At 64.0% G+C, this 56034-nt stretch carries 58 protein-coding genes and 1 pseudogene (1 of these 59 only partly in view); 26 read left to right on the forward strand and 33 right to left on the reverse strand.

The features are described 5' to 3' along the window. Positions 1-133 precede the first annotated feature (133 nt). Positions 134-289 (reverse strand): annotated as a pseudogene (locus CKO27_RS12855) (IS982 family transposase); the annotation flags it as partial. A gap of 278 nt (positions 290-567) precedes the next feature. Here CKO27_RS12855 and CKO27_RS12860 point away from each other — a divergent pair. Next, positions 568-2043, forward strand: a complete 1476-nt coding sequence (locus CKO27_RS12860) for an oligosaccharide flippase family protein (protein WP_200375303.1) — start codon at positions 568-570, stop codon at positions 2041-2043. 34 nt (positions 2044-2077) lie between these two features. Here the strand turns inward: CKO27_RS12860 and CKO27_RS12865 are convergent, their stop codons facing one another. Then, on the reverse strand, positions 2078-2359 hold the full coding sequence (locus tag CKO27_RS12865) for a radical SAM protein (protein WP_200375304.1): 282 nt from the start codon (positions 2357-2359) through the stop codon (positions 2078-2080). Between CKO27_RS12865 and CKO27_RS12870 the strand changes: the two genes are divergently transcribed. The 5 genes from CKO27_RS12870 (at position 2349) to CKO27_RS12890 (ending at position 10416) form a co-directional block, all read left to right on the forward strand. Continuing rightward, complete coding sequence (locus CKO27_RS12870) at positions 2349-2657, forward strand: Hpt domain-containing protein (protein WP_200375305.1); 309 nt, start codon at positions 2349-2351, stop codon at positions 2655-2657. The genes CKO27_RS12865 and CKO27_RS12870 overlap by 11 nt on opposite strands. Then, on the forward strand, positions 2654-3301 hold the full coding sequence (locus tag CKO27_RS12875; protein WP_200375306.1) for a response regulator: 648 nt from the start codon (positions 2654-2656) through the stop codon (positions 3299-3301). Before CKO27_RS12870 ends, CKO27_RS12875 begins: the two co-directional genes overlap by 4 nt. Before the next feature lie 625 nt (positions 3302-3926). Continuing rightward, on the forward strand, positions 3927-4193 hold the full coding sequence (locus CKO27_RS12880) for a hypothetical protein (RefSeq protein ID WP_200375369.1): 267 nt from the start codon (positions 3927-3929) through the stop codon (positions 4191-4193). Between the two features lie 394 nt (positions 4194-4587). After that, the gene (locus CKO27_RS12885) at positions 4588-6405 is read left to right on the forward strand and encodes an EAL domain-containing response regulator (RefSeq protein ID WP_242470898.1); all 1818 of its coding nucleotides are present in this window, start codon (positions 4588-4590) and stop codon (positions 6403-6405) included. Positions 6406-6408: 3 nt separating this feature from the next. Further along, complete coding sequence (locus tag CKO27_RS12890) at positions 6409-10416, forward strand: PAS domain S-box protein (protein WP_200375307.1); 4008 nt, start codon at positions 6409-6411, stop codon at positions 10414-10416. 150 nt (positions 10417-10566) lie between these two features. Here CKO27_RS12890 and CKO27_RS12895 read toward each other — a convergent pair whose 3' ends face one another. Further along, positions 10567-12717, reverse strand: coding sequence for a sensor histidine kinase (locus CKO27_RS12895; protein ID WP_200375308.1), 2151 nt, complete (start codon positions 12715-12717; stop codon positions 10567-10569). Positions 12718-12739: 22 nt separating this feature from the next. Then, a complete protein-coding gene (locus CKO27_RS12900) occupies positions 12740-13444 on the reverse strand; it encodes a response regulator transcription factor (protein ID WP_200375309.1) in 705 nt (234 codons plus the stop codon). Between the two features lie 214 nt (positions 13445-13658). Between CKO27_RS12900 and CKO27_RS12905 the strand changes: the two genes are divergently transcribed. From CKO27_RS12905 to CKO27_RS12920, 4 genes are all read left to right on the forward strand, one after another. Continuing rightward, positions 13659-14204 (forward strand): PspA/IM30 family protein, encoded by a 546-nt coding sequence (locus CKO27_RS12905; RefSeq protein ID WP_200375310.1) that lies wholly within the window; start codon positions 13659-13661, stop codon positions 14202-14204. Then, positions 14201-14758, forward strand: coding sequence for a hypothetical protein (locus CKO27_RS12910; RefSeq protein ID WP_200375311.1), 558 nt, complete (start codon positions 14201-14203; stop codon positions 14756-14758). The genes CKO27_RS12905 and CKO27_RS12910 overlap by 4 nt, the downstream gene beginning before the upstream one ends. Positions 14759-14783: 25 nt before the next feature. Further along, positions 14784-16007 carry a VWA domain-containing protein gene (locus CKO27_RS12915; RefSeq protein WP_242470899.1) on the forward strand — a complete coding sequence of 408 codons (1224 nt, stop codon included), beginning with the start codon at positions 14784-14786 and terminating at the stop codon, positions 16005-16007. A 335-nt stretch (positions 16008-16342) separates the two neighbouring features. After that, the gene (locus tag CKO27_RS12920; RefSeq protein WP_276570161.1) at positions 16343-16756 is read left to right on the forward strand and encodes a helix-turn-helix domain-containing protein; all 414 of its coding nucleotides are present in this window, start codon (positions 16343-16345) and stop codon (positions 16754-16756) included. A gap of 387 nt (positions 16757-17143) precedes the next feature. Here the strand turns inward: CKO27_RS12920 and CKO27_RS12925 are convergent, their stop codons facing one another. The 13 genes from CKO27_RS12925 to CKO27_RS12985 all read right to left on the reverse strand — a co-directional run bounded on the left by CKO27_RS12925 (position 17144) and on the right by CKO27_RS12985 (position 25138). Next, a complete protein-coding gene (locus tag CKO27_RS12925; RefSeq protein ID WP_200375313.1) occupies positions 17144-17320 on the reverse strand; it encodes a hypothetical protein in 177 nt (58 codons plus the stop codon). Next, positions 17317-17616 carry a hypothetical protein gene (locus CKO27_RS12930; protein ID WP_200375314.1) on the reverse strand — a complete coding sequence of 100 codons (300 nt, stop codon included), beginning with the start codon at positions 17614-17616 and terminating at the stop codon, positions 17317-17319. The genes CKO27_RS12925 and CKO27_RS12930 overlap by 4 nt, the downstream gene beginning before the upstream one ends. After that, positions 17613-18209 carry a rolling circle replication-associated protein gene (locus CKO27_RS12935; RefSeq protein WP_200375315.1) on the reverse strand — a complete coding sequence of 199 codons (597 nt, stop codon included), beginning with the start codon at positions 18207-18209 and terminating at the stop codon, positions 17613-17615. Before CKO27_RS12935 ends, CKO27_RS12930 begins: the two co-directional genes overlap by 4 nt. Positions 18210-18444: 235 nt before the next feature. After that, positions 18445-18966: a hypothetical protein gene (locus CKO27_RS12940; RefSeq protein WP_200375316.1), complete on the reverse strand. Its 522-nt coding sequence runs from the start codon at positions 18964-18966 to the stop codon at positions 18445-18447. A 112-nt stretch (positions 18967-19078) separates the two neighbouring features. Continuing rightward, positions 19079-19354 carry a type II toxin-antitoxin system RelE family toxin gene (locus CKO27_RS12945; RefSeq protein WP_200375317.1) on the reverse strand — a complete coding sequence of 92 codons (276 nt, stop codon included), beginning with the start codon at positions 19352-19354 and terminating at the stop codon, positions 19079-19081. Next, the gene (gene relB, locus CKO27_RS12950; protein ID WP_200375318.1) at positions 19338-19562 is read right to left on the reverse strand and encodes a type II toxin-antitoxin system RelB family antitoxin; all 225 of its coding nucleotides are present in this window, start codon (positions 19560-19562) and stop codon (positions 19338-19340) included. The genes CKO27_RS12945 and relB overlap by 17 nt, the downstream gene beginning before the upstream one ends. 10 nt (positions 19563-19572) lie before the next feature. Then, positions 19573-19881: a hypothetical protein gene (locus tag CKO27_RS12955; RefSeq protein ID WP_200375319.1), complete on the reverse strand. Its 309-nt coding sequence runs from the start codon at positions 19879-19881 to the stop codon at positions 19573-19575. A gap of 14 nt (positions 19882-19895) precedes the next feature. Beyond that, positions 19896-20918 carry a phage/plasmid replication protein, II/X family gene (locus CKO27_RS12960; protein ID WP_200375320.1) on the reverse strand — a complete coding sequence of 341 codons (1023 nt, stop codon included), beginning with the start codon at positions 20916-20918 and terminating at the stop codon, positions 19896-19898. A gap of 491 nt (positions 20919-21409) precedes the next feature. Continuing rightward, the gene (locus CKO27_RS12965) at positions 21410-21688 is read right to left on the reverse strand and encodes a DUF3653 domain-containing protein (RefSeq protein WP_200375321.1); all 279 of its coding nucleotides are present in this window, start codon (positions 21686-21688) and stop codon (positions 21410-21412) included. Between the two features lie 398 nt (positions 21689-22086). After that, on the reverse strand, positions 22087-23358 hold the full coding sequence (locus CKO27_RS12970; RefSeq protein ID WP_200375322.1) for a methyltransferase family protein: 1272 nt from the start codon (positions 23356-23358) through the stop codon (positions 22087-22089). Between the two features lie 24 nt (positions 23359-23382). After that, entirely contained in the window at positions 23383-24612 is a 1230-nt protein-coding gene (locus CKO27_RS12975; RefSeq protein WP_200375323.1) for a zonular occludens toxin domain-containing protein, read from the reverse strand. Continuing rightward, on the reverse strand, positions 24612-24941 hold the full coding sequence (locus CKO27_RS12980; protein ID WP_200375324.1) for a DUF2523 family protein: 330 nt from the start codon (positions 24939-24941) through the stop codon (positions 24612-24614). Before CKO27_RS12980 ends, CKO27_RS12975 begins: the two co-directional genes overlap by 1 nt. After that, positions 24941-25138, reverse strand: coding sequence for a hypothetical protein (locus CKO27_RS12985; protein WP_200375325.1), 198 nt, complete (start codon positions 25136-25138; stop codon positions 24941-24943). The genes CKO27_RS12980 and CKO27_RS12985 overlap by 1 nt, the downstream gene beginning before the upstream one ends. Before the next feature lie 208 nt (positions 25139-25346). Between CKO27_RS12985 and CKO27_RS12990 the strand changes: the two genes are divergently transcribed. Next, entirely contained in the window at positions 25347-25931 is a 585-nt protein-coding gene (locus CKO27_RS12990; protein ID WP_200375326.1) for a hypothetical protein, read from the forward strand. A gap of 714 nt (positions 25932-26645) precedes the next feature. On the opposite strand, the gene CKO27_RS12995 is transcribed toward CKO27_RS12990, so the two are convergent. The 5 genes from CKO27_RS12995 to CKO27_RS13015 form a co-directional block, all read right to left on the reverse strand. Beyond that, positions 26646-26783: a hypothetical protein gene (locus CKO27_RS12995; RefSeq protein WP_200375327.1), complete on the reverse strand. Its 138-nt coding sequence runs from the start codon at positions 26781-26783 to the stop codon at positions 26646-26648. A 219-nt stretch (positions 26784-27002) separates the two neighbouring features. Next, positions 27003-27425: a single-stranded DNA-binding protein gene (locus CKO27_RS13000; RefSeq protein WP_200375328.1), complete on the reverse strand. Its 423-nt coding sequence runs from the start codon at positions 27423-27425 to the stop codon at positions 27003-27005. After that, positions 27358-27648 carry a hypothetical protein gene (locus CKO27_RS13005; protein ID WP_200375329.1) on the reverse strand — a complete coding sequence of 97 codons (291 nt, stop codon included), beginning with the start codon at positions 27646-27648 and terminating at the stop codon, positions 27358-27360. The genes CKO27_RS13000 and CKO27_RS13005 overlap by 68 nt, the downstream gene beginning before the upstream one ends. After that, on the reverse strand, positions 27645-28640 hold the full coding sequence (locus CKO27_RS13010) for a ParB N-terminal domain-containing protein (RefSeq protein WP_200375330.1): 996 nt from the start codon (positions 28638-28640) through the stop codon (positions 27645-27647). Before CKO27_RS13010 ends, CKO27_RS13005 begins: the two co-directional genes overlap by 4 nt. Then, positions 28637-28981, reverse strand: coding sequence for a ParB/RepB/Spo0J family partition protein (locus tag CKO27_RS13015; protein ID WP_200375331.1), 345 nt, complete (start codon positions 28979-28981; stop codon positions 28637-28639). The genes CKO27_RS13010 and CKO27_RS13015 overlap by 4 nt, the downstream gene beginning before the upstream one ends. Between CKO27_RS13015 and CKO27_RS13020 the strand changes: the two genes are divergently transcribed. Further along, positions 28980-29336, forward strand: a complete 357-nt coding sequence (locus CKO27_RS13020; RefSeq protein ID WP_200375332.1) for a hypothetical protein — start codon at positions 28980-28982, stop codon at positions 29334-29336. The genes CKO27_RS13015 and CKO27_RS13020 overlap by 2 nt on opposite strands. Before the next feature lie 955 nt (positions 29337-30291). On the opposite strand, the gene parE is transcribed toward CKO27_RS13020, so the two are convergent. Continuing rightward, positions 30292-32178, reverse strand: a complete 1887-nt coding sequence (gene parE / locus CKO27_RS13025) for a DNA topoisomerase IV subunit B (protein WP_200375333.1) — start codon at positions 32176-32178, stop codon at positions 30292-30294. A 121-nt stretch (positions 32179-32299) separates the two neighbouring features. Here parE and CKO27_RS13030 point away from each other — a divergent pair, with 121 nt between their 5' ends. From CKO27_RS13030 to CKO27_RS13045, 4 genes are all read left to right on the forward strand, one after another. Continuing rightward, entirely contained in the window at positions 32300-32542 is a 243-nt protein-coding gene (locus CKO27_RS13030; RefSeq protein WP_200375334.1) for an exodeoxyribonuclease VII small subunit, read from the forward strand. Then, positions 32535-33428 carry a (2E,6E)-farnesyl diphosphate synthase gene (ispA, locus tag CKO27_RS13035; protein ID WP_200375335.1) on the forward strand — a complete coding sequence of 298 codons (894 nt, stop codon included), beginning with the start codon at positions 32535-32537 and terminating at the stop codon, positions 33426-33428. The genes CKO27_RS13030 and ispA overlap by 8 nt, the downstream gene beginning before the upstream one ends. Positions 33429-33552: 124 nt before the next feature. Beyond that, positions 33553-34407, forward strand: coding sequence for a GTP cyclohydrolase FolE2 (folE2, locus tag CKO27_RS13040; protein ID WP_200375336.1), 855 nt, complete (start codon positions 33553-33555; stop codon positions 34405-34407). A gap of 26 nt (positions 34408-34433) precedes the next feature. Then, positions 34434-35171 (forward strand): alpha/beta fold hydrolase, encoded by a 738-nt coding sequence (locus CKO27_RS13045; protein WP_242470901.1) that lies wholly within the window; start codon positions 34434-34436, stop codon positions 35169-35171. A gap of 11 nt (positions 35172-35182) precedes the next feature. Here CKO27_RS13045 and CKO27_RS13050 read toward each other — a convergent pair whose 3' ends face one another. Beyond that, positions 35183-35764 (reverse strand): beta-class carbonic anhydrase, encoded by a 582-nt coding sequence (locus tag CKO27_RS13050; protein WP_200375337.1) that lies wholly within the window; start codon positions 35762-35764, stop codon positions 35183-35185. Positions 35765-36255: 491 nt separating this feature from the next. On the opposite strand from CKO27_RS13050, the gene cysZ reads away from it, so the two are divergent. Then, positions 36256-37440, forward strand: coding sequence for a sulfate transporter CysZ (gene cysZ / locus CKO27_RS13055; protein ID WP_200375338.1), 1185 nt, complete (start codon positions 36256-36258; stop codon positions 37438-37440). A 40-nt stretch (positions 37441-37480) separates the two neighbouring features. Here the strand turns inward: cysZ and CKO27_RS13060 are convergent, their stop codons facing one another. Beyond that, a complete protein-coding gene (locus tag CKO27_RS13060) occupies positions 37481-38203 on the reverse strand; it encodes a class I SAM-dependent methyltransferase (RefSeq protein ID WP_200375339.1) in 723 nt (240 codons plus the stop codon). A 168-nt stretch (positions 38204-38371) separates the two neighbouring features. On the opposite strand from CKO27_RS13060, the gene CKO27_RS13065 reads away from it, so the two are divergent. Continuing rightward, positions 38372-38800, forward strand: coding sequence for a phosphate-starvation-inducible protein PsiE (locus tag CKO27_RS13065; RefSeq protein WP_200375340.1), 429 nt, complete (start codon positions 38372-38374; stop codon positions 38798-38800). Positions 38801-38884: 84 nt separating this feature from the next. On the opposite strand, the gene CKO27_RS13070 is transcribed toward CKO27_RS13065, so the two are convergent. Next, complete coding sequence (locus CKO27_RS13070) at positions 38885-41986, reverse strand: efflux RND transporter permease subunit (RefSeq protein WP_200375341.1); 3102 nt, start codon at positions 41984-41986, stop codon at positions 38885-38887. Further along, a complete protein-coding gene (locus CKO27_RS13075) occupies positions 41983-43053 on the reverse strand; it encodes an efflux RND transporter periplasmic adaptor subunit (RefSeq protein ID WP_200375342.1) in 1071 nt (356 codons plus the stop codon). Before CKO27_RS13075 ends, CKO27_RS13070 begins: the two co-directional genes overlap by 4 nt. Positions 43054-43226: 173 nt before the next feature. On the opposite strand from CKO27_RS13075, the gene CKO27_RS13080 reads away from it, so the two are divergent. The 6 genes from CKO27_RS13080 to tnpA all read left to right on the forward strand — a co-directional run bounded on the left by CKO27_RS13080 (position 43227) and on the right by tnpA (position 47504). After that, entirely contained in the window at positions 43227-43925 is a 699-nt protein-coding gene (locus CKO27_RS13080; RefSeq protein WP_200375343.1) for a TetR/AcrR family transcriptional regulator, read from the forward strand. After that, positions 43922-44659, forward strand: a complete 738-nt coding sequence (gene tsaA, locus CKO27_RS13085) for a tRNA (N6-threonylcarbamoyladenosine(37)-N6)-methyltransferase TrmO (protein WP_200375344.1) — start codon at positions 43922-43924, stop codon at positions 44657-44659. Before CKO27_RS13080 ends, tsaA begins: the two co-directional genes overlap by 4 nt. 201 nt (positions 44660-44860) lie before the next feature. After that, positions 44861-45226 carry a response regulator gene (locus tag CKO27_RS13090; protein ID WP_200375345.1) on the forward strand — a complete coding sequence of 122 codons (366 nt, stop codon included), beginning with the start codon at positions 44861-44863 and terminating at the stop codon, positions 45224-45226. Positions 45227-45229: 3 nt separating this feature from the next. Beyond that, a complete protein-coding gene (locus tag CKO27_RS13095) occupies positions 45230-45844 on the forward strand; it encodes a chemotaxis protein CheX (RefSeq protein WP_338116023.1) in 615 nt (204 codons plus the stop codon). Further along, entirely contained in the window at positions 45844-46809 is a 966-nt protein-coding gene (locus CKO27_RS13100; RefSeq protein WP_200375346.1) for a GGDEF domain-containing protein, read from the forward strand. Before CKO27_RS13095 ends, CKO27_RS13100 begins: the two co-directional genes overlap by 1 nt. Before the next feature lie 263 nt (positions 46810-47072). Continuing rightward, a complete protein-coding gene (gene tnpA, locus CKO27_RS13105) occupies positions 47073-47504 on the forward strand; it encodes an IS200/IS605 family transposase (protein ID WP_200375347.1) in 432 nt (143 codons plus the stop codon). 330 nt (positions 47505-47834) lie between these two features. Here tnpA and ihfB read toward each other — a convergent pair whose 3' ends face one another. The 4 genes from ihfB to aroA all read right to left on the reverse strand — a co-directional run bounded on the left by ihfB (position 47835) and on the right by aroA (position 52118). Beyond that, positions 47835-48191: an integration host factor subunit beta gene (ihfB, locus tag CKO27_RS13110; protein WP_200375348.1), complete on the reverse strand. Its 357-nt coding sequence runs from the start codon at positions 48189-48191 to the stop codon at positions 47835-47837. A gap of 77 nt (positions 48192-48268) precedes the next feature. After that, positions 48269-49951: a 30S ribosomal protein S1 gene (gene rpsA, locus CKO27_RS13115; RefSeq protein WP_200375349.1), complete on the reverse strand. Its 1683-nt coding sequence runs from the start codon at positions 49949-49951 to the stop codon at positions 48269-48271. Positions 49952-50106: 155 nt separating this feature from the next. After that, on the reverse strand, positions 50107-50784 hold the full coding sequence (gene cmk / locus CKO27_RS13120) for a (d)CMP kinase (protein WP_200375350.1): 678 nt from the start codon (positions 50782-50784) through the stop codon (positions 50107-50109). Then, positions 50781-52118, reverse strand: coding sequence for a 3-phosphoshikimate 1-carboxyvinyltransferase (gene aroA / locus CKO27_RS13125; RefSeq protein ID WP_200375351.1), 1338 nt, complete (start codon positions 52116-52118; stop codon positions 50781-50783). The genes cmk and aroA overlap by 4 nt, the downstream gene beginning before the upstream one ends. A gap of 157 nt (positions 52119-52275) precedes the next feature. Between aroA and CKO27_RS13130 the strand changes: the two genes are divergently transcribed. Continuing rightward, positions 52276-53688 carry a dihydrolipoyl dehydrogenase gene (locus CKO27_RS13130; protein ID WP_200375352.1) on the forward strand — a complete coding sequence of 471 codons (1413 nt, stop codon included), beginning with the start codon at positions 52276-52278 and terminating at the stop codon, positions 53686-53688. Between the two features lie 66 nt (positions 53689-53754). Continuing rightward, entirely contained in the window at positions 53755-54057 is a 303-nt protein-coding gene (gene yhbY, locus CKO27_RS13135; RefSeq protein ID WP_200375353.1) for a ribosome assembly RNA-binding protein YhbY, read from the forward strand. A gap of 58 nt (positions 54058-54115) precedes the next feature. Here the strand turns inward: yhbY and CKO27_RS13140 are convergent, their stop codons facing one another. Then, entirely contained in the window at positions 54116-55000 is an 885-nt protein-coding gene (locus CKO27_RS13140) for a 23S rRNA (adenine(2030)-N(6))-methyltransferase RlmJ (protein WP_200375354.1), read from the reverse strand. A gap of 382 nt (positions 55001-55382) precedes the next feature. Beyond that, a protein-coding gene (locus CKO27_RS13145) for a hypothetical protein (protein WP_200375355.1) crosses the window boundary here: on the reverse strand, positions 55383-56034 show its 3' portion. It continues 86 nt past the right edge of the window; the window shows 652 of its 738 coding nt (coding positions 87-738); the start codon falls outside the window, past its right edge; its stop codon occupies positions 55383-55385.

Consider the following 56034-nt stretch of genomic DNA (forward strand, 5'->3'; position numbering starts at 1 on the left):
AGCTTCGGCGCCGAACGGCTCTGTGTCCTCGGATTCATGCTCGATGGACGACCGTTCAAGGTCGAGCATGACATGAGGCTCGTGCTGTATTAGCTAGGCGAGGCTATTCGTTTTGTACTGTACTGAGCTCCCAACCTAAAAATTCGCCGATCACCTCCAGCGTGATGACTTCGCTGTCACTCAATTTCGGCGCCTCACCTCGTTGCCGCAAGCGTCGCTCGCCAGTGACTTGGGCGAGGTGGTCGTCTACCCAGCAAAACACGGCGATGATAAAGTCTTCGAGCGGCATGACGGTCTCCTGGTGCGCGTTGGGGTGGTTCGTTCCTCTCAACGTAGCCCAGAACCGCCATGCCGCGCTTGGTTACCCTTCCGACACCGAAAAAAACTCGAACATCGCGTTTAGGTTGGTATGGACTTTCCCGGAAATCGCCTAACGAAGTGGGACGAAGGCACGAAGCCTGAGCTTCATCGTGCCGACCTGCCCCAACCACCATACAGTGACTAGCGACCCGCCCGGTATAGAATGCGCCCTTTCGTTTCGACCGGACGCATCACGGACGCCCCGCCTTGAACCCACTCAAACGACTCGCCTCCCAGACCGCCATCTACGGTGTCAGCAGCGTCTTCGGACGCTTTCTCAACTATCTGCTGGTGCCGTTCCTGACCTACAGCTTCGCGCCTGCGGAGTATGGCGTGGTGGCGGAGTTCTACGCCTATATCGGATTCCTGGCCGTGCTCCTGGCCTTCGGGTTGGAGACGGGCTATTTCCGGTTCCGCTCCGGTGGCGAGTGGCGACCCGAGATCGTCTACGGGACGGTGCTGCGGTTCCTGGTGCTGGCCAATGGCCTGTTCTTTCTCGCGCTCTTCATGTCGCGCGAGCCGATCGCCGAGCTGCTGCGTCATCCGAGTCACCCGGAATTCATCTGGTGGTGCGGCGCGATCCTGGCGCTCGACTCGATCGGCGCCCTGGCCTTCGCCCGTCTGCGCGCCGAGGATCGGGCGGGGCGCTTCGCCGCGATCAAGTTGTTCGAGATCGGCGCCAACGTCGGCCTGACCATCTTCTTCATCTATGTCTGCCGCTCCGCCCACGAGAGCGATCCCCAATCCTGGCTCGGCCAGATCTGGGATCCGAGGATCGGCGTGGGCTATGTCTTCATCGCCAATCTGATCGCGAGCCTGATCAAGCTGCTGATGCTCGCGCCCCAGTTGCTCGGCGGTCTCGGAAGTTTCGACACGGCCCTGTTTAAGCAGCTCATCCGCTACTCGCTGCCCATGGTGGTCATCGGCTTCGCCGGCATCATCAACGAGATGCTCGACCGCGCCGCGCTCAAGTATCTGCTGCCCTTCGATGCCGAGACCAACATGGCCCAGCTCGGTATCTATAGCGCCTGCTACAAGCTCTCGATCCTCATGTCGCTCTTCATCCAGGCCTTCCGTTACGCCGGCGAGCCGTTCTTCTTCAGCTACGCCAAACAGAGCGACGCGCGCCAGACCTATGCCGTGGTGCTCAACTGGTTCGTCATCTGCTGTGTCTTTCTTTTCCTGCTGGTGACGCTCTACATGGACGTCTTCCAGTATTTCGTCGGCGAAGCCTATCGCGAGGGCTTGGTCGTGGTGCCGGTGCTGCTGCTTGCCAACCTGGCGCTCGGCATCTACGTGAACCTCTCGATCTGGTACAAGCTGACCGACCGCACCCTCCTGGGGGCTGGTGTCTCGCTGGCCGGCGCCCTCATCACCATAGGGCTGCTTGTCTGGTGGGTGCCGGTGCATGGCTACAAGGGCGCGGCCTGGGCGCATCTGGTCTGTTACGGGTCGATGGTATTGATGTCCTACCTGTTGGGGCGTCGTTACTATCCGGTGCCCTACCAGATCGGAAAGGTTCTGGGTTACGTCGGCCTGGGAATCGGACTCTATCTGGCGAGCGAATGGCTCCAGACCACGACGGGCTGGAACCCCTTGCTGGTCGGAACCCTGTTCATGGGCGTCTTTCTCCTAGCGGTCCTTGTGCTGGACGTCCGCAAACTGGTCCGCCCCTTGTCCTGAGAGATTGTGAAACGTTCAACGGGGCATATCGATTTCACAGCCTAATGCTCGCCAGAAGCGGCAGTTTTCTGGAGCAGTTCCGCCACGATCGGTCCGCATACCTTGCCGCCCAATCGGTGTTCTCGCCGCCATCGCCGGGCAGGTTGCCGACGTAGACGTATCTCAGTCCCACTTCGTGGCCGATGACCGCCGCGCGTCTCAGCGTCTCGGAGGGCGTCGCCTGGATGTCACGCATCTCGTAGGCGGCGTGGAAGCGCGAGACGTGCCAGTGGATGTCCGCAGAGACCGACTGGATGAAGGCGGCGATGTCGCGCAATTCGCCGTCCGAGTCATTGACCCCTGGGGATACGGCCCGCTATCGCGAGTTGCGCGCGACCTTTTTGGCCGAGCTGCCTGGCCAGTTGGAGGCGATGGGTCGGGCGCTGGAGCGGCAAGAGTACGGCGACTTGGCGACCATCGCTCACAAGTTGAAGGGCGTGGCGGGCAGCTTCGGCCTGCCCGAGGCGACCCGCGTGGCCGGGGTGATCGAAACACGGGCACGTCAGGATCATGACGAGGGAATCGCGGAGCGGCTCCGTGAGCTGGAGAGAATATGTCAAGTCGATGGCGGATGATTCGAGTCGAGGCGGAGGCGATCACGTCGAATGCTCCGCTACCCCATGCGGTATTCACATGCGACGGCGCCTTGCTGGCGAGCCAGGGTGCCAAGGTTTACGAAGAAGAAAAGCTCGAGATTCTGAAATGGCAGGGATGGTGTCAGAGGGCTCCCATCGCGGAGGCCCCGCCAGACGGATTCGACACGGAATCCGTCACGAGGCGCCCCCCCATCGAGGACGACGGATTGCGCCTCACGGCCAGCCTGCCCGCGCCCCTGGAGCGGACCACGGCCCTGGTCGCCGATGATTTACCCCTGGCGAGGAAACTGCTCACGGACATCCTGACCGATCAGGGCGTGCGGCGGGTGATCCCGGCGGAGGACGGCAAGCAGGCGATCAGCCGTTTTTTCAACGACGCCCCAAATCTGGTGTTCCTGGATATCGACATGCCGAATCTCGATGGTCTCGGCGCCTTGAGACAGATCAAGTCCTGGTCGCCGGACGCCTTCGTCTGTCTGATCAGCGCCAGCAGCACCAGGGAAAACGTGCGGGCCGCCCGCGACTACCAAGTGGACGGTTTTCTGGTCAAGCCGTTCAGCATCCTGAATCTGAGACGGGTTCTGGAAAAATATCAGGCGCGCCTGCCCTCCAGCGCGATCTGAGCGCGCCGGACGCCGGTTCGCGATTGTGACGGGCGTCGCGTCGCCGCCCAGCGGGCTGACCTAGGCTTGAGTCGTGGGAATGAGGGCCGCCGCGTCCGCGGAGGGTCGGCGGATCCAACAAGGCGAGGGGCCATCCTGGCAAGCGCATTGACCAACCGGAGTGGGGACATGACAGAGATCCAAATGTGGTTCGGAACCCTATCGGGTTGGGTTTTCCTCTATGGTTGCCTGTTGGGATTGGCCACGCGGGCCATTCTTCAACCCGGATTCGCGCGGATTGGCGTCAGGGTCGAGGAAGAGGGGCCGAGAAGGAGATCGCGAGGTTTCTGATCGAGTGATCGGTTCGAGGGCCTTGGATTTTTCGATGGAGCCACGCGCAGGGAGGCCGTTACCGGGAGATCCGTTGGGGGGCTGTTGTTCGGGTCGGACGGGGCGAGGGTCGGGCGGATGCCGGCCCTCGCCCGAGGCCGTTCCAGACGAAATTCGGCGCCCGGCTCGGCCCCGATCACCTCGACACGTCCACCCATGGCCAGGGTCGGACGCCGCACCAGGGCCAGCCCGATTCCCGTTCCCCCGATAGCGCCGAGTGCGACCAAGAGTGCGGCGCACCGGCCATCGCCCGTAGATGGGCAAAACCCGTGCTCTATCGCATCGGCCATACGACGGAGGCGTAACGGGCCTGCCCAGCCTGTACGCCCCGAGGCTCAAGCTTCATGTCACGCGAGCCGATCGCCGAGCGGCCGCGTCATCCGAGTCACCTTTCTTCTTCAGCTACGCCAAGCACAGCGACGCGCGCCAGACCTATGCCGTGGTGCTCAACTGGTTCATGGGCGTCTTTCTTCTGGTGGTCCTTGTGCTGGACGTCCGCAAACTGGTCCGCCCCTTGTCCTGAGATGTTCTGAAACGATTCAACCCGGCCTGGGTTCGACCCGTGTATGGGCAAATCTCGCGCTCTATCGCATCATACGACCGAGGCTTAACAGGCGTGCCCATCCGAACCTCGGAGTGTACGGGATGGGCATCGCGGCGCTTTGCCCATCCTACGAGGGTTTTGTACAAGCGCTGAGTCGACCCGTAGGATTGGCAGAGCGAGAGCGATGCCCATCTTGAGCCTCGGATGGAACCCGGCACTGCGCCCGTTTCTTGATCGGATTCAAATAACGCGCACTCGATGTGGTGAAGAATGGCGGGTCATGGCCGCGGCGCTTCATTTGAATCGATCAAGGCGCCATCGCGAAATTCCAAACACGCCAGAGATGGCCTTGCGGACCGAATGGAGGCCGATCATGTCGGCAACGCTTCTGATCGTCGATGATGTGCCGGAGAATCTGGCGGTTCTCGGTGAGTTGCTGCGTGGTGCCGGTTACCGCGTCAAGGCGGCCAATTCCGGGCCTACCGCGCTTCAGTACGCCGTCTCCGAGCCGCGTCCGGATCTGATCCTGCTCGATGTGATGATGCCGGACATGGATGGATACGAGGTCATGGAGCGATTGCGCGCCGATGTCCGCACCCAGGATGTGCCGATCATTTTCGTCACCGCCATGAACAGCGTCGAGGCGGAAATCCTGGGTCTGGAGCGTGGCGCCGCGGATTACATCACCAAGCCGATCGTCGCGCCCCTGGTTCTGGCGCGGGTGCGGGCTCAACTGGGACTGAAGCAGGTTCGCGACTGGTTACGCGATCAAAACGCCTTTCTGGAGAACGAGGTGGCGCGGCGCGTGGTCGAGGCGCAATCCGCCCTGGCCGTGAGCGAGCAGGTCCAGGCGTGTCTCGAACGCAAGTCGAATTTCGACGACCTGACGGGTCTGCCCAACCGCAATCTGCTGTCCGACCGGCTGGCGCGGGCCATCGAGCGCAGTCGCGAGGATGGAAGTCCGCTGACGATCCTGACCCTGAACCTCGACCGCTTCAAGGGCGTCAACGAGAGTCTCGGACGCGCCGCCGGCGATCAGGCCCTGCTCGACGTGGCGAAACGGCTGGCGCGACTCCTGTCTCCGACCGACACTCTGGCGCGCGTCGAGGGCGACGAATTCATCCTGGTGACGGGGGCGAACGAGCGCGACGGGATCGATTGTTACGCCCAGCCGATCCTCGCCGAATTGACCGCGCCGCTGCGCATCGAGGGGCGTGAGTTCGTGCTCACCGCCAGTATCGGCATCGCCGTCTTCCCCAAGGATGGCGACAGCGGCGAGGAACTGCTGCGCAATGCCAACGCGGCCATGTTCCGGGCCAAGCTCGCGGGGGGGCAGGCTTTCCGTTTTTATACCCCGGCCATGAATGCGCGCGCGCTCGAACGGCTCGACCTGGAGAACGGTCTGCGTCAGGCGATCGAACAGGGCGGGCTGGTGCTCCACTATCAGCCGCAACTCGATCTGCGCAGCGGCCAGATCATCGGCGCCGAGGCGCTGGTACGCTGGTCGCATCCGATACGCGGCATGATCTCGCCGGGCGATTTCATTCCGCTCGCGGAGGAATCCGGTCTCATCGTGCCGCTGGGAGAGTGGGTGCTGCGCGAGGCCTGTCGCCAGAACCGCGCCTGGCAGGTGGCCGGACTGCCGCCGCTGACGGTCGCGGTCAATCTGTCGGCGCGTCAGTTCGCCGCCGGCGATATCGTCGCCATAGCCACCGCCATCCTGAGCGAGACCGGGCTGGCGCCCCAGTACCTGGAACTCGAACTGACCGAAAGCGCCGTGATGACCGATACGGATGGCTTCATCGAGGCCACGCGACGGTTGAAGGATCTCTCGGTGTCACTCTCCATCGACGATTTCGGCACCGGCTTTTCCTCGCTCAGTTATCTGCGCCGCTTCGATATCGATCGTCTCAAGATCGACCAGTCCTTCGTCCGCGACATCGTGGTGGATTCCAGCAGTGCCGCGATCGTCGTGGCGATCATCGCCCTGGCGCACAGCCTCAACCTGGCGGCGCTCGCCGAGGGCGTGGAAACCGAGGCGCAGCTCCAGTTTCTGCGCGCCAACGATTGCGACGAAATGCAGGGCTATTATTTCAGCCGCCCGCTGCCGGCCGCCGAGTTCGAGGCCCTGCTGCGGACCCCGCGCCGGCTGGAGTTTCCGACCGAGTCCACCCCATCCAGGGGCCTTTAGACCATGGATGATCCTTCATCCCTCGATTCATCCGCCCCCGATGCCGGCGACTCGCGCCTGCGCGTGGCGATGATCTGGGTCGTGATGTCCTACGTACTCTTCGCGACACTCTGGATCCTGTTCTCGGATGTCATCCTGGCGCGGTTGGTTCGCGATCCGGATGACATGGCGGCCGCCAGCATACTCAAGGGCTGGGTCTTCGTCGCCGTGACCTCGGGCCTGCTCTACGCCTTGATGCGACGCCTGCTCGGCGGCGCGCGCGACCGGTCCGCGCGCTCGCCGCTCATGCCGTCCGGTCCGGCGGCCGTCGGACGCTGGCCGCGCTGGACACTGTACCTGCTGGCCGTCGCCCTGACGGCCGCCACCCTGCTGATCCGCGACCACATGGCCGTCTCCTTCGGCGAACAGCCACGCCTGATCCTCCTCATGCTCCCGATCCTGTTGAGCGCCATCGTCGGTGGCTTCGGCCCCGGTCTGACCGCGACGCTCGGCGCGGTACTCGGTATCAATTACAGCACCATCCCACCGACCGGGAGCCTGACCATCGCGGCCACGCATGATCTGCTGCAATGGGGCCTCCTGATCATGAATGGTCTGCTGGTCAGCCTCCTCAGCGAACTCATGCACTGGACCCGACGGCGCACCGAGGCCAACCTGCTGTTGCAGACCGTGACGCTGGCCAGCATCGGCGATGGGGTGATCGCGACCGACCTTCAGGGGCGGGTCACCTTTATCAACGCGGAGGCTGAACGCCTGACCGGCTGGAACCCGTCGGCGGCGGTGGGTCGGCCGCTGAACGAGGTTATAAGCCTGATCGACGAGCAAACCCGGCCGGTCGAGAATCCGGTCGCTCGGGCGCTGGATACGCGACAGATCGTGGCGTTGGACGACCGGATCCGGTTGCTCTCGACGTCCGGCGCCCAGACGCCGATCCGCGGCAGCGCCTCGCCGATCCGTCACGACGACGGCGACCCGCCTCGGGGAATCGTGCTGGTCTTCCGCGACGACAGCGCGCGCCGGCTCGGCGAGCTGGCCCTGGAGCGCGAGCGCGGCCAGCTCAAGACGCTGCTGCAAACCCTGCCGGATCCCGTCTGGCTCAAGGATCCGGCGGGGGTCTTCCTGGCCTGCAACGCGCGTTTCGAAAACCTTCTGGGTGTCCCCGAGTCCGCGATCGTCGGCAAGACCGACTACGATTTCGTCGACCGCGAGCTGGCCGATTTCTTCCGTGAGAAGGATCTGGCCGCCATCGCGGCGGGCGGACCCTCGGTCAACGAGGAAGAGATCCGTTTCGCCAACGATGGTCACCGTCTATGGGTCGAGACCATCAAGACCCCGGTGCGCGATGCCGAGGGCCAACTCATCGGCGTCCTCGGCATCGCCCGCGATATCAGCGCCGTCCGCGCCACCCTGGCCGCCCTGCGCGACAGCGAGGCCCGCTATCGGGAGCTGTTCGAGTCGATGCGCGAAGGCTTCTATCTGGCCGAACTCATCGAGGATGAGTCGAGCGAGCCGGTGGACTGGCGTTTTCTCGATGTGAATCCGGCCCATTCACGCATCCTCGGACGCCCGCGCGAGACGGTCGTCGGTTATCGCGCGCGTGAGGTTTTGCCCGGACTGGAGCCATTCTGGTTCGAGGTGACCAAGCGGGTCGCGCTGACCCGCGAGCCGGCTATTATCGAGGGATTCACTCAGACGACGGGGCGCTGGTATCGCAATCACTTCTACTCGCCGCGCGAGGGTCAATTCGCCTGTATTTTCAGCGATATCACCGAAAGCAAGACCGCGGAGGAGCAAGTGAGAAAGCTCTCGCTGGCCGTCGAGCAGAGTCCGGCCAGCATCATCATCACCAACGCCGAGGCCCGGATCGAATACGTCAACCAGGCGTGCCTGAACCAGACCGGCTATGCGCTGGAGGACATGATCGGCCAGAGTCCGGCCCTATTGCGCTCGGGACTGACGCCACCGGAGACCTACGTGGCGCTGAACGAGGCGCGTCGCCGGGGCGAGATCTGGAGGGGCGAATTCCACAACCGGCGCAAGAACGGCGAAAGCTACGTCTGCTTCGCCATCATCGCGCCCATCCGACAGCCCGACGGGTCGATCAGCCACTTCGTCTCGGTGCAGGAGGACATCAGCGAGCGCAAGCGCATCGGCGAGGAACTCGATCTGCACCGTCATCACCTGGAGGATCTGGTCAACCAACGCACGGCGGAACTGGCCGAGGCGCGCGAACGCGCGGAGTCGGCCAGCCTGGCCAAGAGCGCCTTCCTGGCCAACATGAGCCACGAGATCCGTACCCCGATGAACGCCATCGTCGGCCTCACCCAACTGCTGCGGCGCGAGAGCCGGGATGACGCCCAGGCCGATCGTCTGGCCAAGATCGAGGCGGCGGCGCATCACCTATTGAGCGTCATCAGCGACATCCTGGATCTGTCCAAGATCGAGGCGGGCCGGCTGCGGCTGGAAGAGACCGACTTCGCCTTGTCCGAGGTGCTCGAGTCGGTGCATGGGATGATCCAGGAGGGGGCGAGGGCCAAGGGGCTCAGCCTGGAGATCGAAAGCGAGGCGATTCCGGACTGGTTGCGCGGCGATCCGACCCGCTTGCGTCAGGCCCTGTTCAATTATGTCGGCAACGCACTCAAGTTCACCGAGCGGGGATTCATCCGGTTGAGCATCCGGCGGCAGGAAGAACGCGAGGAGCGGCTGCTGGTTCGCTTCGAGGTCAGTGACAGCGGCATCGGGATCGAACCCGAGATCCTGCCCAAGCTGTTTTCCGTCTTCGAGCAGGCGGATTCCTCCACCACGCGCAAATTCGGGGGCACTGGATTGGGATTGGCCATCACGCGCCGTCTGGCCCGCCTGATGGGTGGCGAGACGGGTGCCGACAGCGTCCCTGGACAGGGCAGTACCTTCTGGTTCACCGCCTGGCTCGCGCGCGGCGTGGGGAGCCGGCCGCGAGTGGCGCCGCGGGTCGAGCAGGATGCCGAGTTGACCCTGAGTGCCCAGCGGCAAGGCCGCCGTGTCTTGCTCGCCGAGGACAATCCGGTCAATCGCGAGGTAGCCGTGGATCTGCTGCGTCGCGTCGGTCTCGAGGTCGACACCGCCGCGGATGGACTGGAGGCCCTGACCCTGGCCCGCGACGGCAATCCCGATTTGATTCTCATGGACATGCGGATGCCGCGTCTCGATGGCCTGGAGGCGACCCGGCTGATCCGAGCCCTGCCGGGTTGGCGGTCGCGCCCGATCCTGGCCATGACAGCCAACGCCTTCGCGGAGGATCGCCGGATCTGCGAGGCGGCGGGCATGAATGATTTCATCGCCAAACCCATCGATACCGAGCAATTCTATACGACCCTTTTGAAATGGCTGCCCCAGGACCGGCCGGCGCCCGATCTCCGGAAGGCGCCAGTGCCGGACGACGACGATGCCGTCTGGCTCGAACGGCTGGCCCGGATCGCGGGTCTCGATCTTCCGGCCGCCCTGACGGTGCTTGACGGTAAGGCCGCCAAGCTGGCGCAACTGCTGCGCATGCTGGCGGATAACCACGCGGAGGATCCGGTCCGGATCCGCGACTTCATGGCCGTCGGCGAGCCCGATTCGGCGCGACAACTGACGCACGGTCTCAAAGGCGTGGCCAGCACGCTCGGCGCGAGCGCGGTCTCCGCCGCCGCGACGACGCTGGACGCGCTCCTGCGCGAGGCGGCACCGAGCGACCGGATCGATTCGGCTCTCGCCGATCTGGAGCTTGAGCTGACCCGGCTGTCCACGGACATCCGTCAGTGGCTCGTCCCGGTCACCGGGACGGCGGGTCCGGCCGACCCCGCGCGGCTCGCTGAACTGATCGAGCGTCTGAAATCGCTGCTGGCGGCCGGGGACATGGCCGCCAACGAATTGATCCGCGTCGAGTCCAGGCTGCTCCAGGTCGCGCTGGGCGAAAAGGGCGAGAGAATCCAAAACCGGATCGAGCATTTCGATTACCTGGCAGCGCTGGCCTTGCTTGAGTCCGGCTGAGTCAACCCCGTCCAGCGTCCACGAAAATCAAGATACAAGGATGGGTAGCGCCCCAATCGATAGGATTTCGTGGGAGCGGCTTTTAGCCGCGATGAGCGCCGACGCGAGGTTTTTCGCGGCTGTAAGCCGCTCCCACGTTTGCACCGTTCCTTATTGCTCGATCCGGGCGGGGGGCACGCGCATGCCGGTTCTCGCCAGCGGCAGTTCCAGACGAAATTCGGCGCCCGGATCGGCCCCGATCACCTCGACACGTCCACCCATGGCCAGGGTCAGACGCCGCACCAGGGCCAGCCCGATTCCGGTTCCCCCGATCGCTTGACTCCTGGCCTCCGCCCCGCGATAGAAGAGCTGGAAGACCTGCTGGCGCTGCTCGCGCGCGATCCCCGGACCGAAATCGCGCACGCTCACCCGCAGCCGCTCGCCGGCCAGTTCCTCGCAACCGATGCGTATCCGCCGCGGCTCGGCGTTCGCCGCGAACTTGATCGCATTGTCGACCAGATTGATGAGAATCTGCACGAAGGCATCCGGATCGACGAGGACGTCGGCCTGGCTCTCGCACCCCATCTCCAACCTGAATCCAGCCCGCTCGACCTGGCTCGCGACCCGTTCGCGCACCATCGCGAGCAATTCCCCAATGGCGACGGGCCTGGGCTCCAGCGCCAGGTTGTCGCGTCCGATCCGCGCCAGTTGCAGCACGTTGGCGATGAGTCGCGACAGACGCTCGCTCTCCTCGTGGATGTAGCGATAGTAGGTCGTCTTGCGTTCCTCGGTGGCGAAGCCGGCGCGCAGCATCTCGGCGTACATCCGGATCGAGGTCAGCGGGGTCTTGAGTTCGTGACTGACGGCGGAGACGAAATCCTGCTGCTGGCGGATCAGGGCGAGCTGACTCAGTCCGAGCCGGTACATGAGCCAGCCACCCGCGAGCAGCACCAGGGCGAGCGCCGCCGCCATCCAGCCGATCGCGACCGCGCCCGCCGGGGTGGGCAGACGACTCACGGTAAAGATCAACTCCAGACCACCGAAGGGTTCCGGCAGGCGGGCGCGGTAGAGGAGGGCGCCGGTCAGTGGCGGCGCGCCGCTGGTCAGGATCGCGGCCCGGCTTCGGTAATCGTCGAGCGGCTCGGCGCGAAAGGTGGCGAGCACCGCGCCGCGATAGGCCGCGATCAGATGGGTGGTGCGCGCCAGGCTGGTCGCGGCCAGGGGCGCGCCGACGAGACGCTCCAGAAAGGCGGCCTGCTCGATGAGCGCGCCCTGGATGAGTCGCTCGCCCCCGCGCCAGACGGTACGAAAGAGCAGCAGATGCCCGCTATCGAGGAGCCCAACCTCGAACGGCTCGACGGCGGTTTCGAACAGACGGACCGATTGGGAGGAGGGCGCCTGTCGGGCCTCGCCGGGAGCGGGTCTCGCCTGTGTCCGGAGGTCGCGCCCCAGGGGCGATGGCGCGGGTCGAGCCGCGTCGATCGGTTCCGATTCGTCGGACGCGCCCAGGGTCGGCGACGCCGGCTCCTTGCGGCGCGCTCGCTCGGCCAGGCTGACATCCAGTTCCAGATCATCGACCCGCCCGAGGTTCGCGGCCTTGTCCGAGATGGCCTTGGGCGTGGCCCGGTCGCTCGCCAGCCGCTCGAAGGCGGCTTGGGAGAGTCGGCTCGGCGCCTCCTTGCGCTCCATCTTCTCCGGCTTTTCGAGCGCGGCGGTGGCGACTTCGTCCGTCGGCTCCGAGCCCACGGCCTCGTCCGCTCGACCGCCCTCGGGCGTGCCGGGGGTCGGAGACGGGGAGGGCGCGCCCAGGTCGCTCTCGCGTGCATTGCGCTCGACCAGCCGATTGCCGACCAGGATGCGCTGGATGCGTTGCGCCGTCGCCTGACGCCTCGCCAGATCGGCGGGCGTGACGCCATGATCGGCGGGCGCGACACCTGGCTCCGGGACCAGGGGCGAACCGAAGCGTCCGTCCGCGGCGACCTGGAACCAGCCGATCAGACCGGGAACGGCTGGATCGACCGGCCAATCCGACAAGGGCGAGCGACGGGGATAGGGTCGGGCGGGATCACCCCTGTCGGTCAGAAAGGCGTAATCCTCGATGGGTCGACTGTCCTCGACGGCGATGAGCGCCGCCAGCGCCCCATCGATCCGCCCCGCCAACTCCTCGGCGGCCAACTGCTGTTGTCTGAAGGATTCCCACTTGATCTGATCGTAAGCCTTGTGGACCAGCAACAGGCTCGGCGCGGCCAGCGCCAGGATGAAGAGCCCGATGCCGAGTCTCAGCCGGGTGCGCGCGCGCTCATGCTCCGAGCCCCGTCTCATGGCCGTCGGCCGCGTATGGGGCTCATACGCCATGGCCCGCGAGCCGATAGCCCAGACCGCGCACCGTCACCAGCAGACGTGGATCGGCGGGGTCGGACTCGATTTTGCGCCTGAGCTTGGCGATGTGGATGTCGACCGTCCGGGTCTCCAGACCGCAATCGCGCGCGTAACCCCAGACCTTGTTCAACAGCTCATCGCGCGAGACCGGCCGCTCGGCGTGGGCGGCCAGGTATTTGAGGATCGCGACCTCGCGCTGGGTGAAGGGGATCTCCTCCGCGCCACGCCGGCCACGCAGGTTCCGGGTGTCCAGCTCCAGATCGCCCAGTTGGAGCCGGACGCCGTCCGGATCCGCCTGAACGGCGCGCCGCAGCACGGCTTGCACCCGCAGCACCAGCTCGGTGACCGAGAAGGGCTTGGCGATATAGTCATCCGCGCCGAGCCGAAGCCCCTGGATGATGTCGGCGTCCGCCGTGCGGGCGGTGAGCATGATGATGGGCTGGACGCGATCGAACGCGCGGATCCGGTCGCAGATGGCGAAGCCGTCCAGACCGGGGAGCATGATGTCCAGCAGGATGAGATCGAAGCGACCGGACAGCGCCTTGGCGAGCCCACTCGGACCATCGGCGGCTGACTCCACCGCGAAGCCATGGAAGACGAAGAGATCCTCCAGCCCGACCCGGATCGGCTCCTCGTCCTCGATGATCAGCAGGCGGGATTTTTGCGGCATTGGATGGTCCCTGATCAATCAGTCCAGAGCGCGTACCACGCCAGGATCGCGCTCACTCATCGCAGAACTCAAGCTTACCGCCGACCGCCCCCGGTGGTTGTAAATTCCTTGTAAAACATCCCCCGCGTCTTTTACCAAATCCGGCCTACGCGCCTCCAGGCCGTCTCCCTAGACTGGGATCACGGACGGACACATCACCCTGGAGGTTATCGACATGGCATTCATCACACGGCTGTCGCGACTCATGCGGGCCGATCTCCATGCCTTGCTGGATCGGCTGGAGGCACCGGATCTGGTGCTCGCCCAGGCGGTGCGCGACATGGAGCAGGCATTGGACGAGGAGCGGCGGGGACTGGTTCGAGCGGAACGGGAGATCGAGCGCCTGTGTGAGCAGGAGGCCGAGCTGATCCGCGTCCTCGACCAGTCGAACCAGGCGCTCGACGACTGTCTTGCGGCCGGCCAGGAAGAACTGGCGCGCCCGGTGATTCGCCGTCGGCTGGAGACCGAGCGTCAGGCGGCCGGGCTCAAGCAACGGCTGAATGGTCGGGAATCCGATTACGCGGCGCGACGCCGGCGCCTCGCCGAGCAGGAGTCACGGCTGGCGGATCTGCGGGCACGCGCGGCCCTCCACGAACCGGACCAGGAGACCGAGCCGGAGGGCGGCGATCACTCCTGGCCCGGCGCGCCGTCGAGTGTCCGCGACGCGGATGTCGAGGTCGCCCTGCTGCGGGCCAAGCGCCAGCGGGAGGCGTCGTCATGAGTCGACCCAGTTTCGGGGAAGGCGTGCTGATCGCGCTGATCGCCGCGTTGCTCGCCTCGGTCTTCCACCTGGCTTTCAGTCTGGTTTTGCCGCGCGGCGATGCCGCCCAACTGATCGTCATCGGGCTGGGCCTCGGTTATGGCCTCTATCTGCTCGGACGCAGCCGGGAGCGGGCCGGGCGGGTGCTGCTGGTGTTTGTCTGGCTCGCGATCAGTCTGGTCGTCGCCGCGCTCTTCGCCGGGGTCTGGCCACAGATCCTGACCCAAATCGGCCTGGTCTGGCTGACGCGGGTTGTCTACCACCAGCCCGACCCACTCGCGGCTCTGCTGGATCTGGGGTTGCTGCTGCTCGGACTCGCGACGGCGGTGTGGACGCTGGAGCGCACCGGCAGTCTCTTCCTGATGGTCTGGACCCTGTTCCTGATCCAGGCGCTGTTCACCCGGATCCCCTCGCTCATCGGCTCAGCTCGCGGCGTGCCGCCGCGCACCGACCCCTTCGATACGGCCGAGCGCGCCGCTGAGCGGGCGCTGCGCCGGCTCGCCAGTCTCGACTGAACACCCATCCACCCAGGACATCGCCATGAACAACCAGATGAAAACCAGAATGATCGCACTCGGCCTGTTCGGACTCACCGGCGCCGCCGTGCTCTATTACCCAACCTTGCGATCGGCCGAGCCCGGTTGGCCCGTCGAACCCATCGTCCAGGATCCGATCCCATGGCCGGACACGGGACAGCACCCGGTCATCGAGGCGGTGTTCGTGCTCGACACCACCGGGAGCATGGGCGGGCTCATCCAGGCGGCGAAGGACAAGATCTGGTCGATCGCCTCGACCATGGCCGCCGGGCAGCCCGCGCCGGAGATCCGCATGGGTCTGGTCGCCTATCGCGATCGCGGCGACGACTATGTGACCCGGGTCGTGGATCTCACCAAGGATCTGGACAGTCTCCACGGCGAACTGATGCAGTTCCAGGCCCAGGGCGGCGGCGATGGTCCGGAGAGCGTCAATCAGGCGCTCCACGAGGCTCTCGAGCGCATCGGCTGGAGCCGGGATCCGAGCGTCTACCGGGTCATCTTCCTGGTCGGTGACGCCCCGGCGCACATGGACTATCCGAACGACATCCCCTATACGCAAACCATGGCGGAGACGAAGCGGCGCGGGATCCGGGTGAACGCCATCCAGTGCGGCGCCCAGCCCGACACAGCGCGGGAATGGCGGCGCATCGCCCAACTCGGCGACGGCGGATACTTTCAGGTCGAGCAGAGTGGGGGAGCGGTGGCCATCACGACTCCGTTCGACGACACCCTAGCCCGGCTCTCGGGCGAACTGGACGCGACCCGGATCTACCACGGCAAGGCCGAGGAGCGTGCCAGGAAGGGTGAAAAGCTCGCCGCCGAGCAGGCCACCAAGGCCGCCGCGTCACCGGCCGCGTTGGCTCGACGCGCGGGTTTTGTCGCCTCCGAAAGCGGCGAGGCCAGTCTCCTGGGCGACAAGGAACTGGTGGACGAGGTCTCCAGCGGCCGGGTCGATCTAGCCGATCTGCCAAGCGCGGAACTGCCCGAACCGCTGGTCGGTCTGGACCTGGAAACCCAGCGCCATCTGATCGCCGAAACGGCGGCGAAACGCAAGGAGCTGCGTGACAGGATCCAGGATCTATCCGCCCAGCGCGCCGAGTATCTCAAGGCCGAGGTCGAAGCCAAGGGTGGCGCGGAAGCCTCGTTGGACCACAAGATTTTAAACGCCGTGCGCGAACAGACGGCGGACAAGGGGTTGCGATATGAGGGGGCCGCGCCTGCTTACTGAGTCGACACGGGGGTGAAGCGTACAGGATGGGCACACTTCGCTTTGCCCCATCCCACGCGCGCGCAAGGTCTTGGGATTGGCGTCCAAGCCCTCGGCCAGGAGCTCGCTATCGAGCCAATCCGAGGTTGATGACAGTTTGGCCAAGGTCCGCCTGGGACGGTTCCTGAATTGCGCATAATGTATAAGCCGTCTGGGCCATGCCCGCGAAAACCCCTGTCAATAACCTTACAGGGGAAATCTACATGACCTTACAGGGCAAGACAAATCTAAAGGGCAATTCTGACCGCTTATACTTGCCCTCAATGGTTATAAATCATCAGAGATCAAGCGTCATCATGTCACTCGGGAAAAACATCCGGCGAATGAGGCAAGACAAAGGTTGGAATCAGCTTCAGCTTTGCGAGCGCACCGGCATCAAGGTCGGGCATATCTCGAAGCTGGAACAAGACGAGGGAGACCCGAAGCTCTCGACGCTTCACAAGCTGATGGACGCCCTGGAATGCTCGGCGGACTCGCTGTTGCTGGACATCAGCAAGATGAACCGCGACGCGATCTTGAAGCAGACGCTAGAGCGCGCCTTGAAGCTGCCCGAAGCCAACAAGGCCGCCATCATTGAGGTCGTGGATGGTTACTGCCGAGCCTGCGGGATGGAACAGAACTTCACCGAAGGGAATAAGACCTGGCTGACGATCTACATGAAGGCCCCGGAGCGGATCCCGCTACCAGAGGCCAAGGAGAAAGCGGAGTAGATCGAGGAGACCCAGGAGGCCGAAAGAGGGACGCCCGGACCAACCAAGAAGCAACCCAAGACGCAGAAGCGCCGGGCTTCGTCCTTCCCTGGACTTCCGGAGGGCCGAGAATCGAGTAGAGGCCGTGCCATCGTCCCCGTCCCACGAGGACGAGCCTAGGCGGCGGCGTCGCTACACGCAGGATCGGAGTCAAGATCCGACCCGCCGAGCTGGCCACCCTCACACTGCCGCCGCTTGAAAAAGGGTCTACGGATGGAGCTGGGACAGGATCCCGAGGGATACCCAGAGGGATCACGGAGGCGCGGTCCTGGGGTAACGGTCGTCGTGTGTGGCTCCGCTGAAAGCTTCGCCACACACGACGCCTGGGTCTCAAGACGGACGCAGACATCAGGACTGGTAGTCACCAATCCTTGGACGACTCACCCGGGAACGGATCTCGCGCCACACCGCCCGGTCCTCGGGACGCCAGGACAGCGCCCAGCGGACCCAGACGACGACCACGCAGGAATCAAGGCCAAGTGCCTTGGCGAAGCGGATCGCCAGCCGATCCAGGACGCTGATCATGGCTCGACCTCGAACCAGCCGACGCCCCATTGATCGACCTTGTCATAGAGCGGCATCACGACCAGGCCAGAGCGATCCAGACGACGCGCCGCCCGTTCGGCCTTGCCGCGACTCGGGTAGACCAGGGCCAGGGCCGGAGTGATCGCCCAGACATACACCTGAACCCCTGGACGCGGTTCCTCGACCAGACTTAGGAACTCTTGGCGCTCGTTGCCGATGCAGAAACCGACGTGCTTCATGGCGTGGCCCTCAATGCCTAGGCGCCGGTTAGTGTGATCCCAGAAGGCAATGTTCATGCTGGAAGCTCCAGAGCATAGGGATAGGGAGAATCGGCGACCCACTGCACCACGGGCCGGCCGAGGTCGAAGCCGACCAGCCGCCAGGGGGAGGGCAGCCAATCGCCATGAACCCGCGAACGCCAACCGCCGCCGAGGAACGGTCGCGGTTCGTCTTGCCAGTCGGGCCAAGCGTCCTTGACCCACTTTGGCGCCCGCCACCAAGCGCACTTGGAACGCTCGACCGTGGTCAAGCCGCCCTTGCCATGACTGCGGGAGCCCTTGGGGAACGAGGCTTGAACGTCACCATCCTTGGTGGACCCCTTCGAGGCGTACTTAGCCAGGTAGCCAACCGGCTCACGCGCCCATTGCCATTTGGTATGGCCCCAGGGCCACCAGCCTTGCTTGTCTGGCTTGGGCAGGGTTACGCCCAGGGGGAGCCAGATCAGGATGTGGTAATGCAGCCGCCCGCGACTGGAGCCGCGTTCAAGCACCCAGATATAGGGCAGGGCCGGGAGATCGCGCCGCTTGACCCACTGCCGAATGTGCTTGATCAACACCGACATCTGATCGGGGCTGAAATCATCCTCGTCGCGATAGGTCAGATGGAGCATCGCCGCTTTCCAGCGTCGACCGCTGGAGCCGAGCCGCGCTTGAATCAGGTTAGCGGCCGTAAGTACCGCCGAGCGCATCCTGCGCAGGCGCCCAAGGTAGGAATCGATAACCACCCGATGCCGGACATTGCCCGGAAAGCCCAGTATTTCCGGAGCCGTGTCACTTGTTGAGAAAGAGACAAGCCCAGGCGGGACGGCTGCGCCGCCCGCCAAATCCGACGCGACGCGGACACGATCAGCCATGAGCGGCCGGCTCCAGACGCGCCCCGAGCGCGGCCAGCTCGCCGCCGAGGGTTTGGATCTGAACGGCCAGCGCCTGAAACTGAGACGTCAGGGCCGGGGCCGGTCGCCCGTGGCGCGCTGCTTCAAGCTCAACACGCAACTGGGCATTATGCCGTTGGTACTCGGTGACTTGCTGCCGGTAGAACACCAGGGCGAAGAACTCCGCCGGCGGAATGCCGCCGCGCGAGTAACCCGGTGGAAACAGATAGCCGTTATGGACCTCCCAGCCATCCCAGCCGGACCAGGGAACGAAGCCGGCGAGGACGGCCAGGAGGCGCAGCGCCGTGGGATCGGGGTTGCCGCTGGAGAGCCAACGGCGATAGGTCCGCAGGGAGACCAGGCAGGCGGCCGCCGCCTGTTCGTCGGAGAACCGGCAGGCGCGCTGCAAGGCGCGCAAGGTCTTGGGATTGGCGGCGAAGCCCTCGGCCAGGAGCTCGCTATCGAGCCAATCCGGGGTGGATGACAGTTTGGCCAAGGTGTCCGCCGGAACGGACAAGTTGTCCTTAATTGCGCATAATGTATATTATGTCAATTGATCGAGCGGTTCGTCATGACCTGGTGGTTCCGGCTCACGGGCGCTCCAGGTTCTAGCGCTCACGGTAGATCTCGCGGCGATTGCCGACGCGGACCACCAGGATACGCAACGCCTGATCTTCTATGCGGCTGATCAGGCGGTAATCACCGACACGATATTTCCAGAACTCACCAAGCTTCGATCCCTTGAGCGCTTCGCCAAGGCTGCGGGGATCGTCGAGCACCGCCAGACGTTGATGCAGAAATGACAGGATCCGCCGGGCGATCGGCGGATCGAGCTTGGACAGATCGCGTTGGGCGTCGCGCTCGAATTCAACCTTCCATGCCATAGTCGCGCATCACCTCTTCCAGGGTCAGGGTCGAGGAACGGCCCTCGCGTAAGTTGATCAAGCGCTCCTCCGCCAAGCGCACATCCTCCAAATCCTCGAGATAGTCCAAGACCGCTTCGATGACGCATTCATCAGGACGACGACCGGCGGCCTTGGCCACGACGGTCAGGCGCTCCTCGAGCGCCGGTGGAATTTGAACGGCGAGCATGGTTAAGCCCTCATGATGTTAGCGAAACAAGCCGACCCTGTTCGGATGGAACAATCCACTGATCATCCGTTTCCAAGAGCCGAACAATAAAGCGATCAGGACGATCTATCGCCCGCAACACCCGCGCCGCCGCCTTTTCGGCACGAAAGAGCCGTGCATAGTCCGGGAAAGGCGTCCAGGCCAACACTAAGCCGTCCCGACGTTGCTTGAATTTCGCTAGATATTCATTGCGATCGTTGGCCACCAGATAAGCCACGAAACGGGCCTGCCGATATCGGGCATCCTCTTCACCGAGCCATTCGAATAATGCATCCGCCATGTTGACGCCCTCCCCTAGGCCGCCGCCAAACGCTTCAATTCTTCCCAAGAAGTGACGGGTTGCTCCATGACCAAGGCGCGACGGCGGAACGGGACGATCTGTCCCGTCGCGATGTCACCCCAGCCCAAGCCGGCATCGTTAAGAATCTTCTTGTGGTTGTACCAAGTGCGACGCGGCATGGATTCCATCGCCGCCCGATGGCCGATCTGTTTGATTAGGCACCAGGTCCGATAAGCCGACAACGCCTGACCCTCGGTCTTCGCCACTTTCTTGAACAGTTCCAAATCGCTCATTTCGCAGACCTCCACAGACCCAATTAGCCCAGACCAATAACCCTGATATTCCGCGTACAAATCGACTGACCATTGCCGAAAACCCGGCTCCTTGCGCCGACGATTCCACCAGGCGCTGCCTAATTGTAACTCCAAACGCAATAGCCGATTGGCCAGCTCCACCTGCCAGGGTTCGGCGGAAGCCTGGCCCTTGCGAATCTGGTAGAGCAAATGCAGACCCTTGAGATACGCCTTGCTGCTACGCAGGTTCGAGCCCGGAGACCAGTAGGCCGTATCACCGTGACGGGTGTCGGCCTTGTAACGACCACCGTCGAACTGTCCCAGGTAGGCCAGAGCCTGGCGGACCTCGGCAGCCGACCCGAAAGCGTAATTGTAGGTCTTGTCGACACGGGCAATCTTCCAGGCCGGAAGCCCAGGCAACGCCAGATCGGACAGCACCCGCCGAGCAAAATCGATGTGCGCCCGACCACACTCGATCAGATCGTCCGAACCAAAGACATTGTTGGGAAGCCCCATGGCCCGTGCCGGCGAGCCCGAGACCTTCACCCGGGAGGGCGAGACCTGAAGGGTGATTTGGTGCGTGTCGGAGCGAACCGACTCCCGGCACGGCTGGGACCATTCAACCTCACCGGTAACCGGGTTCCACTTCTGGATCTGCCAGTGGTTACGAGCATAGCGAGAGACCCGTTCCCAAAGATGTTCGTAGTCCTTCAGGTCCAAAATCAACGTCAGGTAATCGATCATGCAGACCCCCTAAAATGGCGAAAAGTGCCACCCATGGCACAAAGTACAGGTGTTACTAAGAACCTGTACTGGAAGAAACCCGATCCGAGGCCCTGGCGACGGTCGGCGGGCGGACCCCAGGCAAGACCGGAAAAGGGACGCCCGGACCAACCACGAAGCCACCCAAGACGCTGGAACGCCGGGCTCGTCCTTCCCTGGACTTCCGGAGGGTCGAGGATCGCGAGAGGATCCGTGGTGTCGATCCCGTCCCACGGGATCGATCCTAGGCGCGCCCGTCGATGACCTGCGAGGACCGCGCCGTCGGAAACCCTGGCGGTGTATGGCCTCCCACTGGGCGCGCTGGCGAAGAGGGCCACCAGGCGGAGGGAGGTCAGGCCCCGAGGAAACCCGATAACACGGAGCGGCCTCGATTTCGAGGCCATCCAGGATGGTTTTCTCCGGCGCCGGAACGGAAATCCTCGGAAATCGGGCTTTTCGTACACGGTAAAGAATCAAAACGGCAGGATGAGCGACTGAACGAGCCGGGAGCCCTGGGAGGTCTCGCGGCGGACTTCGAGGATATAGCCACCGGTGACCGCCTCGGCCTGACGGATCAAATCGTCCAGGCGTTGGCGCAGAAAGCGCAGTTCGCCCGGATAACCCGCCCTCGCCTCCCAAGCCCGGCGCGCATAGAAAGACGCCTGGAGATCGCCCGGCAGATAGCGGTTACCAGCCGGATCGAGCAGATAGCCATGCTCAAACCGCCAACCTTCCCATCCGGAAACTGTCACCTGTAAATCCACTAATAGCGCTCGAAGATAACAGGCATAAATTCCACTATGACCCCACGGATAACTCGTGACCCGATGATAACTCTGGCGCTATAGGTTTGCTCTGACACTATAGATTTGCATTGGCCCCATGGATCGACTGTGACACCAGAGAATTACCTGTCCAGCGGCACTCTAAATGATTGATTTTCATTGTATTTATCATCTGACCAATGGAGTCGGAGAAAATGAAAAAGCCGAGAACCAATGATCGAGATAGAATCAAATCTGACACTTTAGATTGTTCTGCCACCATTGATGACTCTGACACCATTGGATGATCTGTTACTATTGATTTTCTCTGTCACTATTGGTAAGGCGATCGAACACGAATAGGAGCCGAAGCCGGAACCCGGCCCTCAGCGATGATCGCTTGCATACTGACGCCCAGGAGCCGAGCGCCACCTCGGGAGCGGCGGCAGAAACCGCCGAGTGACGCGCCGGCAATAGGCGCGGTACTCGGGATCTTTGCCTAAATGACGTTCTTCGGTCAGTCCCCGCTGCACATAGATGAAGTTCCACGCGAGCAGGCCGAACACCCACCAGCCGTTCAGGAAGACCTGAGTGTTATCGAGCCACCACGCAAAATTCTTCGAGGCATAGGCGGGATGCCGCAGATACCGATAGGGACCGTGGGTGACGATGCCCCGGTTGGTCATGTTGGAGAACTTGAAGCCGAGTGTAAGTGTGGCCCAGACATAGACGCAGAACGACATCAGGATCAATGCCATCAGGAACATGAGGACCGGCTCAGAGGTAATCAGCGGAGTCGATCCAGAACCACCGTGATTGATGAACTTGGAGGTAAAGCCGCTGTTCATCGGAGGATAGCAGGCCAAGGCCACGAGCCAGCCGTATAACGTGGAGTCCACGCTCCTGGTGCGATTGTCGAGCCAACGTGAGACGACGGTATACCCGATGACGGCAATCCCGACATCGAGCACGAAAATCAAATGGTAGAGAATCCGATAGACGCCACGGTAATGCAGGAAGAATGACGCATCGCCAGGCAGCGCCTGATAATTCTGGACGGCAGACACGAACGCGCCGAGTTCGTTGTCGATAAATTTGGTCATGAGGGTGAGGAAGAACAGCCCGACCAGATAGACCAGGGCCATCTTGCGCACTCGCGCACTACGCAGCCGTCGCGATCCCCGCCCGCGCAGGAAACGCCCGAAAGCCCGCAGCCCGGCCAGGGTCAGGAGCGCATAGTCTCCGAACTCATACCGATCATGGCCGAGATACCGCAGGGTGACGAGCTGGACGGGATACCCGAGCAGGAGATAGAGGGCGAGCGTCGAGGCATAGAAGTACCGGGTGAAATCCCAGGAGGACGCGGAAAAATAGGGATGGACATGCACCAGGAGTGCAACCGACCCGAACGCCGCACCATTGACCAGGAACCGCACGAAGGCCGACCAGGGGCGCCAACGCCCAACCCCGATCCAGGGCCGCCGATACCGGCAGTTGTGCAGAATCCGCGCGTGCAGATCCCAGGCGAGCATGACGAAAAACGCCAGAAGCAAGGTCGCGTAGATTTCGGCATGGGTGAAGCGTTGAGCCGCATGCGAGATGGCCACCGTCAGAAAGACCAGCGCGCCCACATAGCCCGCCCGCGATTGATACACCATTGCCCACCTCAAGTCACAGTGACGCTAAAGATCCGCGCGCACGACGCTTACGCCAGGAGGAATGCCCGCGTCTGGGGGCATCGGTCGAATCGGAATGGAGCCGTCCGGGGCAGGAGGGTTGACGACCTCCCACAGATCCGGGCGATTGCCCGTGAAACTCGAAACCCATCGATCATCGACGTAGCACCAGGTTTCATTCCCGTACCGGGTTTCACAGATCACATCGCGCAGTGAACGCCGATCCCTGCCCTTGGAGAGGGTGACGGCATGTTTTCCGGCATTGGGGCCGGTCAGATATTCGAGATGCGCGACCAACCGCCAATCACCTTCGTTGGTGGACTGCGGGGGAACAGGAACGGGAGCCGGCATTGAGGCGGGAGCAGGCACGGAAGCCGGGCTTTGTGCCGGTGCCGGCGCCGGTGTCTTGGCGATCACAGGAGCCGTGGGGGTGTCCGCTTGTGGCTCCGCAGGCTCCGCCACAGCGGACACCTTGACGGGTTCGGGTTCGGCCTTATCAACGCCGAGGAAATCATTCACATGGGTGACGGCATACCAGGAGGCCGCAATGGCCACGAACGGCCCCAGGAGCGCCGCCTTGACCATCGGACGATTCCAGATAGTGGCGGTCTTGTCGGCCCGGAGTTCTTCGACGTTGACCCCATCGAAGGATTGACCTTGGGTGTGCGAGTGATACAGGCCGGTGTACTTGTCCTCATAGGTGCCGGTATAGCCACGGATGTGCGAGCGGACGGCCGGTCGGTCGGTGTCCTGGCAGCCTTGATAGATGTCGCAGCGAAAACGCTTTTCGGCGCCGACCGCATCGAGCTTGCGGATGACGTAAGTCTTATCAATCTTGGTGCGCACCCACTTGGCGAGATCAGACGAGCCTTGAGAAATCAACACGACTTCCTGCGATAGCTGCCGCTCGCCCACCATGCCGATGCGGTGCCGGTGCATCTTGAGCCACTCGAACGCATGGGGATTAGCGCGGTCGGCCCGCTGACCGGACGGAAAGCAACTGTTGGCCTCGTCCAGGACGATCAACGCGCCGCCGGGGAATTCGTTGTAAACGGTTTCGTGAATCTCAAATTCGCGAATATCGGCATCTGGCCATACTTGACTGATTTCATCATAGACCAAGGGGATATTGGTTCGAATCGGCCGACCCAGATTGAGCGCCGGAACGATGGTCAGCGCGACCGCCGAGTAGCTTTTGCCCGCGCCTGGCGTGCCGGTCAGGAGCAGGATCGCCATCAGCCGACCACCGGAAGACGTCGAATGATGAAGCGGATCAGATAGGCGCTTCCGAGGATCGACAGCCCAGCGGGGAACTGGCCGACACTGGCGAGGTAGATAACGCTGGAAGGGATCGCGGAAAAGACCGAGGCGGTTGAATTCAGGAAATCAGGGACTGGAAGCGCTTCCAGCAGGGCCGCCAGCGCGCCGATCACTTGCTGATAGAGCCACTGAAAAATGTCTTGCAGGAATAGCAGGAACCATTCCGCGATTGCGGTCAGGATCGACAGCGCCCAGGTGACGAAATCCTCAACCAGACCCCTAAGAAAATTGATCAGGTCGGTCATTACGCCTCCGCGACCACGCGGTATCCAATCAGCACCCAGAGCGCGAGGAAGACCGCTTCTAGGACGCCGCGCACATTCTCAAACGTGGTGCAAAGAAAATCCGTCGAGACTGTCCCCCAGGGCAAGGCCACCGAGAAATCGAGTGGGCATGTTCCGCCGCTTGGGAAGGCTTGACCGATACCAGAAATCGCGGTCATCAGCGGGGCCGCTTGTACTCTCGTCAGGAAATCCTGATTGGTTTCCTCAAAGGTCGGAACGCCTTCAATACGCGGACCCTCCCACTGGCCATCTCCGAACCCCGATCCCCCGCTACTACCACCACAATCTTCAGTTGCTGGATCGCAAGTACCACAATCTTCGGTTGCTGGATCGCATTCGCCAGTATCCCCGGAGGTCTCGCCGCTGGTGTCGCCGGAGGTATCCCCGGAGGTCTCGCCGCTGGTGTCGCCCGAGGTATCCCCGGAGGTCTCGCCGCTGGATGTAGTCGAGGTCTCGCCACCAGAGGTCGTTGATGTCCCGCCACTGGTAGTGGTCGTGGTGTCGCCGCTCGTCCCCGGACCGGGATCACCACTAGAGGTCGTGGAGGTCTCGCCGCTGGATGTGGTCGAGGTCTCGCCACCAGAGGTCGTTGATGTCTCGCCACTGGTGGTCGTCGTGGTCGAGGTGTCGCCGCTGGTCGTCGTGGTCGTGGTCGTCGTGGTCGTCGTGTCGCCACCACTGGTCGTGGATGTCTCACCACTGGTCGTGGAGGTCTCGCCACTGGTCGTAGACGATGCGGATGTGGTCGATGTACTGGATGTACTGGATGTACTGGACGAGGTTGAACCATCGCCACTGGTGGTCGTAGAGGTCTCGCCGCTGGTAGTCGTGGAAGTCTCGCCGCTGGAGGTAGTCGAGGTGTCGCCGGTGCTGCTCGTGGTCGATGTAGAGGCATCACCGCCGGTAGTAGTCGTACTCCCGCCGCCACCATCGCCATATTCATATTCATAATGGCATGTATTACCAGTCTCAGAATATGACGTTAAAACATAAGTTGTATCACAACCATTGCGAATTGATGATTGGCCTGTCAATGAGTTGCATTGTTCCTTGGACATGGTATCGGTTTCAAAGGCATGCAACTCCCCGTCATGATCCGAACAACAATCACCATCGCCCGTATGGACAGAACCGCCGGAACAAATGTTATTAGTGCATCCGTTTTTACGAACATCTACCTTCACGCCATCACTACGGGTGAGATAACACATAACGTCAAAAATCGTTGCGTTTGCCGTAGGTCTCAATCCAACGGTGAAGCTTGGCCATGCAGGAGGGGAATAAGACGACGCGCAAGCGGACTGAACTCCCGCTATTTGAGCGGGACAATTATTAGTAGCGAATGATGATGAGGATATAAAAGCCAGCAACATTAAGAGAATGATTCGAATCATTAGAAATAAATTATAAAGTTTCACCACAGCCCCCAGAGCAGCATATAGACCGCCGCCACGCCGGAGGCGAATAGGACGACTTGAACAAGTTCGGTATCAAGCACGATCGCCCCCCGTGAGGATCAGTTGCAGCAGAAGACGGATCGCCCAGACCGGGGTAAAGAGCATAAAGCCCACTTGGAGACCGGCAGAGAGAGCGGCAGTGTAGTCCGGTTCCATTGGCACACCTGGAGAAGAAAGAAAAGGGAGAGCCGAAGCCCTCCCGAATGGCCTAGCGACTGATGAAGGCGAGCAACACCTTAGCGCCGCGCTTGGCGATGAGCAGACCCGCCAGAGCAACCGCGATCACGCCCATGGCCGTCAGTACGGCCGACCAATCAACCGCGCCGGAAATAGCGGTATAGTCCATGACAAAACCTCACAAAATTGCACCGTAAAGGGATGACGGGCGGTTGGTGCCTTTCCTACCGTCAGGATTGAAATCAACAGGGGCTGTCTCGTTCCCTATCTCTTTCGTCATCGTCATAACCGCGATCACGGAGAAAGCGGTTGTACTGGTTATGCTCCCGAAACGCTTTGCGGTCTTCGCGTTCGTTCAGCTTTCGTCTACCCTGGCACCGTTATTGGTTCAAGCCGCCCGCTTGGCTTCCTGTTGCAACAGGGTTTGAACGATCTGAGGGACGGAGGCCAGGCGGACGCCAAAGCGGAGCATTTCCAGATCGCCCCACTGATTGCCATTAAGCGAGACGCCATCGAGGACGTACAGGCCGGGGGCGTAGGGAATACCGGCGCGGCCGAGATCGACGCGAATGGAGCGCTTCAATTGGGTTCCACGGGAATCGACCTGAATCAAATAGCCGTGTTGATTGAGACTCTTGCGCGCGGGCTTTCCGTCCTTGGGCGGAAAGTCGCGGGATTCGACCTCATCGGTCAATTCGATCAGCGGAAGACGGTTGAAGAATTCAGTAAATTCGCCTGACATGTCATTTACCCTTGTTGGCCATACCCAATGAAGCCGGTTGCGCGCGATCGAGGCAGCGATAACAGCCACCACACGCCTTTCCGAGCGGTGGACCCACGACGCCACAGGAGCGATGTGGGCGATAGAAACGAAACGAGGGATCGGCCCGGAAGACCGGAGCGGCTGGGGGTTGGGGGCGCTCGGGTTGGGCCTGTTCCCAGGATTGATAAGCGTCGTAGAGATCGGAGTCGTCGACGTCCGCGATGGGCGGGCGATCGGCGTAGCCAGCGTAGCGTTCGGCGAAGGTGGTCATGACGGATCACCGCGACGCTCGGCGGTCCGGATCGAAGCGAACCAGACCTGAAAGGCGAAGGCGTCGGAGGCGCTCAGCCCCTGATAGGCGACCTTAGCGGCCTGGAGCGCCGGGGAATCCATCACCAGCTCGGGGACGGTCGAAGGTTCAGCCTGGGGTTGATCCACCGGCGGCTGGTCTTGAGGAATTTCGGAAGAGTTCCGTTTTTCCTCACGATTCGAGAGCGGATTCGGGCAGGGGGCGGGCTGAGGTTGATCGACTTCGGAAACAGTCGAGATTTGTAAACTTTCGGAAGAGTTCCGTTTGTTTACAACCTTATTAACGCCCATAGGAGTCAAACCGACTTCAGCGGCTATTTGGCGCTGGGTCTTCCCCTCTTCGGACAGTCGCTGAATGGTGGCGTCGCGTTCCAGGTTGGCGCGCTCGCGGGCGTCCTTGGTGAGTTCGCGCGCCCAGCGTTCGGAGCAGCGCAGGAGCTTGGACAGACCCGAGACGTCATCGGGCTTGACGTCGCCCTCTTCCACCGCGCGACTGTAGGCGTAGGCGAGATCGGCACGGGTGCGGCGTTTGCCGTAGTCGGCGTTGGCACCCAGGGCGTGACGACGGGCGTCGAGCCGGCCGCCGTGACGGACGATGGCGGGGATCTGGGAGAGGCGCGCGACGGCCGCGGCCGCTACCCGATGGTTGCCATCGGCAATCCAGTAAATGGCCTTGGTGAGATCCCGCGAATCGGGATCGGCACCGCAATAGAGCACCACGGGGGGCAGATCGACGCCCTCCTCGTAGGCGTGAACCAGTTGCAGTACGTAATCCTGATCGAGACCGTCGGCACGGAATTGAAGCCGGGAATCGGGGATGATTTGATCAAGAGGGACAGGGCGGGAGATCGGCCCCGTGATCGGAAATTCGCTGACCTTGGGCTCTTCGGCCAGGCGAATGCCGCGCGGCTGACGGGGCTTAGAGGCGGCCTTGGGGGCGGTGGCTTCGCTCATATGGAAGCTTCCCTAAGAAGGGCGAAGCGCAACGCATCGAGGCGGGTACCCTCATGGATGATGACGGGGATGTAGTCGAGCCCGGCGACCTCACAGGCCGCGTGACGATGGAAGCCGTCAGCGAGCCAATAGGTGATGGCATCGAAAAAGACGGTCAACGGGGCCTGATCGATCCAATCACGAATGGACGAGGCGTAATCGGCGATCAGGTCGGCATCGAGGGTAACGCGATCGGCGATCAGGTCGGCATCGAGGGTAAGGCGTTGCTGGATCCGCGGATCGGCATATATCCAGGAAGGCCGAAGCGGAGAAGGAAGAGTGCCTTCAACGAGGTAGCGCATGATGGCCGCCCCCTCAGTACGGAATCTGGGTGCATTCGACTTCCCCGTACCAGCCGAGACGCCGGAGCGTCAGCATGGCCTCGGAGAGAAGCGAAAACTGAACGGGGTTGTCCTGGGCGTCGGTCAGGACTTCCAGGTGCTCGGGGTTGATCCAGAAACCGACCTGGAAGAGCGGATAGCCGCTGGGAGTGCGATCAACCTCGAAAACCTCGACGGCGGAAACATCACGCCAAGACCGACGCTGGACGGGACCAGAGGAAGGACGGGCGGAACGCGGGTGGAGCTGGACACCACGGCGCGGGTTGATCGGGGATGGTTGGGTGCGGAGAAACTGGAACATGAGCCGACCTCATGAGTGCGTGAACCGCGCCAACCCTCGGGGTTTTAGCCGCTCCCCCCGGTTTATCCGGGAGGGTTGGCAAGGAGGGTCGGCCACCTGTCAGAGATTAATCTGACGACCCGATCATAAGTCAGAGAAACCTCTGACCACAAGTGGTTTAGGCGCGATTAAGCTTGACGAAAGTCAACAACGAGAAAACCAACATGAAAGCAGCCGACTTGATCGACCAAGCACGAAAAGAGATCAAGGGCACGGACGCCGACATAGCCAGACGACTGGAGATCAGTAGACAAACACTCTCAATCTACAGAAAAGAGAAAAGCCCCCTACCCGACCACATCGCCCAGGAGCTGGCGAGAATGGCCGGATTGGACATAGCGGCGACGGTAGCGGAGATCCAAGCCGGAAAGGCGGACCCAAGAACGGCGGACACCTGGCGAGAAATCGCCCGGAGAGCAAGCGGAGGAACGCTGACGTTGATGTTGATGTGCGCCCTACTCGGAGGCGCCCTAGCCCAGGATTCGGCGTTTTCAGGAAAAACCCAAAACAAATCAATGACTAGCGCAAACTGTATATTATGTAAATTAATGGTCTCGATGTCGTCGATCGGTCAGATTTCGCCGCGTCCGGGACGAGGCCGATCTGGCTCAGGCAGGCATCGGCGGCCTCCCTCCAGTCGCTGGCGGCGGCATGGCCGAATCGAAATTGGGGCATGGATTTCACTCTGGTCTGTTGGCCCTGGCGGCTGCCGCGCCTGCCAGGGAGTCGGAAAGCGCCACCAGGACCGGCCTGGAAACGGATGAACCTAGAAAGCACCGTCAGCCGCCAGCGATCCGCCCCCAGCCGTTGTATGGCCGAGGTTTTCGCTTCTCGCGGGCTCACCCAATGGGTGAGCTTCGGCCGGTCTCGGTCAATGGTCAAGTGGCTGATTCCCAATAGCTGGAGGCTGGACGCTGACAGCTCTTTCTAGCTAGACCTCCGCTAGGTCGCCCTTCTCCTGAAGCCAGGCGCGGCGATCCGCGGCGCGCTTCTTGGCCAACAGCATATCGAGCAGGCTGTCGCTCTGGTCGTCGTCTTCAACCGTGAGTTGCACCAGCCGGCGGGTGTCCGGATGAATGGTCGTCTCGCGCAACTGCATCGGGTTCATCTCGCCCAACCCCTTGAAGCGCTGAACGTTGACCTTGCCCTTGATTTTCTCGGCCGCGATGCGGTCGAGGATGCCGCGTTTCTCGTCATCGTCGAGCGCGTAGTAGACATGCTTGCCGACGTCGATCCGATAGAGCGGCGGCATGGCGACATAGACATGGCCCTCGGCGACCAGGCGGCGGAAGTGCTTCAGGAACAGGGCGCACAGCAGCGTGGCGATATGGGCGCCGTCGGAGTCGGCGTCCGCCAGGATGCAGACCTTGCCGAAACGCAGCCGGGTGAGATCGTCCCCGCCGGGGTCGACGCCGATGGCCACGGCGATGTCATGCACCTCCTGGGAGCCGAGCACTTCGGTCGCCTCCACTTCCCAGGTGTTGAGGATCTTGCCGCGCAGCGGCAGGATCGCCTGGAACTCCCGGTCGCGCGCCTGCTTGGCGGAACCGCCGGCCGAATCGCCCTCCACCAGGAAGAGTTCGCCGCGTTCGGGATCGGTCGAGGTGCAGTCGGCCAGTTTGCCGGGCAGCGCGGGGCCCTGGGTGATCTTCTTGCGGGTCACGGTGCGCCCGGCGCGCAGCCGCGCCTGGGCCGCGCCGATCGCCAGCTCGGCGATCCGCTCGCCCTCCCCCACATGCTGATTGAGCCAGAGACTGAAGCAGTCCTTGACCACGCCCGAGACGAAGGCCGCGCACTCGCGCGAGGACAGACGCTCCTTGGTCTGACCCGAGAACTGGGGGTCGAGCATCTTCACCGAGAGGATGTAGCTCAGGCGGTTCCAGACGTCCTCCGGGGCCAGCTTGACGCCGCGCGGCAGCAGATTGCGGAACTCGCAGAACTCGCGCACCGCCTCGGTCAGACCCGTGCGCAGTCCGTTGACGTGGGTGCCGCCCTGCACGGTCGGGATGAGGTTGACGTAACTCTCGGCGATCGGCTCGCCGCCCTCCGGCAGCCAGGCCAGCGCCCAGGTCGCCGCCTCGCTGCGTCCCTCCAGATCACCGACGAAGGATTCGAGCGGGATGGTCTCCGCGCCGTTCAGGGATTGCAGCAGATAGTCCTTGAGTCCGTCCTGGTAGCACCAGATGGACTCCTCGCCGGTCGACTCGTCGCGGAAGCGGACCTCCAGACCGGGACAGAGCACCGCCTTGGCGCGCAGCAGATGGGTCAGGGGTCGGGTGGCGAACTTGGGCGTGTCGAAATATTTGGGATCGGGCCAGAAACGCAGCCGCGTCCCGGTGTTGTTGCGACCGACCGCGCCGACCACGTCCAGGTCGCTGGCCTTATCGCCGCCCTGGAAGGCCATCCTGTATTCCTGGCCGCCGCGCTTGACCCAGACCTCCAGACGGCGCGAGAGGGCGTTGACCACGGATATGCCCACGCCGTGCAGTCCGCCCGAGAATCGATAGTTGTCCGAATTGAACTTGCCGCCGGCGTGGAGCTTGGTCAGGATGACCTCGACCCCGGGCAAGCCCTGTTGGGGATGGATGTCGACCGGCATCCCGCGCCCGTCGTCGGTGACCTCAAGCGAGCCGTCCGCGTAGAGCACCACCTCGATGCGGCGGGCGTGCCCGGCCAGGGCCTCGTCGACGCTGTTGTCGATGACCTCCTGGGCCAGATGGTTGGGACGTGTGGTGTCGGTGTACATCCCGGGGCGTTTGCGCACCGGGTCGAGGCCCATCAGAACCTCGATGGCTGAAGCGTCGTAATTGCCGGTCATGACCGCGCGGATCTTCCTTTTCGGGGAGGGTTGAAAACAAACGGATGGCCCCGCCAGTCGTACTGGTTTGACCACTCAACCGAGCTACGGTACCGTACCTGCAAATCCCGATTCAAACCTTATGAAGAAACCCGCCACCCCGCCCGCCCCGACCTTCGAGCAAGCCTTGGCCGAACTGGAGGAGGTCGTCGACGCCCTGGAGAAGGGCGAGATGAGTCTGGAAGACTCACTCGCGGCCTTCGAGCGCGGCGTCGGCCTGACCCGCGTTTGCCAACAGGCGCTCGACACGGCCGAGCAGCGGGTGCGGATCCTGACCGATGCCCGGCCAGACGCCGAGCCAGAGCCCTTCGAAACCCATGACTGATCAGAACCTGGATGACTTCCGCACGCGCTGCCAGGCGCGCGTCGAATCCGCGCTGGACGAGATCCTGCCGCCCGCGAGCGTGCTGCCCACGCGCCTGCACGAGGCGATGCGCTATACGGTGCTGGGCACCGGCAAGCGCATCCGCCCGCTCCTGGTCTACGCGACCGGCGCGGCGCTCGGGGTCGAGGCCGACCGGCTCGATCGACCCGCGAGCGCGGTCGAGATGATTCACGCCTACTCGCTGATCCACGACGACCTTCCGGCGATGGACGATGACGATCTGCGCCGAGGACGTCCGACCTGTCACCGTGCCTTCGACGAGGCGACCGCGATCCTGGCCGGCGACGCGCTCCAGACCCTGGCCTTCCAGGCCCTGGCCGAGGCGCCCGGCCTGAGCGCCGAGTCGCGCGTCGGCATGGTGGCCGCGCTCGCCCGCGCCAGCGGCGCGCGCGGCATGGTCGGCGGACAGGCCATGGACCTGGCCGCCGAGGGCACCCCGCTCGATCTGGTGATGCTCGAGAACATCCACATCCACAAGACCGGCGCCCTGATTCGCGCCTCGGTCCAGATGGGCATCCTGGCCCATGGCGAACTCACCCCCGACCGGGCCGAGCGCCTGGATCACTATGCCAAATGCCTGGGTCTGGCGTTCCAGATCCAGGACGACGTGCTGGACGTCGAGGGCGAGACCGCCGAGATCGGCAAGACCGCCGGGCGCGACCAGGCGCTCGACAAGGCGACCTATCCGGCCCTGGTCGGACTGGCCGAGGCCAAGGAGATGGCGAGCCATCTGATTGGCGAGGCCATGGCCTCGGTCGAGGTGTTCGGACCGGACGCCGATCCGCTGCGCTGGATCGCGAGCGCCCTGCTCGACCGCAAGAGCTGAGATCCGCCCTTCCCGCCGGTCGGTCACGCGCCCACCCAGTCGCGTGACCCGCTTTTTCTTGGCCCGCCCCGACCCAAGATTATTGGTTAAAGCCAGCCAGGATCATCCCCGAGGAATCACTCCCATGGAGCATGCGCTCAATCCGAGCTGTCGCCACTTAGCGACGGCCAACGACATCGCCGATGTGCAAGGAAGCGCCGACAACCGCCGCATCGCCATCGACAAGGTCGGCATCAAGGACATCCGCCACCCGGTGCGGGTGCGCGAGCGCGGCGGTGCCGAGCAGCACACGGTCGCGACCTTCAACATGTACGTCTATCTTCCGCACGACTTCAAGGGGACGCACATGTCCCGCTTCGTGCAGATCCTCAACAACCATGAGCGCGAGATCAGCATCGACTCCTTCAAGGAGATGCTGACCGAGATGTCCGAGCGCCTGGAGTCCGAGGCCGGCCACATCGAGATGCGCTTTCCCTTCTTCATCAACAAGAAGGCCCCCGTCTCCGGGGTGCAGAGTCTGCTCGACTACGATGTCACCTTCATCGGCGAGATCCGTGACGGCGAGCCCCGGTTGGAGATCAAGGTGCTGATCCCGGTCACCAGTCTCTGCCCCTGCTCCAAGGAAATCTCGGCCTTCGGCGCGCACAATCAGCGCTCGCACGTCACGGTGCAGGCGCGGATGCAGGGCTTCGTCTGGATCGAGGAGATCATCGAGATGGTCGAACGCGAGGCATCCTCCGAGCTGTTCGGCCTGCTGAAGCGCCCGGACGAGAAGTTCGTCACCGAGCGCGCCTACAGCAATCCTAAGTTCGTCGAGGACATGGTGCGCGACGTCGCCAAGCGGTTGAACGCCGACGAGCGCATCCTCGCCTACATCGTGGAGGCCGAGAATTTCGAGTCCATCCACAACCACTCCGCCTACGCACTGATCGAGCGCGACAAGACCGCCGAGGCGCGCATCGCCGAGGCCTCGCTCTGACAGCCGCGCGGCCCAGGTGTCTGCTGCTGCACGGTTTCACCGGCGGCGCGGACGACTGGTCCGCCGTCTTCCCCGACGACCCGACCCGGCTCGCCATCGATCTACCCGGACATGGACCGGAGCCGGATCCCGAGGGCGGTTTTCTCGACGTCGTCTGGAACTTGCTCGATCGCCTTCCGAGCGAGATCGATGAGGTGATCGGCTACTCGCTTGGCGGACGCCTCGCCCTGGGTCTCATCCGGCTGGCCCCCGAACGTTTTCGCGCCGCGACCATCATTTCAGCGCATCCGGGGCTCGTGGATCCCGCGCTGCGCGAGCAGCGGCGCCTCGCCGATCAAGGCTGGACGCGGCTGCTGCGCGACCAGGGAATCCAGTCATTCGTGGAGGCCTGGGAGCGCCAACCCCTGTTCCAGACCCAGATCGGACGGCCCCAGGCGGTTCTGGAACGACAACGGCGGCGGCGCCTGAGTCACAGGCCGGAGGGCTTGGCCGGCGCCATCGAACGGCTCGGGCTGGCCGAGATGCCAAGCACCTGGGACGCCATCCTTGGCTACCAGGGCCGATTGAGCTGGATCGTCGGCGACCGGGATAGACGTTTTCTGTCGATCGCTCGCGAAGTCCAGGCGCGACGGCCAGCCACCCGACTCGTCATCCTCAAGGATGTCGGGCACAACCCGCTGCTGGAAGCGCCGGCGATGCTTCGTGATCGCCTGATCGAGTCGGGCCGAGTGGATGGCCCCGGCCCGCCCGATCGGGCTTGCTGAAGGATCGCCGATCAAGCCGTCGCGGCCCCCGCGACGGTCGCCTCCGCAACCTCGACCAGGGCGCCGGTGCGCACGTCATAGATGTAGCCATGGATGGGGATTTTGCCAGGCACCAGTGGGTGGCGACGGATACGACTCACGTCCTCCACGACGCTGCGCGCGTTGTCCCGAATCGTCAGCCAGTCGATATACTGGCCTTCGGTGGAACCTGGCCCCTCGCCCGAATCGTGCCAGCCGGAGGCGTCGACGCTGGCCGTCTTGAGACTGCTGGCGAGCAGGCCGCGCATGACCTCGTCGGTAAAGGTCTCCATGCCGCAATCGGTGTGATGGATGACGAACCACTCCCGGGTGCCGAGCAGCTTGTAGGAAATGACCAGCGAGCGGATGGCGTCGTCGCTGGCGCGTCCACCGGCGTTGCGGATGACATGGGCGTCGCCTTCCGCCAGCCCTGCGTACTTGGCGGGATCCAGTCGGGCATCCATGCAGGTCAGGATCGCGAATCCTCGCGCCGGCGGCATGGGCAGATCGCCCTTGTCGAAGCTCGCCCGATACTGGGCGTTCGCGTTCAAGACCTCATCGAGAATCTGGCTCATGCGGGCTCTCCATTGATGGTGACGGCACCCCTGGGTCACGAGGCCGGGGCACCTTTTATCCTAAAAAGAGCTATCAGCCTCCAGTCTCCAGTCTCCAGTCTCCAGCTATTGGGAATCAGCCACTTGGCTATTGATCGAGACCGGCCGAGGCTCACCCATTGGGTGAAGCCCGCAAGAAGCGAAAACCTCGGCCATGCAACGGCTCGAAGCTGATCGCTGACGGCTCTTTCCAGGTTTATCGCGGTCGCCTCGTCCAGTCCAATGTGGGGTCCGAGCGACCCGGTTTTCCAGGATCCTGCGTCGACCTGTCGCGATCGGTATACTGGACGCCATCCTGAGCGATCGCCCTCGCGCCCAGGCGCGCGATTTCCGGTCGCGGGTCACGCCGATTCCAGCCCCGCGAGCACCGAGGATCCGGGGCCGAGTCGCCCGGAGAGGGGTCGTCCGACCGGACGGCCTGTCGTCAACCCACTATCTCCCGATCCGAGCTTATGGTCAGCAATCCCATCTCAGGTGCCGGTTACCTGTTGCAGGGCATGAGGCTCATCGCCCGCCCCGGACTCAGACGCTTCGTCGCCATTCCATTGCTGGTGAACATCCTGGTCTTCTCCTTGGCCATCCTGTTCGGCGTCGCCCAATTCGAGGCGTTTCTGACCTTCATGGACGCCAGGCTTCCCGGCTGGCTGAGCTGGCTGGACTGGATTCTCTGGCCCGTCTTCATCCTGCTGCTGGCGGTCCTGGTGTTCTACGGCTTCGGTATCCTCGCCAATCTGATCGCCTCGCCCTTCAACAGCCTGCTGGCCGAGAAGGTCGAGCTGACGCTGACCGGCCGACCGCTGGACCAGGGCGACGACTATGCCCGGCTGCTGGCGGAGTTGCTTCCGACCCTGCTGGACGAGCTGCGCAAGATTCTCTACGCCCTGCTCTGGTCCATCCCCTTTCTGCTGCTGCTGTTCGTCCCGGTAGTCGGCCCGGTGCTCTGGTTCCTCTACACCGCCTGGATCCTGGCCGTGCAGTACAGCGACTACCCCATGGGCAATCACGGCCTCAAGTTCAGGGAAATGCGTCAGCGTCTGCGCGGCCGACGGACCCTGAGCCTGGGCTTCGGCGCGGCCGCCGCCGGACTGGGCATGGTACCCATCGTCAATTTCATCCTGATGCCGAGCGCGGTCGCGGGCGCCACCGCCATGTGGGTCAGGGAATTCAGACCCGCCACCAACTATCAGGGGCCGCACCAATCGCGCGTCGCCACCCGCCATGTACTCTTGACCATCGATCACCTCTCCGGCGACATGAATGGCGAGATCCTCGCCGGACCGCTGGCGGGCCGACCGCTCGACCAGATCGGCACCGAGGAACTGCTGGATCTGCTCATGACCTGCTATCAGACCGACGCCGAGTCGGCCGAGGCGCTGGAGGTCTATCTCACCCACGAGCGCGGCCACCGGATCCATGAGCCACCCCCGCGTCATCGCGCCGAGGCCGCGCCCCAGCCGGAAAACCGCGCGATGGACGCGGCGGAGGCACGCGCCATTCTAGGGATCAAGCCCGAGGACGGACCCGATGAGATCCAGGGCGCGCATCGGCGCCTGATCCAGCGTCTGCATCCGGACCGGGGTGGCTCGGACTATCTGGCCGCCAAGGTGAACGAGGCCAAGAGGATTCTCTTGCGTTGAGACCGGACGCGCCCCGCTCGGCCGGGGCGCGTCCGGCGGTTCAAGGCCGCCGACGCAGCAGATCCACCCGATGTGGCTTGAGGAAACGCGCGCCCTCGGGCCTCAGGTGGCGCTCGAAGGCGCTGCGTACCTCGGCGATCCGCGCCGCGTCCAGGTCATGCCGGGTATGCGTGACCTGGATGAAACGCTCGGCGAAGCTGTCCCAATCCGGGTAGAGCCCTTCGGACTGATAAAAGACCTGGCGCTCCCACTGGCAGAGACCGGCGTCGACCGCGCGCTCCAGGGCCTCATAGGCCGCGGTCCGGACCTCGCGCTCGTCGTGGATGAGCCGCATGACCTCGTTGACTTCACCCCAATAGACGGGCTCGGAGACATAGAGATGGCCGCCCGGCACCAGGACGCGATGGATCTCGCCCAGGGCGCGGTCCATGCGTTCGACCGGGACGTGATGCAGCGATTTGAACAGACAGACCAGATCGTAGACGCCATCCGGATCGGCGATCGCCTCGGCCCCACCGAAACGAAACGCCACATTGGGCAGATCGCCGATCGCGAGGTTCTTCTCGTGCTGAATCCGATCCACCTCGGTCGCCGTGACCGAGGCGGCGCCCAGGCGCGTGGCCAGGAGGCGCGTCATCCAGGCGGCACCGCAGCCGAGTTCCAAAACCCGGCGACCCTCAACGGTCAGGAGTTCCCGCAGGACATCGATCTCCTCGGCGCGTCGATAGGTGTCGGGATCGGTCAGCGTCATCGTGTTGGGCATGGTGGCCATCATCCTCCAGGGTGGTTGGCGGCCGGATCGAGACTCTCCGGCGGGGTGGCCCTATAATCCCACGGATGCCGGACGCCTGTCCGACACAGGGCCGGATCCCGCCGAACCGCCGCGGATACGGCCGCACCCTCCCGCTCACCGAACAGAGGAGCCAGACGTTTGCATCATCCTTCAACGCTGGACAAATGGCTCTCCACCCTTTTCCACTACATCGAGAAGATCGTCCTGGTCGGGGTGGGAGGGCTGGCGCTGATCGGCATCGGCCAGTTGGTTCTGGGGATTCAGCAACATGGCGAGGTCCGGCTCGAGGATCTGCTGCTGATGTTCATCTATATCGAGATCATGGCGATGGCGAACGTCTATTTCGTCAGACGTTCCGTGCCCTTCACCTACCCCATGTTCATCGCCGTCACCGCCCTCTCGCGTTTGATCGTGCTCCAGGGCAAGAACATCGCCCCCGAGAACCTCATCTACGAGAGCGCGGCCATCCTGCTCGTCAGCCTCGCGATCCTCATCATCCGCTTCAGCCAACGCTACAGCCTCGATGCACCCGAGAAACAGGAGGAGCACGAGGATCACCGGGATTGACCGACAGCGAGGCCGGCGCGGTGACGCCAAATGCCCTGGCCATCCAGCCACCTATCCGTTCGTCAAGCCGTCCGCCCGTTTCGATCAGGCTTCTTCACCCGTCCCGACCGGCAGCCGCACCCGGAACCAGACCGCGTAGAGCGCGGGCAGGAAGAGCAGCGTGATCAGGGTGCCGACCAGGACGCCACCGATCAGGACATAGGCGAGCGGCCCCCAGAAAGTGTCCGTGGTCAGGGGGACGAAGGCGAACACAGCCGCCGCCGCCGTCAGCAGGACCGGACGGGCACGGCCGATCGTCGCCTCGATCACGGCCTCGGAGGGTGCCAGGCCCTGCCCCAGGTTGTCGTCGATCTGCTTGGTCAGAATCAGGGTGTTGCGCATCAGGATGCCGGCCAGGCCGATCAGTCCCAGCAGGGCGACGAAGCCGAACGGCTTGTCCGCCGCGAGCAGCGCCAGGGTGGCCCCGATGATCCCGAGCGGCGCGGTCGCCACCACCATGAAGGTTCCCGAGAAGGAGCGCATCTGGAGCATGATGACGCTCAGCATGAGCACCAGCATGATCGGCTGGATGCGCTGGATCGAGGCGTCCGCCTTGGCCGATTCCTCGACCGATCCGCCGATGTCGATGTGATAGCCGAGCGGCAGCCCGGCCCGCAGGGATTCCATCCGGCCCCAGATGGCCTGGGTGACATCCGGCGGCTGGGCGCCCCGAACCTCGGCGTTGACGGCGATGACCGGCTCGCGATTCTCGCGCTTGAGCACCGGATCCTCGAAGCCGATCGAGAGGGTCACGGCCTGGCCGAGCGGGATGGTCCGCCCGTCGAGCGTCTTGAGATTGAGGTCCGCGAGTCCATCGAGACTCCGGTCGCCCTCCGAGCGTCCGCGCAGCATCAGTTGAACGTTGCGGATGCCGTCGCGGATCTGGGTCGCCTCCAGGCCGACCAGCTCGTATTCGAGCTGGCGCGCCAGCTCGCGCGGGGTCAGGCCGATCAGACGCAGCCGGTCCGGATCCATGTCGAGCCGCGCCACCGCCACCCGTTCGCCCCACTCCAGATGCGCGTCCAGGATCCGGGGATCGGCGGCGACCAGGGTCCGCGCCCGTTCGGCGATCTCGCGCAGGACCATCGGATCCGGCCCCTTGACGCGGAAACTCACCGGCCAGATCACCGGCGGACCGTAGAGCAGCTTGTGGACCCGCACCCGCGCCTCCGGAAACTCGCCGGCCTCGATAGGCGCGCGCATCCGCTCCATCAGGGCATCGCGCTCCTGCGGACCATCGGCGACCGCGACGATCTTGGCGAAGCCCGGATTGGGCAGCTCGGGGTTGGCGGCCAGAAAGAAGCGCGGGGCGCCTGCGCCGACATAGGTCGCGAGCGAGCGCAGACCCGGAGCACCCTTCAGCACCGCCTCGACGCGCTCGCTCACGGCGGTCGTGGCGCGGATGCCGCTGCCCTCCGGCATCTCGATATCGACCAGCACCTCGGGACGGTCCGAGATCGGAAAGAACTGCTTCTCGACCGGCCCGATCAATCCCAGGATCGCGACCAACAGAGCACCGAAGGTCGCGCCGACCACTATCCAGCGATGCCGCACGCAGCCTCGAACGATGGCGCGCAACCGCCGGTAGAGCGGTGTTTGATAGGCGCCCTCATGCCACCCTGGACGCGGCTTCGGCGCACGCAGCAGGAGCGTCCCCAGATAGGGCGTGAAGCTGACCGCGACCAGCCAGGAGAGGAGCAGCGCGAAGGCCAGCACCCAGAAGATGTTGCCGGCGTATTCGCCCACGCTGGAGCGGGCGAAACCGATGGGGACGAACCCGACCGCCGTGACCAGGGTTCCGCTGAGCATGGGCGCGGCGGTCACGGTCCAGGCATGGGCGGCGGCGCGCGCGCGGTCCCAGCCCTCCTCCATCCGGACCAGCATCATCTCGATGGCGATGATGGCGTCATCCACCAGCAGACCGAGCGCGATGATCAGCGCCCCGAGCGAGACCCGATCCAGGTTGACGCCCTTGAGCAGCATCAGAAAAAAGGTGAGTCCCAGGGTCAGCGGGATGGCGATGCCGACCACCAGACCGGCGCGCCAGCCGAGGGCGACGAAGCTCACCAGCATGACCACGCCCACCGCGACCAGGAACTTGATCTGGAAGAGATCCACCGCGCGCTCGATGGCCTCGGCCTGGTTGGTCAGTTGGCTGAAGTCGATCCCGAGCGGCAGATCGGCGCGCAACTGGTGCTCGACCTCGGCCAGGCGCGCGCCGAGATCCAGGCCGTTCTCGCCCTTGCGCATGACCACGCCAAGCAGCAGCGCGTCCTCGCCGTTGGAGCGGATCAGATAGCCGGGCGGATCCTCGTAACCGTGCCGGATCTTGGCGATCTCGCCGAGACGGATCAGGCGCTCGCCGGCGCGGATCGGGATCCGGCGAATGTCCTCCAGATCCGCCAGGCCGGAATCCGGACGCAGATAGATCCGTGGCCCCGAGGACTCCACCAGACCGGCCGGGAGCAGCCGGTTGTGCGCGTCCAGGGCATCCGCGATCGCCTCGGGCGCTAGCCCCAGGGTGGCGAGCCGGGCCTGATCGAGTTCGACGAAGACGCGCTCCGGCCGCTCGCCCAGGATCCGGACCTTTTGCACCCCCTCGACCCGTGCCAGCCGATCCCGCACGGTCTCGGCCTCGCGCACCAGATGACGCGGCGGCAGATCGCTCGCGGTCAGCGCGTAGAGCGCGAAATAGACATCGGAGAAGTCGTCGTTGACGAATGGTCCCAGCACGCCCGGAGGCAGGTTCGCCGCTGCGTCGAGCATGCGTTTGCGCACCTGGTAGAACAGCTCCGGGATCTCGGAGGACGGGGTGTAGTCCTTGAACTCGACTAGCAGGTCGACCCGTCCGGGACGCGCGGTGGTGCGGGTGCGATGGAAATTCTCGACCTCGGAGATCCGCTTCTCCAGCGGATCGGCGACCAGATTCTGCATCCGCTCGGCGCTCGCGCCAGGCCAGAGCGCGGAGACCACCAGGAGGCGCACCGTGAAGGCCGGATCCTCGGCGCGTCCGAGCTGGTTGAAGGCCATGAAGCCCGCGATCGCCGTGACCAGGATGAAAAAGAGCGTCACCGAGCGTTCGCGCACGGCGAGCGCGGAGAGATTGAAACGAGGCGTTCCCGCCGCGGATTCGCGTGGCGCGCTCATGGCTGGCGTGCCCGCGCGGCCTGACCCGGAGACAGACGGCTGACGCCGAGCGCGATCACCTGGGTTCCGGGCGCGAGATCGGTCTCGATCTCGGCATACTCACCCACGATGGCGAGCAGGCGGACCGGCTCGGGCTGGGCGCGCCCGTCGACCAGACGCCAGACCTGGGCGCCCTGGCCGCGCTCCAGCACCGCCCCCAGGGGGACGCGCCGCCGCCCGCCGGACGCGCCCTCCCCGCTCCCGAGCCGCAGGGTCGCGGTCGATCCCAGGGGCCAGTCGGCGGCGGCCTCGTCGAGTTGGTAGCGTGCCCGCCAGGTGCGGGTCAGCGGATCGGCCGCGCCAGCGATCTCGCGCCGCCGGGCCTTGACGGGTTCATCCCCGCCGATCGGATCGACCAATCCCTGTTCCGGCAGTTGGTCGCGTCGTGCCTCGGGGACGTCGACCTCCAGCTCAAGCGGTCCGGATTGCGCGAGCACCCCGAGCGTCCGTCCGGCGCTCACGACCTGTCCGACCTGGCCGCTCACCTCCAGGATGACGCCCGAGACCGGGGCGCGCAGCGCGGCGTAGTCGACCCCGTTGATCGCCCGCTCCAGATCCGCCTCGGCGGCGGTCAGCCGTTCGCGGGCCGCGCGCGCCGAGGTCTCCGCGCGATCATGGTCCTGCTGGCTGGCGAGCTTGCGCGCGAGCATGTCGATCAGCCGTGCATGCTCGCGCTCCGCGTTCTCGCGCTCGGCACGCGCGCTGGCCACGCCCGCCTCGGCGGCCACCCGCGCCTGGATCAGATCCTTGGGATCGAGCCGGAACAAGACCGCGCCCGCCTTCACCCGATCGCCCGCGTCGACAAGGCGTTCGCTCACCTCGCCCCCAACGCGAAAGGCGAGCGGGATCTCATGCCGGGCGCGCAGGGTGCCGGTAAGACTCCAGGCACCGGCGTCCGAGACCTCGACCGGAGCGGTCAGAACCCAGGGCAGCGGTGCCTCCGGAAGTTTATCCGCGCTCGGTCGACAGGAAGCCAGTAAGACCGAACCGGTCAGCAACAGACCAGTTCTGGCGAAATTGAAACGCATGAGGGACGTCCATGGCAGGATCGATGGCCTATTAATGTACGCATACGTCCACTAAATATCAATCGCCCGACGCCCACACCTTCCGCCCTGGATTCACCGCGCTCGAAAACCACGCCGATCCTGGTAGTCTGTCAGCGCTGAAACGATTCAACCGCTCAATCCAGACGACCCCAATGATTCAGTCACGACCAACCGAGCCGATCGAGTCGCCGGCCACGAGCCGACGCGCACGCGGGCGGCCTCCGGACGAGGCCAAGCACGCCGCCATCCTGGCCGCCGCGCGCGAACTGTTTTTTTCGGGAGGTCCGCGACGCCTGACGATGGAGGCGGTCGCGCGTGCGGCGGGGGTCTCCAAGGTCACGGTCTATGCCCACTTCAACGATCTGCCGGGACTGATCCGGGCGGTTATCCTGGCGCAGCGCGCGCGCATGACCCAAACCCTGGATGACCTGCCGACCGACGCCGAGACCCTGCGCCAGCGGCTGGTCGAGTTCGGGCACGGTCTCATGATCTATCTGACGAGCGACGAGTTCCTGACCCTGCAACGCCTGCTGGCCGCCCAGGCCCCGCAACACCCCTGGCTCGGCCCCATCGTCTATCAGGAAGGGGCCGAGGCCACCTGGTCCAAGCTGGCCGGACTGCTCGCGGCGGCGGTGGAGCGCGGCGATCTCCGACCGCACGATTCCCTGCTGGCCGCCGAGCAGCTCCTGGGGATGTGGCAGGGGTTCCAGGCGACCGCGCTCATGATCGGCGGCTGCCCGAAGCCGACCTCGGAGGTCTTGCGGGTACGGATCGAGCGCAGCGTCGATCTGATCCTCGCCGCCCACGCCCCGACTAGGAGCGGCGATTGCCAGGGAGACCAGACCGCATGAACTTCGAGCCGATCGGGCATATCCGTTCGCCCTATACCGACAAGTTCGGCATCCCCCGTCAGCCCGGACTGGTGAGCGCCGCCGAGGCGCGCCTGGAACTCTTGCCGCCCTTCGCGCGCGAGGAGGCGTTCAAGGCGCTCGACGGCTTCTCCCATGTCTGGATCCTTTTCGTCTTCCACCAGGATTGCCCGACCGCCGGCTGGAACCCCACGGTCCGGCCGCCACGTCTGGGTGGGCGCGAGTCGGTCGGGGTCTTCGCCAGCCGCGCGCCCTATCGGCCCAACCCGATCGGGATCTCGGCGGTCGAGCAGCTCGGTCTGGTCCGGGACCGACGCGGTCTGGCGCTACGGCTACGCGGGGTAGACATGCTCGACGGCACGCCGGTACTCGACATCAAACCCTACGTGCCCTACGCCGACGCCATCCCCGAGGCGCGCGCCGGCTTCGCCAGCCCGCCGGAGAGCGTCTTCCTGTCCGTCAGCTTCACCGAAACGGCCAGCGCCGAACTGGACGCCTTCGACCCGGATGGCGCGCGAGGTCTACGCGACCTGATCACTCAGGTTCTGACGCAGGATCCGCGACCCGGTTACATGGACCGCTATCCGCGACGGCGCGAGTTCGGCCTTCGGCTCCATGAGCTGAACATCCGCTGGAGTCTGGAGGGGACGGGTGTGATGGTGACCGGAATCCAAGCCAGTCGGAGCGCGGACGACGGGAGAGCGATAGAGACTTGATTCGCCTGGATTGAGTAATATGCGAACCAGGTCACGGACAGGCCGGGCTGGATGTCGTTCCCAGGGCCGGCGGTCATTCGGACGGAGGGGCTCCCCGTGCCGGCCGCACCGCCCATGGGCACGACTCCGTCGCTCTCCAGCCCCGATATCCACGGACCCTTTACTCAATATGATGTCCCAGCAAACGAGCCCACGAAGCCAATGGACAACCCTCTACTCCTGATCGTTGATGACAGCAAGATGTCGCGGATGATGATCGCCCGCCTGGTCGGCGATCTGCGGCCCGACTGGCGCCTCGCCGAGGCCGCGGACGCCGCCGAGGCCCTGGCCATGATCGAGCACGAGCCTCCGACGCTCGTCAGCATGGACGTGAACATGCCCGGCATGAGCGGACTGGAAGCCGCCGGCCGGATCCGTCTGCGCAATCCGGATATTCGCGTCGTCCTGTGCACGGCCAATATCCAGGATGCCGTGCGCCAGGCCGCCGAGAAGGCCGGCGTTCATTTCGTCGCCAAGCCGATCACGCCCGAGTCGGTGTCGCGCATGGTCGCCTTTTTCGAGGAATAGCTCGTGCCCGATTTCACCGAGATGCAGCGCGACGCCCTGGGTGAACTCTTCAACCTGGGGGTGGGACAGGCCGCGAACAGCCTGAGCCTGATGGTGCGCGACGAGGTCGAACTCTCGGCCCCGGTGGTCGAGTTGGTACGCCCCGAGGCCGTGGCCGCCACCCTGCTCGGCTCTGAGTTCAAGGAGCTGAGCATGGTCACCATCGATTTTTCAGGCCCTTTCGATGCCATGGCCATTCTGCTCTTTCCCGAGCGCAACGCGCTGGCGATCGTGAGCCACATGCTCGACCCCGGCATGTCCCCGGAGGAAATGTCCGAGTTCGAGCAGGAGGCGATGTGCGAGATCGGCAACGTCATCCTCAACGCCTGCATGAGCTCGCTGGCCAACGAGTTCGGCGTCGAATTCCATGGCGGCCTGCCCGAACATCATTTCAGCGATACCGACTCCTTGCCGCTGTTCGGCGAGACGGACGACCAGGTCGTTCTCCTGCTCCAGATCCGGCTCAACATGCGCCAGGAGCGTGTGCAGGGCCATCTGCTCTTTCTGTTGAGCGTCAGCTCACTGAATGCCCTGCTGGAATGCGTCGACGGCTACCTGGCGAGACTTGGTCTGTCCTGATGGATGGCGAGCTTGGAAAACAACTGATCGATAGCCTGCGGATCGGTGTCATCCTGCTCGACCCGAACGGCCGCGTGATCGCCTGGAACGCCTGGATGAGACGGCACAGCGGCCTCCAGTTGGCCGATGTCTCCGGGCGTCTGATCGCGGAGGTTTTTCCCGACACCGCCAACAGCCGCCTCGGGATCGGCATCGAGCAAGCCTTGCGTTTCAAGCTCTCCTCGATGCTCGCGCCGGGGCTGAATCCCGGAATGCTGCCGCTCCACCAGAAGCCGGCGGACCGCAAGCTCGATCGGCGCATGCAGCAGCTCGTCTATGTCACCCCGTTGAATCACGCCCAATGCGCCTGTCTGATCCAGATCCATGACATGACCGCCACGGTGCGCCGCGAGCAGCGCCTGCGCGCCCAGTCCTCGCAATTGATCGAGACGGCCTACCGCGACGCGCTCACCGGCATCGGCAACCGCCGTCGCTTCGATCATGACCTGGCCGAGCGCTTCCGGCAGGCGCAGCAACGGCGCAGCCCGGTGGCCTTGCTCATGATCGACGTCGATGAATTCAAGGCCTACAACGACCACCTCGGCCATCCCAAGGGCGATGCCTGTCTGATCAAGGTCGCGACGACCCTGCAGGAAACGCTGCGAGGACAGGACGATGGCATGACGCGCTACGGCGGCGAGGAGTTCGCCCTGCTGCTCGCGGATACGACGCTGGATGAAGCCTGCGCCGTCGCCGAACGGCTGCGCCAGGGAATCCAGGATCTCCGGATACCGCATCCCAACTCGCACGGCCCAGGTCATGTCACCGTGAGCGTCGGCATCGCCGCCATGGTTCCCACCGCCGACCAGCTCTGCTACATCCTCCTCGCCCAGGCCGATCTAGCCCTCTACACCGCGAAGGACGCGGGACGCAACCGCTGCATGTGCTACGACCCGGACAGCGGCGAGGCGAATCACTGCCGCTGAAGGCAAGCTCGGCCCTCATGGGTTAGGCGATTTCCGGGAAAGTCCGTACCCGACCGAAAGCCCCGGAATTGGACAGGATTATTCAAGATTTACAGGATTAAAAACAGAGTTTTAAAAATCCTGTCAATCCTGCGAAATCCTGTTACTCAGTTGAGAAATCCCCCGGCTTTGCCGGGGTGACCGTAGAAGTTTGACATTTACGGGAGTCCATCGGGGACACTCCCTAGCGTGAGCCGCCAAGCACACGTTTGAGGAGAGTCCCGATGGACGACTTTGACAGCCTAAGCCACTCCCGGTGGGAGTGTAAATATCATCTTGTTTTCATTCCGAAGGGCCGCCGGAAGGTTCTGTCTGGACAGTGGCGGTCACATCTCGGAGAGGTGTTCCACAAGCGTGCGAGTCACAAGGAATGTCGAATCGAAGAAGGACATCGGATGGCCGACCCTGTTCACAGGCTGATCTCGATTCCGCCGAAGTACGCCGTCTCCGAGGTGGTTGGTTACATCAAGGGTAAGAGTGCCATCCACTTGGCACGGGTCTACGGCGAGCGGCAACGCAATGACCGTGGTCAGCCTTTCTGGGCACGCGGCTATTGTGTCTCGACGGTAGGTCGCAATGAGGCCACGATCCGAACGTACATTCAGCGCCAAGAGGCCGAGGATCAGCGACTCGAGCCGTTGAATCCGTGGCGCTGATCGACCGCCTTTAGGCGGCCCAAAAACCGTGGGGCCGCGTTAGCGACCCCTGGCCGCTTCGAGCGGCTCACGAATTCAAAGCCCCCGGCTCGGCCGGGGGATGGTTACTCATAGTCGCGTTTGAATGAGGCTTGAGTCTGAGATTGCTATTAAGCCGCTGATATATATGGTTTTTAAGATAATTGCAATCATGGAGAGGCTGTTCGGACAGCGAGCGGCTTGGGGAAACAAGAGGCTGGTCGGCGATAGCGTCACTGAAACGTGAACGAGATCAAGAAGGGGCGGGGCTGATGCCGCGCAGACGCGGCGCCAGTTGAAAAGTCGTCGGAATCAGCGAGCCGCCGCGACCGGCATCCGCCGAACCTCGTCGTCGTCCATCGGCCCCTCGGACTCGCTGGAACCTTGAAAGGCTTGATTGACACGGTCCCTGAGTTCCTTACCTGGCTTGAAGTGCGGCACGTACTTGCCGGCCAGCGCGACCGAGTCACCCGTCTTGGGATTGCGTCCGATGCGTGGTGGACGGTAATGCAGCGAAAAGCTTCCGAATCCGCGGATCTCGATCCGCTCTCCGGACGCGAGCGCCGTGCTCATGCGCTCGAGGATCTTCCTGACCGCCTCCTCGACATCTTTATAAGGGAGATGGTCCTGGTCGGCAGCCAGAATGTCGATCAGCTCCGATTTCGTCATATCGTCGACTCCTGGGAAAAACGATCAGGGTCCGGTCCGTGACCGGACCCTGGCATCCTGGTTGGACGAGGCGGGCGTCAACCCCCGCGCTGGGCCTCTTCCATCTGCTCCTTAAGGATGTCGCCAAGCGTCGCCGTACCGCTCGCCGCGTCGCGCGAGTAACCCTTCATCGCGGTCTGCTCTTCTTCCGCGTCCTTTGCCTTCATGGAGAGCGAGAGGGTACGGTTTTTGCGGTCGACGCCCAGGAACTTGGCCTCGATTTCCTCGCCGACCTTCAGCACCGCGCGGGCATCCTCGACCCGGTCACGCGAGATCTCGGAGGCGCGCAGATAGCCCTCGACGCCGTCGCCCAGGGTGATGGTCGCGCCCTTGGGATCCACCTCGGCCACCACGCCGGTCACTACGCAGCCCTTCTCATGCAGGGCCACGAAGCTGGAGAAGGGATCCTTGTCGAGCTGCTTGACGCCGAGCGAAATGCGCTCGCGCTCCGGATCGACCGACAGCACCACGGTTTCCAGCTCATCGCCCTTCTTGTAGCGACGCAGGGCCTGCTCGCCACCTTCGTCCCAGGAGATGTCGGAGAGATGGACCAGACCATCGATGCCGCCATCCAGACCGATGAAGATGCCGAAGTCGGTGATCGACTTGATCTTGCCGGAGACGTGATCGCCCTTCTTGTGGGTGACCGCGAACTCGTCCCAGGGGTTCATGGCGCACTGCTTGATGCCCAACGAGATGCGGCGACGCTCCTCGTCGATATCCAGCACCATGACCTCGACCTCGTCACCTAGGGACACGACCTTGCTCGGATGGATGTTCTTGTTGGTCCAATCCATCTCGGAGACGTGCACCAGACCCTCGACGCCTTCCTCGATCTCGACGAAGCAGCCGTAGTCGGCGATGTTGGTGACCTTACCGAAAACGCGGGTGCTCTCCGGATAACGGCGCGAGATATTGACCCAGGGATCCTCGCCCATCTGCTTGAGGCCAAGCGAGACGCGCTGACGGTCGCGATCGAACTTGAGCACCTTGACGGAGATCTCGTCGCCGATCTCGACCACCTCGGACGGATGCTTGACGCGACGCCAGGCCATGTCGGTGATGTGCAGCAGGCCGTCGATGCCGCCCAGATCCAGGAAGGCGCCGTAGTCGGTCAGGTTCTTGACGACACCCTTGACCTCCATGCCCTCTTCCAGGTTCTTGAGCAGGGTATCGCGCTCGGCGCTGTATTCCTCTTCCACCACCGCGCGGCGGGAGACGACGACATTGTTGCGCTTGCGGTCGAGCTTGATGACCTTGAATTCCTGCTCCTTGCCTTCGAGATAGGTGGTGTCGCGCACCGGGCGCACGTCCACCAGCGAGCCGGGCAGGAAGGCGCGCACGGTGCCGAGGTCGACGGTGAAGCCGCCCTTGACCTTGCCGTTGATAAGACCCTTGACTGTGTCGGCATTCTCGAACGCCTTCTCCAGATAGTCCCAGGCCGCGAAACGCTTGGCCTTCTCACGGGACAGACGGGTCACGCCAAAGCCGTCCTCGACGGCGTCCAGGGCCACTTCCACTTCGTCGCCGACGGCGACTTCCAGCAGTCCCTCGGGACTGATGAACTGGGAGCGCGGAACGACGCCCTCGGACTTGAGTCCAGCATTGATCACGACGTTGTCGGCGGTGATCTCGACCACCACTCCGACAACGATGGATCCCGGCTGGAGCTGGGTAGTACTCAGACTTTGTTCAAAGAGTTCGGCAAAGCTTTCGGTCATGGGGTGAAGTTATCCTGAGATCGGCGCGCTAACCCGCCCCATCCGGAGCGAGGGGTTTCAAGAAAATGAAAAGGCCGGCGCTTTCCGCGCCGACCCCACCTAATTAGGTACGTCCCGAGGCCGCCTGTGCGAAACAGGGCGACGGAGAGCGTTACCTATGAGCTTCGGGCGACCAGTTCCGGGAAGACGCGCCTTACCTCTTCCAGAACCCGATCGAACACTTCAGCGATGGACATTTGGGTGGAGTCCACCAGGACGGCATCCTCGGCGGCTCGCAGGGGTGCCACCGGACGGGTACGATCACGCATGTCCCGTTCACGAATGTCCGCGATCAGTTTTGGGAGGTTAGCACTCAACCCCTTTTCTTTCAACTGTTTATACCGGCGCTCGGCGCGAATTTCAGGACTTGCGTCGAGAAAAATCTTCAGGGGCGCGCGTGGGAAGACCACGGTTCCCATGTCGCGGCCATCGGCGACCAGACCCGGCGGGCGGGCCGCCCGTCGCTGCCAATCCAGCAGGACATCGCGCACGGCCGGATGCGCCGCCACCTGGGAGGCCGCCATCCCGGCCTCCTCGGCGCGAATCGCCTCGCTGACATCCTCTCCATCCAGGATCACCCGACCCGAGGCGAAGTCGACCGGCAGGGCCTCGGCCAGCGGCCTCAGCGCCTCCGGATCGTCGAGCGCCAGGCCACGGCGTCGGGCCGCGAGCCCCAGCACCCGGTAGAGCGCGCCGCTGTCGAGCGCATGCCAGCCCAGACGTTGCGCGACCAGGGTCGCGAGGGTGCCCTTGCCCGTCCCCGATGGACCGTCGATGGTGACGATGGGGGTCACGCCTGGAACTCCCGAATCCCGAGACCGGCCCCGGCCGAGAGCTCGGCGAATCCAGGGAAGGAGGTCTCGACATTCGCGCAATCGCGCACCTCGATCGGACCGCGCGCGCGCAGCCCGGCGACGGCGAAGGACATGGCGATCCGGTGATCGCCCTGGGCGTCGATCGCCCCCTCCCCCGCCTCGGTCGAGCCCAACTCGCCGCCGAGGATGCGGATTCCGTCCGGGGTCGGTTCCGCCTCGATGCCGAGCCGCGTCAGCCCGTCGGCCATGACCTGAATCCGGTCGCTTTCCTTGACGCGCAGCTCCGCCGCGCCGCTGAGCAGAGTCTCGCCCTCGGCACAGGCGGCGGCGATGAAGATCGCCGGGAATTCATCGATCGCGAGCGGCACCTGATCGACCGGAATGCGGATCCCATGCAAGCGCGCCGACTTGACGCGGATATCCGCCACCGGCTCGCCACCGGCCACGCGGCGATCGAGCAACTCGATATCCGCCCCCATGGTCCGCAGGATATTGATGACCCCGACCCGGGTCGGATTGATGCCGACCTCTTCGAGCAGGAGATCCGATCCGGGCGCGATGCTGGCGCCCACCAGGAAGAAGGCGGCGGAGGAAATATCGGCCGGAATCCGCAGGCGACAGCCGGTCAGTCGGCCGCCGCCGCTCAGACAGACCCGAGAGCCCTGCCGGCGCACCGGATAGCCGAAGGCGGTCAACATCCGCTCGGTATGATCGCGGGTCGGCTCGGTTTCGATGACGCAGGTCTCGCCCTCGGCGTAAAGGCCGGCCAGCATCAGGCAGGACTTGACCTGGGCGCTGGCCATCGGCAAGGGGTACTCGATTCCGCTCAGGCGCGGCGTGGGCTCGATCCGCAAGGGCGCGGTTCCATCCGGGCTGGTGAGGATGCGCGCGCCCATCCGCGCCAGCGGTTCCGTGACCCGACGCATGGGGCGCCGCGTCAGGGAGGCGTCGCCGATCAGGGTGACCGGGAAGGTCTGGCCCGCGAGAAGACCGGAAAGCAGGCGCATGGCGGTGCCCGAGTTGCCCATGTCGAGCGGACCCTCGGGGCTTTTCAGTCCACGCATTCCAACCCCGGCGACCTGGAGTTCGCCCGTGTCGGAGCGTTCGATCTCGACACCCATCGCCCGGAAGGCCGCGAGCGTCGCCAGGGCGTCGGCGCCTTCCAGGAAGCCGCTGATCCGGCTTCGACCCTCGGCGATCGCCGCCAGCATGATGGAACGATGGGAGATCGACTTGTCGCCCGGTACCCGCAAGCGCCCGGTCAAGGAACCTCCGGGAGTGATGAGATAACGAAGGTCGGTGACTGAGGACAAGGGGGTCTCCCGCGCTCGCGAGGTCGAGCCGTTGAAAAGCCCGGCATTCTAGTCCCGTGCCGGCAAGGGGTAAACCGCTGGCGCGCGCGCGGTCCGACACCTGGATACAATGGCTTGCCAAATCCCACGGCGCCCAGCTTCCAGCGAGGAGATCAACGTGTCCGAACGCCCTGTCGATGTCGTCATCATCGGATCCGGAACCGCCGGCCTCAACGCCATGGCGCAGGTCCGCCGCGCCGGCAAGACCTTCGTCCTTATCAACGGCGGCGAGGCCGGCACCACCTGCGCCCGCGTCGGCTGCATGCCCTCGAAGGCCATGATCCAGATCGCCGAGGATTTCCACCGGCGTAACCATCTGGGCAAATACGGCATCGACGGACATGAGGCCATGACGCTGGATATCCCCGAGGCGCTCGAACACGTCCAGGATCTGCGCGACACCTTCGTCGATCGGGTGCTCGGCAGCAGCACCGACGATCTGCCGGCGGATCTCTTCATCCAGGATTACGCCCGCCTGATCGAGCCGACCCTGATCGAGGTCGGCGGCCAGCGCCTCCGTGCCGGCGCGGTGGTCATCGCCACCGGCTCGCGCCCCCTGGTGCCCAAGCCCTGGCTGGATTTCGGCGACCGTCTGATCACCACCGACGATCTCTTCGAGCTGACCGACCTGCCCGCCAGCCTGGCCGTGATCGGACTCGGGACCATCGGGCTGGAACTGGGCCAGAGCCTGTCGCGGCTCGGTGTCTCCGTCACCGGCTTCGATCAGCTTGAGCGCATCGCCGGCATCCAGGATCCCGAGGTCAACCAGGCCGCCATCGACATCCTCGGCAAGGAATTCCCGATCCATCTGGGTCAGGCCGCCGAGATCCGCGAGGAAGGCGACCAATTGCGCGTCACGGCCGGAACGCACAGTGTCCTGGTGGACAAGGTGCTGTGCAGCATCGGGCGGGTGCCCAACACCGAGGGGCTGGGGCTGGAGCATCTGGGCGTCCCGCTCGACGCGCGCGGACTCCCCGCCGTCGATCCCAACAGCCTGCGGGTGGGCGAGCTTCCGGTCTACCTGGCGGGAGACATCACGGTCGAGCGGCCGATTCTTCACGAGGCCGGCGACGAGGGCCGGATCGCCGGCTACAATGCCGCGCGCGGCGAGGCCACGCGCTTCCGGCGCAAAACGCCCCTGTTCATCAATTTCTGCGACCCGAACATCTGCGCCGTCGGCCAACGCTGGAACGACCTGGATCCGCAGACCACCGCCGTCGGCCAGATCCGTTTCGCCCCGGTCGGACGCGCGCTCATCATGGGCAAGAACAAGGGTGTGCTGCGGGTCTACGCCGACAAGACCAGCGGGCGACTGCTGGGGAGCGAAATGATCGGCCCCAAGGGCGAGCATCTGGCCCATCTGCTCGCCTGGAGCATCCAGCAGGGACTCAGCGTCGGCGAGCTGCTGCGCATGCCCTTCTATCACCCGGTCATCGAAGAGGCGCTACAGGCCGCGCTGCATGACCTTTACGGCAAGGTCGAGGCCAAGAACAGCGGCGGACTTACCGAGTTGGAGGGGTTGCCGGACTAGCCTCCGGTCGAACGTCGCGCGCCAAACACTCATCAGAGACAGCAACAACAGGTATCGATTGACCCAATGCCCATTACCGCGAAGCAAAAACGCTGGCTGAAGCAGCAGATCCATCATCTCAAGCCGGTCGTCATCGTCGGTCAGCATGGCCTCACCGAGTCGGTCCTGGCCGAGATCGAGATCGCGCTCGCCCATCACGAACTGCTCAAGATCCGTATCAACGCGGGTGATCGCGAGGAGCGTGACGCCGCCATCAGCCTCATTCAGGAACGCACCCAGGCCGAGCTCGTCAGTCGTGTCGGCCATGTGGCGGCCTTCTACCGCTACAATCCAATGAAGCGCGATCCCATCCAGATCCCGAGGATCTGAGCGCCAGCCGCCCACCGCGAGGACCGCGGCCCATCGGGGTCGCTCCTCTCTTACCGATTCAAGGCCCCTTCGCCCCTCCGGCGCGCCATTCCAGCCGCCAGCCGGTCGGCCCTCGCCCCTTGGATTCCATACCGAACCCATCGATGGCGAGAAGGCTCGCGAGCCGCGGTAGCCATTGGCCGAGCCGCTCCTCGAATTGCCAGGGCGGGTTCACCAGGGCCAGGCCCGAACCATACATGCCGAACTCGTCCGACTGTGGCCGCACCACCAGTTCGGCCACCAGCAGCCGGGGGGCGATGCGCGACAAACGCTTGAGCAGAAGCTCGGCCTGATCGCGTTGCACGGCCAGACGCGGATACCAGATGGCGTAGACCCCGGTTGGCCAGCGCGCATGCGCCACTTCGAGACAGCTCGCGACCTGGGCGTAATCGGTCTTGACCTCATAGGGCGGATCGATCAGGACCAGCCCGCGGGGCGGTTTAGGGGGCAGCAGCGCCGCCAGTCCCTCGAAACCGTCGCGATAGTGGATGTGGATCCGGGGATCCGCGTTCAATTGGGCACGCAGGGTCGCCACTTCCGCCTTGTGCAACTCCATCAGGATCAGTCGGTCATCGGCTCGCAAGGCGTGACGCGCGATCCAGGGGGAGCCCGGATAGCGCGCGAGTCCGCCATTGGGATTCAGATCCGAGATCGCCTCGAAATAGCCGGACAGCTCCGGAAACTCATCCCGTCGCGGCCAGAGCCGCGCGATCCCATCGGCCGATTCGCCGGTCTTGCCGGCCTGCTCCCCGTCCAGGTCATAGACCCCGGCACCGGCGTGAGACTCCACATAGACCAGTGGCTTGGGCTTGGTCATGAGTGCCTCGAACAAGAGCGTCAGAACCCCATGCTTGAGGACGTCCGCGTGATTCCCGGCATGGAAGCCGTGGAGATAACTCAACATGTCGCGTCATCCAGGGTTAGTCTCGATCGGGCGGCGAGCATAGCCGGTGACCGCGCCGGATAGGTATCTCTCTTTACTCTATCCGCAAGACTCAGCGACGCGCGGGAGTCGCTGCTCAACCCTCTCGACCGGGGAGGGGTAAAACCCCCGCCTTTGGGCGGAAGCTTTAGGGCCTGTCATCAATGGTGGCTCCGATGCCAGCGGGGGCGAATGGATTGGCCGTGTTGTTGGTGGCGCGGATGTCGGGGCGAATGAATTTTCCCCTACAACCCAGCATTTCAATGGACCGCGTGCCTCATGAACGGCAGCCACCCAGCCGAGGCTGGGTGGCCACCGTCAGACCAACCGCGCCGGCAAGGCACCCGACGCGACCGAGATCGCCTCAGCGGGACGGCGCATAGCCCGGGGCATAACCCGGTCCATAGGCTGGGTAGCCATAGGGGCCGACCATCGGCGCCGATTCCCTCATGCGCTCCCAGTATTGACGCATGCGCGCGTCCGCTTCCCGGCGCATCTCCTCGTAGCGAGCCACCATCTGGGAACGCTGATCCTCCATGGACTCCCAATCGCTCGGCATCGGCGCCGAGGGACCCGGCTCGACGGCGGCCGCGCTCGGAGAAGGCGCGGGCGATTGCGGCGGCATCGCCGTCGCGACCTGGCTTTCAGCCCGAGGCGTCGCCGGAGTGGTTTGCGAAACGGCGGGCTGGGATGGGGTCGCGACCGCCGGAGCCGGAGCGGCCTCCACGACCGGCTTCTGGGTCGCGGCCGCCGTGTAGGTGGCCGGCGCATGCGTGGGCGTGGGCTTGACCGCCTCGACCGCTTCCTCTTTTTCCTTGATCAGGGACTTGGCGAAGACCGCCGACTCGGCCTCGCTGACCGGCTTGGGAGCGACAGCCTTGGGCGCCTCTTCCTCGGTCTTGGCCGCCACCTCGCCGGCCTCCTCCCCGGCGGGCTCGACGAACTTGGATAAACCCGGTATCGACGAGAGCGGAACCGGACTCAATTTAGCGATGGACTCCAGAAGCGCGCCCGCG

Origin of the sequence: Thiocystis violacea (assembly GCF_016583575.1) — a bacterium.
Classification (GTDB): domain Bacteria; phylum Pseudomonadota; class Gammaproteobacteria; order Chromatiales; family Chromatiaceae; genus Thiocystis; species Thiocystis violacea.

Excerpts from the sequence above, each read along its gene's own strand:
- CKO27_RS12870 (WP_200375305.1), top strand. The coding sequence starts at position 2,349 with ATGTCGCGCAATTCGCCGTCCGAGTCATTGACCCCTGGGGATACGGCC.
- CKO27_RS12875 (WP_200375306.1), top strand. The coding sequence starts at position 2,654 with ATGATTCGAGTCGAGGCGGAGGCGATCACGTCGAATGCTCCGCTACCC.
- CKO27_RS12880 (WP_200375369.1), top strand. The coding sequence starts at position 3,927 with ATGGGCAAAACCCGTGCTCTATCGCATCGGCCATACGACGGAGGCGTA.
- CKO27_RS12885 (WP_242470898.1), top strand. The coding sequence starts at position 4,588 with ATGTCGGCAACGCTTCTGATCGTCGATGATGTGCCGGAGAATCTGGCG.
- CKO27_RS12890 (WP_200375307.1), top strand. The coding sequence starts at position 6,409 with ATGGATGATCCTTCATCCCTCGATTCATCCGCCCCCGATGCCGGCGAC.
- CKO27_RS12895 (WP_200375308.1), bottom strand. The coding sequence starts at position 12,717 with ATGAGACGGGGCTCGGAGCATGAGCGCGCGCGCACCCGGCTGAGACTC.
- CKO27_RS12900 (WP_200375309.1), bottom strand. The coding sequence starts at position 13,444 with ATGCCGCAAAAATCCCGCCTGCTGATCATCGAGGACGAGGAGCCGATC.
- CKO27_RS12905 (WP_200375310.1), top strand. The coding sequence starts at position 13,659 with ATGGCATTCATCACACGGCTGTCGCGACTCATGCGGGCCGATCTCCAT.
- CKO27_RS12910 (WP_200375311.1), top strand. The coding sequence starts at position 14,201 with ATGAGTCGACCCAGTTTCGGGGAAGGCGTGCTGATCGCGCTGATCGCC.
- CKO27_RS12915 (WP_242470899.1), top strand. The coding sequence starts at position 14,784 with ATGAACAACCAGATGAAAACCAGAATGATCGCACTCGGCCTGTTCGGA.
- CKO27_RS12920 (WP_276570161.1), top strand. The coding sequence starts at position 16,343 with ATGTCACTCGGGAAAAACATCCGGCGAATGAGGCAAGACAAAGGTTGG.
- CKO27_RS12925 (WP_200375313.1), bottom strand. The coding sequence starts at position 17,320 with ATGATCAGCGTCCTGGATCGGCTGGCGATCCGCTTCGCCAAGGCACTT.
- CKO27_RS12930 (WP_200375314.1), bottom strand. The coding sequence starts at position 17,616 with ATGAACATTGCCTTCTGGGATCACACTAACCGGCGCCTAGGCATTGAG.
- CKO27_RS12935 (WP_200375315.1), bottom strand. The coding sequence starts at position 18,209 with ATGCTCCATCTGACCTATCGCGACGAGGATGATTTCAGCCCCGATCAG.
- CKO27_RS12945 (WP_200375317.1), bottom strand. The coding sequence starts at position 19,354 with ATGGCATGGAAGGTTGAATTCGAGCGCGACGCCCAACGCGATCTGTCC.
- relB (WP_200375318.1), bottom strand. The coding sequence starts at position 19,562 with ATGCTCGCCGTTCAAATTCCACCGGCGCTCGAGGAGCGCCTGACCGTC.
- CKO27_RS12955 (WP_200375319.1), bottom strand. The coding sequence starts at position 19,881 with ATGGCGGATGCATTATTCGAATGGCTCGGTGAAGAGGATGCCCGATAT.
- CKO27_RS12960 (WP_200375320.1), bottom strand. The coding sequence starts at position 20,918 with ATGATCGATTACCTGACGTTGATTTTGGACCTGAAGGACTACGAACAT.
- CKO27_RS12970 (WP_200375322.1), bottom strand. The coding sequence starts at position 23,358 with ATGGTGTATCAATCGCGGGCGGGCTATGTGGGCGCGCTGGTCTTTCTG.
- CKO27_RS12975 (WP_200375323.1), bottom strand. The coding sequence starts at position 24,612 with ATGGCGATCCTGCTCCTGACCGGCACGCCAGGCGCGGGCAAAAGCTAC.
- CKO27_RS12980 (WP_200375324.1), bottom strand. The coding sequence starts at position 24,941 with ATGACCGACCTGATCAATTTTCTTAGGGGTCTGGTTGAGGATTTCGTC.
- CKO27_RS12985 (WP_200375325.1), bottom strand. The coding sequence starts at position 25,138 with ATGACCGCGATTTCTGGTATCGGTCAAGCCTTCCCAAGCGGCGGAACA.
- CKO27_RS12995 (WP_200375327.1), bottom strand. The coding sequence starts at position 26,783 with ATGGACTATACCGCTATTTCCGGCGCGGTTGATTGGTCGGCCGTACTG.
- CKO27_RS13005 (WP_200375329.1), bottom strand. The coding sequence starts at position 27,648 with ATGACCACCTTCGCCGAACGCTACGCTGGCTACGCCGATCGCCCGCCC.
- CKO27_RS13010 (WP_200375330.1), bottom strand. The coding sequence starts at position 28,640 with ATGAGCGAAGCCACCGCCCCCAAGGCCGCCTCTAAGCCCCGTCAGCCG.
- CKO27_RS13020 (WP_200375332.1), top strand. The coding sequence starts at position 28,980 with ATGATGGCCGCCCCCTCAGTACGGAATCTGGGTGCATTCGACTTCCCC.
- CKO27_RS13015 (WP_200375331.1), bottom strand. The coding sequence starts at position 28,981 with ATGCGCTACCTCGTTGAAGGCACTCTTCCTTCTCCGCTTCGGCCTTCC.
- parE (WP_200375333.1), bottom strand. The coding sequence starts at position 32,178 with ATGACCGGCAATTACGACGCTTCAGCCATCGAGGTTCTGATGGGCCTC.
- CKO27_RS13030 (WP_200375334.1), top strand. The coding sequence starts at position 32,300 with ATGAAGAAACCCGCCACCCCGCCCGCCCCGACCTTCGAGCAAGCCTTG.
- ispA (WP_200375335.1), top strand. The coding sequence starts at position 32,535 with ATGACTGATCAGAACCTGGATGACTTCCGCACGCGCTGCCAGGCGCGC.
- folE2 (WP_200375336.1), top strand. The coding sequence starts at position 33,553 with ATGGAGCATGCGCTCAATCCGAGCTGTCGCCACTTAGCGACGGCCAAC.
- CKO27_RS13050 (WP_200375337.1), bottom strand. The coding sequence starts at position 35,764 with ATGAGCCAGATTCTCGATGAGGTCTTGAACGCGAACGCCCAGTATCGG.
- cysZ (WP_200375338.1), top strand. The coding sequence starts at position 36,256 with ATGGTCAGCAATCCCATCTCAGGTGCCGGTTACCTGTTGCAGGGCATG.
- CKO27_RS13060 (WP_200375339.1), bottom strand. The coding sequence starts at position 38,203 with ATGCCCAACACGATGACGCTGACCGATCCCGACACCTATCGACGCGCC.
- CKO27_RS13070 (WP_200375341.1), bottom strand. The coding sequence starts at position 41,986 with ATGAGCGCGCCACGCGAATCCGCGGCGGGAACGCCTCGTTTCAATCTC.
- CKO27_RS13075 (WP_200375342.1), bottom strand. The coding sequence starts at position 43,053 with ATGCGTTTCAATTTCGCCAGAACTGGTCTGTTGCTGACCGGTTCGGTC.
- CKO27_RS13080 (WP_200375343.1), top strand. The coding sequence starts at position 43,227 with ATGATTCAGTCACGACCAACCGAGCCGATCGAGTCGCCGGCCACGAGC.
- tsaA (WP_200375344.1), top strand. The coding sequence starts at position 43,922 with ATGAACTTCGAGCCGATCGGGCATATCCGTTCGCCCTATACCGACAAG.
- CKO27_RS13090 (WP_200375345.1), top strand. The coding sequence starts at position 44,861 with ATGGACAACCCTCTACTCCTGATCGTTGATGACAGCAAGATGTCGCGG.
- CKO27_RS13100 (WP_200375346.1), top strand. The coding sequence starts at position 45,844 with ATGGATGGCGAGCTTGGAAAACAACTGATCGATAGCCTGCGGATCGGT.
- tnpA (WP_200375347.1), top strand. The coding sequence starts at position 47,073 with ATGGACGACTTTGACAGCCTAAGCCACTCCCGGTGGGAGTGTAAATAT.
- ihfB (WP_200375348.1), bottom strand. The coding sequence starts at position 48,191 with ATGACGAAATCGGAGCTGATCGACATTCTGGCTGCCGACCAGGACCAT.
- rpsA (WP_200375349.1), bottom strand. The coding sequence starts at position 49,951 with ATGACCGAAAGCTTTGCCGAACTCTTTGAACAAAGTCTGAGTACTACC.
- yhbY (WP_200375353.1), top strand. The coding sequence starts at position 53,755 with ATGCCCATTACCGCGAAGCAAAAACGCTGGCTGAAGCAGCAGATCCAT.
- CKO27_RS13140 (WP_200375354.1), bottom strand. The coding sequence starts at position 55,000 with ATGTTGAGTTATCTCCACGGCTTCCATGCCGGGAATCACGCGGACGTC.